Here is a 52314-nt window from a genome sequence, read left to right as displayed (position 1 = left end):
TGGCCGGGGCCCGGCGGGCGGCGCCCCTCCCGCTACAGCCGCGGCCGGCGCCCGCGGAAGGCCCGCACTACCTCGTCGCGGCGGTCGGCCGCCCAATCGCGGTCCAGCATGTCACTGTTGAGAACCTTGTCCAGCTCGACGTGGTCGCCAATGCCGAAGGCGCGGGAGTCCTCCGGGTGGTGGTCCGCACCCCAGTCCAGCTGGTCCATGTGGTCGAACTCGCTGCCCTCAGCGTCCTCGACGATGTCCTCGCCCCAGAACACCCGGTCCACGACCGTGCGCGCCCGGCGCGTCTTCTTCAGGTAGTCGTCCAGGAACTCCTGGGACTCCTCGATGGGCCAGCCAGCTGCCGCTGCGACCTGGGCCAGCGGCTTGCCGGAGCCCGGCAGCTGGTCCTTACGCTTACCGCGGACCAGGGCGAGCGCGTTGCGGGCCTTCGTGGCGGTGATCCACGCTTCCCGCATCGTCAGGGCGTCGGCCTCGCTGATCAGCTCTTCGGCTGCCATCTCCTTCAGCACGCCCAGGGTGGAGGTGTTGCGCAGGTGTTCCTTATCGCAGTGCTGCATCGTGAGTAGCTGGGCGGTCCACTCCACGTCCGTAAGCCCGCCGCGGCCGAGCTTGGTGTGCAGGTTCTTATCCGCGCCCTTGGGCAGACGCTCGGAGTCCACGCGCGCCTTCATGCGGCGGACCTCGCTGACCTGCTTGGCCGTCGCCCCACCCGCCGGGTAGCGGAATTGATCGATCATCCGCAGGAAGCGCATACCGAGGTTCTTGTCACCGGCGATCCAGGTGGCGCGCAGCAGCGCCTGCAGCTCCCAGGTCTCGCCCCACTCGGAGTAGTAGCGCTCGTAGCTGGCCAGGGTGCGCACCAGCGCCCCGTTGCGGCCCTCCGGACGCAGGTTGCTGTCCACCTCCAGCGGCGGGTCCTGGGAAGGCTTGCCCAGGCGGCGGCGCACGGATTCGCAGATCGTGATCGCCCACTTCAGTGGGTCCACCGCGCTGGCCTCGCTGCCCGCGGCGTCGGCGCTGCTTCCCTGCTTCTGCGCGCCGCTGTCGCCCACGCCCGTCTTTTCGACGTCGACGCCGTCCTTCCCGACGCCCGCGTCCTTCTTGCCCTCGGCGGCCTCGGCTCCGCTCGTGCCGTCGCCGTCCTGCTCGACCGGTTCGGCGACGAACATGACGTCCGCGTCCGAGCCGTACCCCAGCTCCGCGCCCCCCAAGCGGCCCATCCCGATCACCGAGATCGTGGCCGGGGCGTTGGTCTGGTGCTCGTCCTCCCAGGCCCGGATCTCGGTCTGCAGGGCCGCTTCCAGCACCGCATCCCAGACCCAGGACAGGGACACGCAGACCTCCTCCACGCTCATCAGGCCGAGCAGGTCGGCGGCCGCGATGCGGGAGAGCTCCGCCCGCCGCAGCGCGCGTGCCACGCCGATCGCCTTATCCGGGTCCCGCTGCCGGTTCGCCGCAGCCACCAGCGAGTGGGTCACCACCGCGGGCTCCTGGTCCAGCAGCTTCGGCCCCTTCGCGCCATCGGAAAGCAGCTTGACCGAATCAATGGAATTCAGCAGCAGGTCCGCCAGGAAGGGTGAGGTGCCCAGCAGGAACATCAGGCGCTTGCCCACGATGTTCTCGTCACGCAGCAGGCGCAGGAACCAGGAGCGGTCCATCGCTGCCTCGGAGAGCTTCCGGTACGCCAGCAGCCCAGCATCCGGGTCGACCGTGGCGGAGAGCCACTCCAGCAGGCTGGGCAGGATGATTGCCTGCAGCTTGTGCTTGCGGGTCGTGCCATCGGCCAGTGCGCGCAGGTGCTCGAAGGCACGCTGCGGGCTCTCGTAACCCAACGCAGCCAGCTGTCGCTTCGCTGCCTCCGGGGACAGGCGGACGGCGTCGGCGTCCATCCCCACCACGGAGGAGAGCAGCGGGCGGTAGAACAGCTTCCGGTGCAGGTTTTGGATCTGCAGCGCGGACTGGCGAACATCCAGCTCCAGCTGCTCCACCAGGGAACGCTGATTCCCCGAAGCGTCCGTGGAGCGCACGCGGCCGGAGGTTTTGGCCAGCCAGCGGCGCTCCTGAATGTCATCCTCCTCCGGCAGGGTATGGGTCCGCTTCAGCCGGTGCAGCTGCAGGCGGTGCTCCAGCAGGCGCATGAACTCATAACAGCGGATCAGCACCTGGCCGTCCTCGCGGCCCACGTAGCCGCCGTCCACGAGCTGGCGCAGGGCCGCGACCGTGGCTGAGACGCGCAGGTTCTCGTCGGTGCGGCCGTGGACGAGCTGCAGGAGCTGGACGGCGAACTCCACGTCGCGGAGGCCGCCCTCCCCCAGCTTCAGCTCGCGGCTGCGGATGTCGGCGGGCACGTTCTCGATGACGCGGCGGCGCATGGCCTGCACATCTGGGACGAAGTCCTCGCGCTCGGCCGCCGACCACACCATCGGGGCGATGGCCTCGCAGTAGTCCCTGCCGAGCTCCAGGTCCCCGCTCATCGGGCGGGCCTTGAGCAGGGCCTGGAACTCCCAGGTCTTGGCCCAGCGCTGGTAGTAGTTCACGTGGGAATCCAGGGTGCGTACCAGCGCGCCCCGCTTGCCCTCCGGGCGCAGGGCCGCGTCGACCTCGAAGAACACGCGGCTGCCGATGTTGATGAACTCACCCGCCCAGCGCATCGCACGGGCGTCCGCGGGTTCGGCGACGAAGATGACGTCCACGTCCGAGATGTAGTTCAGCTCCTGGGCGCCGCACTTGCCCATCGCCAGCACCGCCAGCCGGGCGGGCTGCTTTTCGTTCTCCGCCCCCGGCTTGCCGTAGACCGTGCTGCAGGCCACCGCGAGGGCTGCGGTGAGCCCTGCGTCTGCCACATCTGTGAGGGCTAGGGAAAGCGCCTCGAAGTCCAGGGCCTTCGGCGGAGTGTGGCCGCGCTCCACCATCGTGGATGCCAGGTCGATGGCAGCCACCCTGGCCAGCAGGTTGCGGTAGGCCACCATCAATGCCGAGTCCGCTTCGCTGCCGGTGATCGCCGCCTTGAAGGTCAACTCGCCGGCCCCGTCGACCGGCGTGGCGCCCACCGCGGCGAGCATCTCGTCCATCATTTCCTGGCGGCTGGGCATCGGGGCGGCCAGATCCACCCAGGTGCCGGGGTTGGCCACCACGTGATCGCCCAACGCGGTACTGGCCCCGAGCAGGGCGAAGAGGCGGCGCCGGAAGTTGGGATTCTCCTCCACCGCTGCAAGCAGGGTCTCCGCCTTCACATCCGTGAACTGGGCGACCTGGCCCACCGGCACCCCCACCGCTGGGTCGATCTGGGAGGCGTCGGCCTGCGCGGCGTCCTGCTGGCCGGAACGTGCCGCGCCCTGCCCTGTATCTGTCCCACCCTGGCCCGCATCTGCCCCGGTCTGGGCCGCTGCAGCAGCGGCCACGGACTCCGGGTGCGCCGCGTCGGGCACTGGCAGGTCGTCGGCTTCCTCCGCCGCCCGCAGAGCGTCGACCAGGCGCACGAAGTTATTCAGCGCCAGATCCGGGCTGCCGGCGGCCGCGAGCGTCCACAACAGGGAGGTGTGCTCCCGTCCGGTCCAACCCAGCATCTCCAGGTCCTCCACCGCGCGCTCGCGGCGCAGACCCAGCACCCGCGGGGACGGGACGTCGGAACGGGAGGTGCGGGGAAGCCCCTGCGACCTAGTCATAGAACACTCACTTCTTCACAAAAACGTCGATGGCGGCGGACCGTGTGCGTACTCGTCAGGCTCACCGTGGAACCGGATGCCGCGCCGGGTAGCCAGGGCAGAGCCCGGCTACCCGCTGGGCCTAGAACTCCAGGTGGTGGCGCAACTCCCACGGGGAGATCTGAGACTGGTAGGCATGCCATTCCTGCCACTTATTACGCAGGAAGAACTCGAAGACATGCTCGCCGAGCGCTTCGGCCACCATCTCCGAACGCTCCATCTTCCGCAGCGCATAATCCAGATCCGTCGGCAAATCCCTAAAGCCGGCGGCGATGCGCTCCCGGCGCGTCATCAGGGACACATCCTCCTCCGCCGGGGCAGGCAGCTCGTAGCCCTCGCGGATGCCCTTCAGGCCCGCGGCCAGCATCACCGCGTAGCCCAGGTAGGGGTTCATCGCGGAGTCCGGGGAGCGGATCTCCACCCGGCGCGTGGCCGCCTTGTGCTGGGTGTACATCGGGATGCGCACCATGGCCGAGCGGTTGGACGCGCCCCAGCTCGCCGCACGCGGTGCTTCCTCGCCATAGGAGATGCGCTTATAGGAGTTCACCCACTGGTTCGTCACCGCGGTGAACTCCGGGGCGTGCTCCAGGATGCCTGCGATGAAGCTCTTCGCGGTGGCAGACAGCCGGAACTCGTCGTCCGGGTCGTGGAAGGCGTTATCCTCCCCCTCGAACAGGGAGATGTGGGTGTGCATCGCGCTGCCCGGGTACTGGCTAAAGGGCTTGGGCATGAAGGTCGCCCGCACCCCATTGCGCCGCGCGACCTGCTTGATCAGGTAACGGAAGGTCATCACGTGGTCCGCCATCGTGAGCGCATCCGCGAAGCGCAGGTCGATCTCCTGCTGGCCAGGCCCGTTCTCGTGGTGGGAGAACTCCACCGGGATGCCCATCCGCTCCAGGGAGTTAATCGCCTCGGCCCTAAAGTTCGGCGCATTATCCGTCACCGCCTGATCGAAGTAGCCACCATTATCGGCGGGCACCGGCGGCTGGCCGTCGGTGTCGATGGACTTCACCAGAAAGAACTCGATCTCCGGGTGAACATTGCAGCTAAAGCCATCCTCCGCGGCCTTCGCCAGCTGGCGGCGCAGCACCTGCCGCGGGTCCGCCCAGGATGGCTGCCCATCCGGCATCGTGATGTCGCAGAACATGCGGGCGGAGAGGTAGCCGTCCTGTTCCGCACCGAAGGGCAGGATCTGGAAAGTTGAGGGATCCGGCTGGGCGATCGTGTCCGCCTCGAAGGCCCGCGAGAAGCCCTCGATCGCGGAACCATCGAAACCAATCCCCTCCGTGAACGCCCCCTCCAGCTCGGCGGGAGCCACGGCCACGGACTTCAGGTAGCCCTGAATGTCAGTGAACCAGAGGCGGACGAAGCGGATATCGCGTTCTTCAAGGGTGCGGAGGACGAATTCCTGTTGGCTGCTCATGTCCCCCATCTTAGGCACTAGCCCGGACACGCCCAGGGTGCTTCTGGCACAATCACATTCATGGCTCGACAGGATTCCCCGCGTGGGTACATGGTTCCCACCAAGCAAGTTCGCATCTCCGACCTCACGGCGCGCAAGGCCAGCGGCGAGAAATGGGCGATGCTCACCGCATATGACTATTCCACCGCCGCCGCCTTCGCCGAGGCCGGAGTGGAATGCCTCCTGGTCGGCGACTCCGCGGCCAATGTGGTCTTCGGCTATGACCAGACCCAGCAGGTCAGCCTGGAGGAGATGATCTTCCTCGCCGCCGGCGTGGTCCGCGGCGCCGGCAATGCGCTGGTCATCGCCGACCTGCCCTTCGGCACCTACGAGGCCTCCGATGAGCAGTGCGTGAAGAGCGCCGCCGAGATGATGCGCCGCTCCGGTGCCGCAATGATCAAGATCGAGGGTGGCCGCCGCATGGCGCCCCGCATCAAGGCCCTGACCGAGGCCGGTATCCCGGTCTGCGCGCACATCGGTTTCACCCCGCAGTCCGTCAACCAGCTCTCCGGCTTCAAGGTCCAGGGTCGCGGGGATTCCGCCGCCCAGCTGCTGGACGACATGGCCGCCGTCACCGAGGCGGGCGCCGAGATGGTCGTTCTGGAGATGGTGCCCGCGGACGTCGCGAAGCAGGCCACCGAGCAGTTCCCCATCCCCACCATCGGCATCGGCGCTGGTCCGGACACCGACGCCCAGGTGCTGGTCTGGCACGACATGGTCGCCCTGCCAGAACATGGTCACCGCCCGAAGTTCGCCAAGCAGTGGGCCCAGGTCGGCGCGTCCCTGACGGATGCCGCCGCCTCCTATAAGCGCGAGGTCGCCGAGGGCACCTTCCCCGCCGAGGAGCATTGCTTCTAGCTACTCACTCTTTCTGTTAGGACGTCGCCACCTGGGCCAGCCACGGCCCCGGCGGGCGGCGTTTTTGCGTTGCCCAGCCCTTGACCGGGGCAGAGATCCCACACTGCCCAGCCGGATCAGTCAGCGCCGATATGAAGCGGGGCTCGCGACGTCCTTAATCCTGGTGGAGGAGGAAACGGCGGGCCAGGAACTGGGAGAACTCGATCACCACGGCGCCACACAGCCCCACCACCGCGCCTGTGATCATCAGGCGAGTGTTACCGATATCTAGCAGCACGAGCTCGCGGATCGGGGCTATCAGGAAGAGCACCAGGTAGCCGCCGATGCAGCCGAACCACAGCGCCCACTTCCACGTTTTCAGCGGGCGGGCCACGATGTTCAGCACCCACAGCCCCATGATGATCAGCGCCAGCAGCACCGCCGTGCCCGCCTGCCGCTGCTCGGTCACGCTCGCCCCATCACCTGGGTAGATCACCAGCCACATGATCACCGAGCCCAGGCCCACGATCGCCCCGCCCGGGATCGCCAGCGACAGCACGCGGCGGACGAAACCATCCTTCGGGCGTTCCGTATTCGGCGCCAGGGAAAGGATGAACGCGGGGATGCCGATGGTGAACCAGCCCGTGATCGTCACGTGGATCGGCTGGAAGGGGAAGGTCACGCCCGCCACCGCCACGACCATCGCCAGCACCACGGAGTAGACGGTCTTCGTGAGGAAGAGGTTCGCCACCCGCTCGATATTGCCGATCACCCGGCGCCCCTCGGCGATGACGTGCGGCATCGAGGAGAAGCGGTCGTTGAGCAGCACCAACTGCGCCACGCTGCGGGTCGCAGCGGAGCCGGAGCCCATCGCCACGCCGATGTCGGCCTTCTTCAGCGCCAGCACGTCGTTGACGCCGTCGCCGGTCATCGCGACGGTGCGGCCGCGAGCATGGAGGGCCTCGACCATCGCCTGCTTCTGCTCGGGCTTGACCCGGCCGAAGACCTCAGATTCCAGAACGGCCTGCTCCATGTCCTCCGGCGCGATCTCACGGGCGTCGATGGAGCTCAGCTGCTCGCCGGTGGCCTCCTTCGCGACCGCGGCGACGGAGCCGGGGTTATCGCCGGAAATGATCTTGACGTCCACGCCCTCGTGCTCGAAGTACGCCAGCGTCTCGGCCACATCGGGGCGCAGCTTCTGCCGCAGGACGATCAGCACCGGGTCGCCGAGCTCAGGGGTGGTGGCGTTCGCGCCGTCTTCGTCCGGGTCCTCGACCTCGTCCAGCGCGCGGCCAAAGGCCAGGACGCGGCGCCCATCGGCCTCCTCCTTCGCCGCGACGTCGGCGGCCGGGGTGCCCTGATCCAGGAGGACGTCGGGAGCTCCCAGCACGAAGGTCGGGCCATCCGCCACGCGAAAGCCGGAGAATTTATAGGCCGAGGAGAACGGAATCTCGCTGCCCTCGAAGGCGTGGGGTTGAGAGGACTGGGGCTGGGAAGAACCGGCGGCGACGTCTTCCTGCTCACCCTCCCCCGCACTCCACTCGTCGAGCCCCTGGACGATCGCCTCGGCCGTGTTATTCAGATCCGACTGGGAGGCGAAGAGACGGCGCAGGTCGCGCAAGGTCTCCGCGCTGGCGTCGTCGCCGTGTTCGTCGACAACCGCCTCCAACTCCATCTCGTTGCTGGTCAGCGTGCCCGTCTTGTCCGTGCACATCGTGTCCACGCGAGCCAGACCCTCGATGGCGACCAGCTCGTTGACCAGGGCCTTGTACTTGCCCAAGCGCACGATGCCCACCGCGAAGGCGATGGAGGTCATCAGCACCAGGCCCTCGGGCACCATCGGCACCAGTGCCGCGGCCATAGAGAGGATCGACTCCCGGATCGGGGCGTCCGTGCGGGTCAGCTGCGTGAAGATCGTCAGCAGACCGGTGGGGATCAGCAGCCAGGTGATCACCCGCAGGATGGAGTTGATGCCGCTCATCAGCACCGAGTCGGTCAGCGAGAAGTCGCTGGCCTCGGCAGCCAGGCGGGCGGCGTAGGACTCCCCACCCACCTTCTCCGCACGGAAGACACCGCTACCGTGTTTGACGAAGGAACCGGAAAGTAGCTCGTCGCCGGGGTTGTGCCGCACTGGGTCAGCCTCCCCGGTGAGCTGGGATTCGTCCATGGACAGCGAACCGGACAGCAGCGGACCGTCGACCACGATCTCGTCGCCGGAACCGACGCGGATCAAATCACCCTCGACGATCTCGCTCTGGGCGACCTCCCGTTCCTCGCCGTCGCGGATGACGCGGGGCCGGGACTCGGAGAGGATCTTGAGATTCTCCAGGGTCCGCTTCGCGCGGAGCTCCTGGATGATGCCGACCGCGGAGTTCGCGATGATCAGCAGGCCGAAGGCGGCGTTGATCCAGGAGCCGGTGGCCAGCACGATCACGCACAGCACACCCAGCATCGCGTTGATGCGGGTGAAGACGTTCGCGCGGATAATCTCCCAGGTCGTACGCCCCGTGGTTCGGGTGGCCTTGTTTGTTCTTCCCGCCCGGGTGCGTTCCTCGACCTCGGCGGAGGTGAGTCCGCTCAGGTCCGGTTTTTCTGCGGTGCCGTGCTTGGTGCTGCCGTGCTCGCTGGTGCTGTGTTCGGTGCTGCTCATGAACTATGCGGAAAGCCGGGGCTTAGTCCTCGTTATCCCAGTCGTCCTGCTCGTCATAAGCATCGGCGGCCTCGATGCGCTGCTGCGCGGTGCTGAGAGCCTGGCGGGCAGCCTCTTCGGAGTCATAGGGGCCCATGCGGGTATCCCAGCCGCTGGACTTGCCCTTGGTGACCTCACCGGTCTTGGTGTCGAAGTACCACTTTTCTTCTGCCATGGGTTTCACCCATCCTTTCGGGTTGATACTTCCCACCAGTGTAGATGCAAAGTGTGAGTGTCGAGGCGGCCTCTAAGCCGGATTCTGTCTGATGCCACCCACGAGGGGTGGCACGAGGTGACCATCCATCTGGACGCACCATTGCTGGGCGCCTCAAGCAGTCCACCTGTCCTTCATCGGGCGAGCAGCCCTCAGACAACGCCGCACGCCCCGCCCTGCGACGGGCGGGGCCGTGCGGCTCCTTGACCTTGCTCCCAGTGGGGTTTACCTAGCCGCGACAGTCGCCTGCCACGCTGGTGCGCTCTTACCGCACCCTTTCACCCTCACCCGCCGCACACCGCGAAAAACGGTGGGCGGGCGGTCTACTTTCTGTTGCACTTGCCCGCAGGTCACCCTGGGTTGCCGTTAGCAACCACTGTGCTCTGTGGAGTCCGGACTTTCCTCGACACGGGGCCTGACCCGCCGGCATAACACCGGCCGGTGGTTCCACCGCGCCGCAGCCACCCGGCCGCCTCGACAAGGACTAAGTCTAACCCCCAGGCCGCTAGCCGAGGTAATGAGATTCGTTGACCAAGCGGACCACGCCCGCCCCGTTCGGCAGGAAATCCGCGACCGAGAGGCTGGCCACGTCCAGGTGCAGGCTGCGGTAGATCTCCCCGCCGGTGCCTAGCGCCCGACGCAGCACCGACTTGATCGGCATCATGTGGGTGACCACCAGCACCGTCTTGCCCGGGTACTCGGCGATCACGCGATCCACGAACTCGGACACCCTCCGGTAGACCTGCTCCGGGGACTCCCCGCCGTGGGGTGCGGCCGTGGCGTAGTTGAAGCACTCCCGGTGCTCCTCCGGGTGGTCCTCCTGGATCTCGACGAAGCGGCGGCCCTCCCAGGCGCCGAAGTCCATCTCGATGATGGCCTCGTCCGTCGTGATCGCGTTCTTGCCCATGCCCAACGCCTCAGCGGCGGCCCGTGCGGTCTCCTGACAGCGGCCCAACGGCGAGCTCAGGATGACGTCGACGTCGCCGCGCTCGCTGATATGGCGGGCGGCGTGCGCGATCTGCTTCTTGCCCAGGTCGGTGAGCTCCGGGTTACCGCGGCCGGAGTATTTGCCGTCGCGGTTGAGCTCGGTCTGGCCATGGCGCAGCAGGAGCAGGGTTGTGGGTTCGGTCTTGCCCATCCAGGCCGTGGGCGAGACTCCGGCCGGCTGGGAGTCCTCGCCCTCGCGTTCGACGGGCTGCTCGGCGCTCTGCGCTGAGTTATTCCGCGTGGTGTCGGCGGCCTCTCTCGAGGGCTGGTCGAGGTCGAAGAGCATGTCCGCGCCCTCCGCATCGCCGGCCGGCGATGCGGCGGCAGCAGACCCGGCCGCAACCAGCTCCTCGTCGATCCACTGGCCGCCCTCGCGCTCATCCATCGCACGGTTGGCCAGCTCATCGGCGCGTGCATTCTGGGCACGCGGCACCCAGGTGTAGCTCACCTGCGCGAGTTGGCCCTCGATGCGCTTGACCTCCTGGGCCAATGGCTTCATGTCCGGGTGCTTGATCTTCCACCGGCCGGACATCTGCTCCACAACGAGCTTGGAGTCCATGCGCACATCCACGCTTAAGCTCCCCGGCTTCACGCCCTGTTGCTCGGCGATCTCCACCGCCAAGTTCAGGCCGTTGATCAGCCCCTGGTATTCGGCGACGTTATTGGTGGCGTGCTTGATGAACTGCCACACACAGCCGACCTCCGCCCCCGCGGCGTCCTTCACCGACGAGCCGGTACCCGCCGGCCCCGGATTGCCGCGCGAACCGCCATCGCATTCCACGCTCAAACGCATGTTGCCTCCCATATCTTCCGCTGCCTTGCCTTCCCTACTCCACCGATAACGCTTGCTCGCTGCTCGCCGCCGCACCGCTGACACGCGGGGCGCGCCAGTCGCTAGCGGCGCTGCTCGAAGCCGCCCGTGCTGGCCTCGTGCAGCGTCCACGGGTCCGTGCGCTGCTCCAGCACCTCGGTGTCCACGCCCAGCTTCTGGCCCACCAACGCGGCCGCCGCCGCGCACCACGGGTACTCGCTGGCCCAGTGCGCGGTATCGATCACCGGGCAACCCCCGGCGCGCAGGTGCTCGTCCACCGGGTGGTGGCGCAGATCGGAGGTGACGAAGCAGTCCACGTCCATGCGCGCGATGGTGCCCAGGAAGCTATCGCCCGCGCCACTTGCCACCGCGACCGTGTGGATCATCTTCTCCGGGTCGCCGGCCGCGCGCACGCCCCACACCGTCGATGGCAGCCGGTCAGCCACCCGCTGGGTGAACTGGCGCAGCGTCATCGGCTCGTCGAGCTCGCCGACCCGGCCGATGCCGAGGCCCTGCTCCCCCAGGTCCCCGGCGTGGCTCTCCACCACGTCATAGGCAACCTCCTCGTAGGGATGGGCGCGCAGCAGGGCTGCCCGCACCTTCTCCCGCAGGTGGGCTGGGGCGACGAACTCAACGCGCAGCTCGGCCACCCGCTCCAGCTCGCCGCGGGACCCGATGTGCGGACTGGCCGCGTCACCTGGGCGGAACTGCCCGGTGACGCGGAATTCGAAGGAGGCCTCCGAATAGTCCCCGTCCACGCCCGCGCCGGCGTCGAAAATTGCCTGCTTCACCGCCTCCGCGGAATCCACCGGAACCGTGAAACCCCACTTGTCGATCGGGTTCGGGATCGGACGCAACGGGCGACCCGCGCGAACCCCGAGCAGCTCCGCCAACACATCGTTGACACCAGGGCGCGCCGAGTCAGCGTTCGTGTGCGCGGCGAAGAGCGCGACCCGGTTGCGGATCAGCTTGTGCACGATCCGGCCCTTCGGGTGATCCGCCGGAACCCCGGTGACCCCGCGCAGCAGCAGCGGGTGGTGGACCACCAGCATGTCCGCGCCCGAGTCGATCGCGGCATCCACGACCTCATCGGTGCAGTCCAGCGCGAAGGCCACCTTGGCCACGGGCTCGGCGCGGTCCCCGCAGATCAGGCCGACCGCGTCCCAGGACTCCGCCAGCTTCGGCGGGTAGGCCTCCTCCAGGCAGGCGACAACCTGGCCCACCGTCAGCTGCGCAGCATCCGAGGTGGTCTGGGGGTTACTCGCGGTGGTCGTCACGCGGGATCACGCTCCTTGGTGGCTTGAGTGACCCGGGCCGGGCGGCCCGGAATTGTTTTCCACTGTATCCCGTCCGAACCCCCGCTGTATCCGGTCTACTCCCCCACCCGATCCACCCACCGCCCTACCGCGCCGGGACGTCCTCCCACCGCTCGCCCCGCACCAGGAACACCGAGCTGGCACAGTGCTTCCACCGAGCTGGCACAGCGGTCACGCTGCGATGGCACAGTGACCACACTGCAATGGCACAGTGGAGGGCATGAGAAAGATCCTGCTTATCGACGTCGACGGCACCCTCATCGACTCCTACCCCGGCATCCGCGCCTCCTTCATCCACGCGCTGAGCACCCACGGGTACGCCATCCCGGACGAGGATTTCCTCCGCGGGCTGCCCGGTCCCCCGATGCGGGACTCCATCGCCGCTGCAGGCGTGCCTGCTGAACAGGTCGACACAGTCATGGCCGATTACAGCGAGCACCAGTCCAACGGCGGCTGGCTGGATTCCGCCCTTTTCCCCGGCATCCCGGAACTGCTGTCCACCTGGCGGGAGGAGGGCCACATCCTGGCCACCGCGACGTCCAAGTCCTACTCCGGTGCCCTACGCGCACTGAAGCACTTCGGGCTGCTGGAGTACTTCGACTACCTCGGAACCGCCGAAGATGACGGCGGACCGCGACAGCACAAGCAGGACGTCGTCGCCTATGTGATGGGACTCATCAACGCCGACCACGAAACGGAGCCCTCCCAGTTCCTCATGATCGGCGACCGCAAACACGACGCGCAGGGTGCTACGAGCCAGGGGATAGATTGCGTGCTGGTCAACTGGGGTTATGGTAGTCAGCAAGAGTTGGCCCAGGTCCCCCTGGTTGCCAACACCACGGAAGAACTCAAAAGCATCGTTGAGCAGCACTAAAGCTCGTGATACGGGCGGCGAGAATCCGCCGCCCAGAGCACGCAGCCCACGAACCGAGAAGCACCAAAGGAAGCTATGCCTGACCCTGACGCGGCCAAGCCCCTATCCCTCATCACCGTCGTGTGCACCGGCAACATCTGCCGCTCCCCGATGGGAGAAATCATGCTGGCGGACGCGCTCGCGAAGAGCGACGATCCCCGCCTGCACAACATCACCGTCAGCTCCTGCGGCCTGGGCGATTGGCACGTCGGGGATGGCGCGGACCCGCGGGCAGTCAAACAGCTGGCCGATCAGGGCTACGACGGCTCCGAGCACGTCGCCGCGACCTTCGGCCCGGAACACGAGGCCGCGGATATCTTCCTCGCGATGGATAAGGGGCACGTCACGGGACTGAAGCGCCAGGGCGTAGACCCGCAGAAGATCCACCTCTACCGAGCCTTCGACCCCGCGAGCGTGACCGTGGATCGCCCACACCCCGAGGTCGCGGACCCCTACTACGGCACTGAAGCGGATTTCGCGAGCGCCGCCGAGGAAATCGAGGCCGCCGTGCCGGGCATCATCGAGTTCATCGAGTCGATCCTCGACGAGCAGGAGAACTAGCGGGGCTTCAGGACGCCGCGGCAGTCGCGGTGGGCTAGAAACGCTCGCCGTCTCCCGGCTGATTCCAGCCGAAGCCGCGGCGCTGTGTAGTTAGAAACGCTCGCCGTCTCCCGGCTGGCTCCAGCCGAAGCCGCGGCGTTTGGCCGCCTTGCCGTAACGGGCGGCCATCGCGTCCTCTTGGCGTTGTGCCTCCTGGCGCTGTGTCTCCCGCGACGGTTCGGTGAAGACGTCCCCCGCTGCCGCACCAGCGTCCATAGCCTGCTCGGTGCCAGCACCCTCAGCACCGACTGCCGCCTTCTCCCCCTCGCTCGGGGATGCGTCCGCAGCAGCGCCCGCCGTGGCCAGCTGCTCGTTTTCCAGCTGCTCGCGGCGGCGCTCCTTGATCTCCGACCAGATGAACCACCCCAGCAGGATCGGGGCGATGATGCCGAAGGCGATCCACTGAATGCCATAGGAAAGATACGGCCCAGACTCGATCTTGGGCAGCGGAATCGGGTGCGGTGCGACCCCTGCGTCCCCGGCGCGATCAGTGATGGCCTCGGTGGACTGCTCGTCGAGCTGCACGTAATCGTGCGCCAGCGTCAGGCCCATCGCCGCGCCGATCTGCTCGGCGTTCACGCTGGTGGTCTGCTTAGCACCCTCCGCGTGGATCACCCCGCGGTCGTTCTTGCCCTCCCCCAAGCGGACGTAGCCGGTCAGCTCCATCTCCGTGCCTGGGGCCTTCGCGATCAGCTCCGGGCGATTATCCCCGCTCTCCGCAGGCACCCACCCGCGGTTGACCAGCACCGTGGCGCCATCCGTGGTCTTGAATGGCGTGATGACCTGGTAGGCGGGCGCGGACTCCACAGGACGGTTGCGCAGCAGCACCTCCTGCTGCGGCAGCAGCTTTCCCTGCAGGCTGACGTGGCGCCACTCCTGGGCCTCCTCCACCGGCTTCGCAGGCTCGGTCGGCAGCACCTCCGAGACGGGCACGGGGGCCTGCTCCATCGCGGCCTTGAGCCGGTCGTTGAACTCCGTGCGCTTGGTGTTCTTCCCCAGCTGCCAGGGCGCCAAGGTGTTGAAGGCGAAGTAGGTGAACAACAGCACGAAGACAGCCGAGAGGATCCAGCCCGGCGTCAAAAAAGCCCGAAAGCCGCGCTTCGGCTCCTGGCCGCGCTGTGGATCGACCGCCATCGTTCATTCCTCCCATTGGGCCTGCCTGCTGCCGGCAAAGACCCGGCTAGCAAAGGACTCGCTTTACGAGAAACAACTCTAGCCCGCCCTCCCCGGCGCTCAAGAACCCGCGGACGCCGCGCCACTGCGGCCAATACACAGATTCCCCCGAGGATCTCCCGACGACACTGTGGCTTTCCAGGCTTTCACCCCACGCAACAGCGTCACATGTGCGTGAAATAAAAAGAAACCCTCGCGAACCTACTGCTCGCAAGGGTTTGACTCGGTGCGCTCTGACGGGTTCGAACCGCCGACCTACTGGGTGTAAACCAGTTGCTCTTCCAGCTGAGCTAAGAGCGCGCAACAGCTAGAGAGATTAGCCCAGCCGTCCCGGCGGGGCAAATACGTCCAGGGTTAACGCTTCGCGCCGCGCGCGACCAGGCACGCAGCCTGCCAGTCGCCCAGACGCTCCGAACCGGTCTGGACCATGCCACCCAGCTGCGCGGACTCCGCGACCTCGCCCGGCTGAATAGAGTTCTCCAGGCCTGGTGCCGGGGTCAGCACCCAGACGCGACCGTCCTCACTCAAGGAACGGTTGGCGTCCATCAGCCCGTCGACCAGGTCGCCGTCCTCCTCGCGCCACCACAACAGCACCACGTCAACGAGCTCGTCGGTATCCGGGCCCAGCAATTCCTCGCCGATTGCGTCCTCGAGGGCCTCACTGATCGAGGAATCGCAGTCCTCATCCCAGCCGAGCTCCTGAATGATCGTGCCGCTGGAAACCTCCAGCAGCTCTGCGCAATTCAGTCCCTCCGAGCCTTTCTCGTCGCGGACTGGGGCGCTGGGAGTGTTACCCACTGTTGTGAAAAACCTTTCTGGTGTAGCTCAAGACCAGCTCCTTGCTGATCATCTAATGTGACCCAAGCTAACACAGCAGACCTTAAGCTGAGACACATTTTTCAGGTTTCTTCCCAGTCGCCGGCCCCGCCTCAGCAATAAAGCGTCACCGCGTACCCCCCCGCGCCGTGCCGCACACCGCGCCAGCCACCGGTTAGTCCACGCATCACACCCTCCCACCACCGACCCCGAATACGTAGGCTGGGGAGGAAGAACAACCCCTTAAGCGAGGAGGCACGCCATGGCCAACAAGCCGCACCCAGACTCCGAGGACCGTCGCACACCCAGCGCCGGGAAGGACACCCACTTCGGCAACATCCGCGACGGGGTGGCGTCCTACCTCGTCGACAGCGACCCGGAGGAAACCCAGGAGTGGATGGACTCCCTGGACGGGCTGCTCGACAACGCCGGCCCGGACCGCGGCCGCTACCTCATGCTCCGCCTCCTCGAGCGCGCCACCGCCAAGCGTGTGCCCTTGCCGCCGCTGACCTCCACCGACTACGTCAACACCATCCCCACCACCATGGAGCCGGAATTCCCCGGTGATGAGGAGATGGAGAAGCGCTACCGCCGCTGGACCCGCTGGAACGCGGCGATCATGGTGCACCGCGCCCAGCGCTCCGGCATCGGGGTGGGCGGACACATCTCCACCTACGCCTCCGCCGCACCCCTCTACGAGGTCGGGCTGAACCACTTCTTCCGCGGCAAGGACCACCCCGGCGGCGGCGACCACATCTTCTTCCAGGGCCACGCCTCCCCCGGCATGTACGCCCGCGCCTACCTCGAGGGCCGCCTCAGCGAAGAGCAGCTGGACGCCTTCCGCCAGGAAGCCTCCAAGCCAGAGGTCGGGCTGCCCTCCTACCCGCACCCGCACGGCATGCCCGAGTTCTGGGAATTCCCCACCGTCTCCATGGGACTGGGCCCGCTCAACGCGATCTACCAGGCACGCTTCAACCGCTACCTGCACGACCGCGGCCTGAAGGACACCTCCGAACAGCACGTCTGGGCCTTCCTCGGCGACGGCGAAATGGACGAGCCGGAATCCCGCGGCGCGATCCAGATGGCCGCGCTGCACAACCTGGACAACCTCACCTTCGTCGTGAACTGCAACCTCCAGCGCCTCGACGGGCCAGTCCGCGGCAATACGAAGATCATCCAGGAGCTGGAGAGCTTCTTCCGCGGTGCCGGCTGGAACGTCATCAAGGTCATCTGGGGCCGTGAGTGGGACGAACTGCTCGAAAAGGACCAGGACGGCGCGCTCGTGGACGTCATGAACAACACCACGGACGGTGACTACCAGACCTTCAAGGCCAACGACGGCGCCTACGTCCGTGAGCACTTCTTCAACCGCGACCCCCGCACCAAGAAGCTCGTCGAGGACATGAGCGACGAGGAGATCTGGGCGCTGCCCCGCGGCGGCCATGATTACCGCAAGATCTACGCCGCCTACGCCCGCGCGATGGAGACGAAGGACCAGCCGACCGTCATCCTCGCGCACACGATTAAGGGCTACGGCCTGGGCCACAACTTCGAGGGCCGCAACGCCACCCACCAGATGAAGAGCCTCAGCCTCGAGGACCTGAAGCAGTTCCGCACCAAGCAGGACATCCCCATCAGCGACGAAACGCTGGAGAAGGACCCCGAGCTGCCGCCGTACTACCACCCCGGCGCGGACGCCCCGGAGATCGAGTACATGCTGAACCGCCGCAAGGAGCTCGGCGGCTTCCTGCCGGAGCGCCGCCAGCGCTTCGAGCCGCTCGCCGTGCCCGAGGTGGAGACCATGCGCAGCGCACTGAAGGGCTCCGGCAAGCAGAAGGTCGCCACCACCATGGCGCTGGTGCGCATCGTGCGTGACTTCATGCGCGACGAGACCATGGCCGAGCGCCTGGTGCCGATCATCCCGGACGAGGCACGCACCTTCGGGCTGGATTCGTGGTTCCCGACGCTGAAGATCTACAACACCCACGGGCAGAACTACACCCCGGTGGACCACGACCTGATGCTGAGCTACCGGGAGGCCAAGGACGGCCAGATCCTCCACGAAGGCATCACCGAGGCCGGTTCCGTGGGCAGCTTCATCGCCGCCGGCAGCAGCTACGCCACCCACGGCAAGGCCATGATCCCGCTGTACATCTTCTACTCGATGTTCGGCTTCCAGCGCACCGGGGACTCCATCTGGGCGGCTGCCGACCAGATGAGCCGCGGTTTCCTAATCGGCGCAACCGCCGGGCGCACCACCCTGACCGGCGAGGGGCTGCAGCACATGGACGGCCACTCCCCTGTTCTGGCGACCACCAACCCGGCCGTCGTGACCTACGACCCGGCGTTCGCCTACGAGATCGCCCACATCCTGCGCGACGGCGTGCAGCGCATGTACGGCGAAGGCTCCGGCCCGGACGGCAACGGCCAGGGTGAGGACGTCATCTACTACCTCACCGTCTACAACGAGCCGATGCACCAGCCTGCCCAGCCAGAGAACCTGGACGTCGAGGGGCTGCTCAAGGGCATCTACCTGTGGAGCCCGGCGGAGAAGCTGGTCGGCATCGACGAGGGCATCACCGGGGACGCGGGCGAGGCCGAGGAACTGGAGCACACCGCGAATATCCTCGCCTCCGGTGTGGGCATGGGCCAGGCCATCCGCGCAAAGCAGATGCTCGCCGAGTACGGGGTCAACACCAATATCTTCTCCGTGACCAGCTGGAACGAGCTGGCTCGCGACGGCCAGGAGGCCGGGCTGGAGGAGCTGCGCAACCCGGGCGAGGAGCCGCGCACTCCGTATATCCAGCAGGTGCTGGAGGGCTACGACGGCCCGTTCATCGCGGTCAGCGACTTCGCTACCGCGCTGCACGAGCAGGTGCGCCGCTGGGTGCCGGGTGATTTCATCAACCTGGGTGCCGATGGCTTTGGTTTCTCCGATACCCGCGCCGCCGCCCGCCGGTACTTCAACATCGACGCCGAGTCCATCGTGGTTGCTACTTTGCTCAGCTTGGCTCGTGAGGGGAAGATTGATCGGAAGATCGCCATCAAGGCCGCCGAGGACCTGAACGTCGGCAACCCGACGAAGGCTTAAGGTTCAGGAAGTTTAGGACGTTCAGGAAGGTAAGCAATGCCCGAGAATTCTTCTGCCGCCCCGCAATCCGGCCTCTCCGAGGACGCGAAGGCCAAGCTCGCCGCGGCCCTCGGCGGCTCGGTCGGCGCGGCTGGTGAGGAACCCGCCGCGAAGGCTTCGGGGTCCACTGCGAAGGCTAAGGCCGCGGAGGCTCCCGCCGAGGAGGCCGGGGTGGCTGCCGGGCTGGCCCGCATCATCGAGGCTGCCTCTGGCCTGCCCCTGGAGGAGATCACCCCGAACGCCCGGATCGAGGAGGACCTCGCGATCGATTCGCTCTCGCGGATCGACATCATCACCCAGGCCGAGGATAAGTTCGGGGTGCGCATCGACGAGATGGACCTGCAAGCCAGCATGACGGTGAAGGAATTCGCCGAGCTCATCGAGGCCCGGCAGGCGGACAACTAGACGGCGATGGGACAGCACCGAGAAAGGACATTTGCGAGTAAGCATGACTGATTCCGCAATCACGGATGTGCTCAACCAGGTCGCGGACTGGCCGGTGAACAACGTGGCGGCCGCGGCCATCACGCTCGGGGGTGGGGACGACGCCGACGGCACGGGAGGCGAGGCTGACGTCGTTACCCACGGCGACATGGAGCACGTCTTCCAGCTGGCCAGCGTCTCGAAGCTCATCACCGCCTACGCCACCCTAATGGCCGTCGAGGAGGGCGCCTTCGAGCTGGATGACAAGGTTCCGGCCGAGCTGGTGCCCTCCTTCGAGGAGCCCCCGACTGTTCGCGAGCTGCTCTCCCACGCCTCCGGCATCGAATTCCGGAAGCACCGGCAGATGCGCCCGGCGCACACCCGGCGCATCTACTCCTCGGCGGGCTACGAGGTGCTGGCCAGCTTCATCGAGCAGGCCACCGAGATGTCCTTCGCGGAGTACGTGAGGCTTGGCATTTGCGAGCCGTTGGGCATCGAGATCACCGTCGAGGGCTCCGCTGGCCACGGCTTCAGCGCCTCGGCGTCCGCGGTGACCACCCTGACCGAGGAGTTCCTGCGCCCGAAGCTGCTCGCAGGGCAGACCGTGGCCGAGGCACTGACTGTACAGTTCCCCGACCTGGTGGGCGTGGTGCCTGGCTACGGGCGCCAGACCCCGTGCCCGTGGGGCCTGGGTTTTGAGATTCACGGGGAGAAGCACCCCCACTGGATGGGCGAGAACATGCCCGCCACGGTGGCTGGGCACTTCGGGCAGTCCGGCACCTTCCTGTGGTTCGCCCCGGACCAGGGGCTGGCCGCGGTGGTGCTCACCGACGAGCCTTTCGGCGACTGGTCCAAGGACCGCTGGCCGGAGTTCAACGCCCAGCTGTGGGAGGCGATGGCCGACTAGGCCTGCCCGGGCATTCGTGGCTGGCGTCGCTTGAACCCACCCGTTCCGGGGGCTGGGCGTCGCTTGGGTCCGGTCCTCCCGGGGGGCTGGGGCCCGGCAACTCCCAGGAGGCGCGGGCCCGGCGGCTCAACTTCGGCGATTAAGCCCCGCGGTTACACCCCAGCGCTGAGCTTCTGTGCGATCGCGTTGAGCACCTGCTGGCCGGTCTCGTAAGACCCGTCTGCAGCGCGCACGGCGATCGCGATCGGCACCACAGCGTCCGCTGCGGCGGCGCTGCCGTCCCCAGCCCCGCCGCCGGCAAACGCACCTGCCGGCACCACGCCGAACTGGCGGACCAAATAGCCCCCGGTTTCGTCCGGCCCCCAACCGCCCTTGAAGGCGGCCCCCGACAGCTGACCGATGCCATAGGCGTGCCCCGGCATGATCTGCCCCATCAGCCGGTAGACCTCACCGGCGGCCGGGTCCTGGCCCGCTGCCTCCGCCAGGCCGGCAGCGAAGGCAGCCTGCTGCGCCAGCGTCCACCGGGTCTGCCCATAGGCGCTGAAGCCCGGGCGGGTGACGGTCGGCTGCACCGAAACCTCCTGGCCGCTGTACTCGCGGATCACCGCCGCGACCTTTTCGGCCGCAGCAGCCCCACCGCCGAGCGAGGCCCACAGCTGCTCCGCCGCGGCGTTATCCGAGGACTGGATGGCCCGGGCGGCGGCGGAGTTATCCCGTCCCCCGGAGCGCAGCGCGGCGATAGCTAGCGGCACCTTGATCGTCGACCACGCTGGCTCGGACTCGCCCCGCAGCGCGCCGGCCTGCACGGCCCCGGCACCGCTGCCGAGGCTCACGCCAACCTGAGCACCAAAGCGTGTCGAGACCTCCCGGACGATCGCATCGAGTGTCGCCTGGCCGATGGGTGCTCCCTCTGCGGTCTCTTCCCCCGTCGGTCGTGGCCCGCGCCGCCCCGCATCCCGGTCCGGTTCTGCCCCACGCGTGGGCTTGGGCCCCACGGCCTCGCGGGAGCCGGTCTGCGCCACGGTCGATTCCTCCTCTTCCCGGTGGTCGGTGGGAATGGTGCAGGACGCCAACCCCAGGCCGGTGGCCAGGACGGTTCCCGCGATCGCCGCGCGCCGGTTAAGCGATGTAGACATTGGCGTCGTTTCCGCCGGTGCAGTGCACGTACTCGCCGTTATCGCGGCAGCTCATGGTGTAGCTGGTGCCCGTGACATCGCTGTATGCCTCGACCACGTGGTTGAACTCGTCCTCGTCGCCGTCCAGGTAGGCGTCCACGTAGGCATCGCGCACAGCAAGGGCGAAGCTATCGCTGGTCGGGCCGGACTTCCAGACGCTGTTCAGGTCGCCGCCCGGGTTCGAGCCCCGCGCCGAGCTGTTCACCGGGGTCGCATACCCCGGAAGGCGTGGGTTCTTCGGACGGGAGTCGGCCTCATCGTCGGCATCCTCGTCATCGTCCTCGCGGTTGGTGTCCTTGTCGTCGCGATCGGCATCTGCGTCCTCCTCCTCGGAACCGCGGGCATCCGTAGCCTCGGTCGAGCTCACGGTGGTTTGGTCCGAGCTCTTCCCTTCGCCTGGCTTGCCGGTGAACCAGAATGCCGCGAAGGCCACGGCTGCCAGCAGAGCCAGAACCAGCAGCACAATGATCAGGATGTTGCGCCCGTTGGACTTCTCCTCCGGCTGCTCCTGATAGCCCTGGTTGTCATAACCCTGGCCCTGCCACTGGCCGCTCGGGCCCGCGTAGCCCTGCTCCGGGTATCCCTGGTTGCCGTAGTTCGGCCCACCGTTTCCCTGGTTGTTATAGCCCTGGGCGCCGTAGCCCTGCCCCTGCCACTGGCCGCTCTGCCCCTGGCCACCATAAGGGTTCTGCTGCGCCCACTGCTGGGATGCGCCGGCGTCATAGCCCGCGCCAGCCTGTCCCCACTGGCCGGAGCCTTGCGATCCCCACTGGCCGGCGCCTTGCTGGGCCGACGGGCCGACGCCCGGCTGGGCCCAGGGATTGGCGCCCTGTTGGCTCGATCCATCGGCAGTTGGGGTGTCACCTGGGCGACGGTACTGCGGTGGCTGCGGGCCCGAGGCGTCCCCGCCCTCGGCGCCGGGGTCATCAGAGTGGTGATTCTGTGGCTTCGTCATGCCCCTAAAGTTAGCGCACCCGGCAGACAACACCATGCATCCGAGCGCCCTGACATACCCGCGCCACACCCCCGGCCGTTACACTGGCATTCACAACAGCCCACCCCGCGCGTTCAGCACCGTGCGATCAGCATTGTGAGATCAGAACTGCGTGATCAACCCCGTGAGATTAACGCCGTGTGGTCAACGCCGCTGCACAGCAGGCCCAGAGGAAGGAGACGATCGTGGCCCACCCAGCACCCGCCCGATCCCGGTCCCGCCAACTGCTTTTCCTGGCGGGTGCCCTCCCCCTACTCGCCACCGCGACCGCCTGCGGCTCGGGGGAAGAAGAACCCACCGGGCAAACCTCCGCAAACTCCTCGAGTGCTCAGCCCACGACGACGAGCAGCGGCGCCGAACCCACCACGTCAAGCAGCGACGCCGCCCCCAACCCCACCACGGCCAGCGATACCGACCAGGCAGCCGGGGGCACGCCGGAGCCGGCGGCGTCGCCCCACAACAGCGCGCCACAACCCGACCGCAGCAACGCAGCGGCACACACCCCCGGAACGCCGGCCCCGAGCGCGCCGGACTACAACTGCCGCAACCGCAGCGCCCCACCGCTGAACAACACCACCATCCCGATGGCTGGCGGCGGCAGCTTCCACTACACGCTGAAGGCGAACCGCTATAACCCCTGCAAGACGCTGTCCTGGATCCACATCGCCGGCGAGCACAACGGGCCGAAGGAGGCCGTGCTGCTCTATCACAACGGCAACCCGGTGAACTCCCCACAACCGCGGCTGATCACCGCCGTCACCGGAATTCAGCGCCTCGGGGACGGCGCCGTCCAGGTCACCTACCGCACCGCGCAGGGCGCGACCGGCTCCGTCACGACCCGGGCGACCAGCAATGGCGTCCAGGAGGAATCCACCCTCCCGCCAAGTGTGGACAGCAGCGCGCCGCGACTGGCCGGGGCTCATAGCTAGCCACTTCGCCCGCGCCACGCACCCGGCTGCGGCATGGTTCAAGCATCCGGCGCAGCCCCATAACCGGTCGACAATCCAGAACCGGTTCATAACCGGCGTTTCGGGGACGCCAGCCCCCGCCTTCACTACACTGAACGCATTTATACCGAAATCACTACACATTTCAGCGAGCAAGTGTGAGGAAGGGCCCCACCATGTCAGACAAACCCCAAGGGCTGCCGCCCGAACAGGCAGCCGCAGAGCGGCGTAAGGAAGCAGCTGCAGTCGGCGCGCAGCGAGCTGCCGAGCGTGCCCACCAGGAACGTGCCCACCGCCGCGAAACCCAGGCCGCGATGACCAGGCGCGCCCGCACCGCCCTGGCGAAGGCCTCCAGCGGTGAGCGCTCCATCCACCCGGCCCTGATTCCGGGCATCGACGTCGAAAACACCGACGCGGAGTTCAAAACCAACAAGCCGGTCTTCGCCGTGGCGCTCCTCGCCGCGGTCGGCGTGCTGGCATGGGCGATCATCGCACCCGAAAACCTCGCCGAGACCGGCGGGGCGATGCGCGAGTGGGTGGTCGTGCACTTCGGCTGGATGTTCACCACGATCATGATCGCCGCCCTGGTGTTCCTGCTGGTCGTGGGTCTAGGCCCAACGGGCAAGATTCGGCTCGGAGCGGATGATTCCGAGCCCGAGTTCTCCACCTTCGCCTGGATTTCCATGCTCTTTGCCGCGGGCCTGGGCATCGGCCTGATCTTCTACGGCCCGATGGAGCCACTGACGCACTTCCTCAACCCGCCACCGTTTGCTGGCGTGGAAGCGGGGGCGCAGGACGCCGTGTTCCCAGCGCTGACCGCCGCGATCCTCCACCAGGCTTCCCTGCCGTGGGTGGTCTACGCGCTGGTCGGCGGGTCGCTAGCCTATGCCGCCTTTCGCCGTGGGCGCCTGCCGCTGATCTCCTCGCTCTTCGAGCCGCTAATCACCGACCCGAATAACCGGGTCACGGGCAGGATCATCGACATCTTCGCCGTGCTGGTCACCCTCTTTGGCACCGCGACCTCCCTGGGTATCGGCGCTCTGCAGATCCGCACGGGCACCTCGATCATCACCGGCAAGCCCCTGGAGGGCGACGGCGTGGTGGTGGCGATCATCTCCATCCTCACCGTGGTCTTCATCATCTCGGCGACCTCGGGGGTCAAGCGCGGCATCCGCATCCTGTCGAATACGAACATGGGTCTGGTCATCGCTCTGGGCCTATTTGTGCTGATCACCGGACCGACGCTGTTCATCTTCGACCTGCTGCCGGTCACCGTGCTGCAGCTGTTCCACAACTTCATCGACATGATGTCCACCAACCCCTCTGAGGGGCCGGTGGAGCAGGAATACGTCACGGCCTACACCATGCTCTTCTGGGCCTGGTGGATCTCCTGGTCACCGTTCGTGGGCATGTTCATCGCGAAGATCTCCAAGGGCCGTACCCTGCGCCAGTTCGTCACCGTGGTGCTGCTTGTCCCATCGGGCCTGTCTATCGTCTGGTTCGTCGTCTTCGGCGGCAGTACCATCTGGCACAGCCTCAACGGCGACCCGATAGAGATCAAGGGCTCGGGCGAGAACGTCATGTTCGATCTCATCGACAAGCTGCCGTTCTCCGGCTTCGTGAGCATCATCGGACTGGTAGCGATCATCATCTTCTTCAACACGGCCGCGGACTCCGCGACGAACGTGATGGGTTCGATGTCCCAGAGCGGTCGGCCGGTCCCATCCCTGCCGGTAACGATCGTCTGGGGGACCGCCCTGGGTTCGGTCGCCCTGTTCCTGCTTCTCGCCGGTGGCGACGATGCCCTCTCCGGCCTGCAGTCCATCATGGTGTCCTGTGCTCTGCCGTTCGCGGTAATCCTCATCGGCGTGATGGTCGCGTGGGCGAAGGACCTGCACAATGACCCGGTGATGCTGCGGCGTCGTTTCGCCGTGGAGGCGATCGACCGGGGCGTGCGCCGGGGCCTGGACGAACACGATGGCCACTTCATCTTCGGCGCCACCCAGGTGCCGGAGGGCCAGGGTGCTGCTGAAGCCGTGGACGTGGAGGACGAGTCCTTCCACACCTGGTACACCGACAATGCCTCGGAGGACTACATCGTCCACAAGCTGGAAGAGAAGGCCGGCGCACAGATCGAGCGGGAAGAGTTCGAGCAGGCCGTCGCTGACGCTGAGGCCCGGGCCGAGGCAGAGGCGGAGATCGCCAACGATGCCCGAGCGATGGAGGCGTACTGGACTGAACGTGTCTCCGGATCTAATTCTGATTCGGACGCGGAGGAACACTCCAAGGAAGACGCAGACAGCGAAGACGATAGTTCCCGCTAGCTCCGGTTAGCGCGGTGGCGCGTACCCCTCCCAGCATGCGCCCCGGCTGTGGAAAGAAATATGGCCCAGGCTTTAAAGCCTGGGCCTTTTGCTCCCCCAGCTGGATTCGAACCAGCAACCACTCGATTAACAGTCGAGTGCTCTGCCATTGAGCTATGGGGGAATGCTCAGGAGGAAGCTTACTAAGGCTTAACCCGTCCACCAAATCTTGGCACCACCCCCCAGCCCGGTACTGGGAACAGGTTCACAGGTCGGTAGAAAAGAAGAAAACCCAGGGCTTTGGACCCTGGGTTGTGGTGTTGCTCCCCCAGCTGGATTCGAACCAGCAACCACTCGATTAACAGTCGAGTGCTCTGCCATTGAGCTATGGGGGAATATGCCATCTTGGCAACGAATAGACACTCTACCCAGCAAGCCTATAAGCACCAAATCAGCAGGTCAGACCCGGAATATCGGCTTTAAGGCTACGGTATGGTTCAATGACCTGGTGGCGGGACCATAGCTCAGTCGGTTAGAGCCGCGAACTCATAATTCGCTGGTCGCGGGTTCGAGCCCCGCTGGTCCCACAAAGAATCATTCGCCGCCCGACGCGGGGCGGCTCCCCGGCGGGCCGGCAGCTTGGAAAGAGCACCAGCCCCGCCGGGGTTTTCGTACCCTTCACCCCGGCCTTAGGCAGTTAGCGAGTGAAGCGCGCGATCGCCTGCGACACTTCCTCCAGCTTCTCCTCCACCGCCTGATCCGAGGTGCGGGCGGCCTGCACCACGCAGTGCGCCATGTGCTCCTCCAGCAGCACCAGCCCCACCCCCTTGAGTGCGGACTGCAGTGCCGCGATCTGGGTGAGCACGTCGATGCAGTACTCCTCCTCGGCGACCATCCGCTGCACACCGCGCACCTGGCCTTCGATGCGCTTCAGCCGCGCGATCAGCTTGGCCCGGTCGCCGTGGCCGCTGAGCGGCTTCTCGCTGTGATCAACCTTGCCATTGGCCGCGGGCTCGCCGTGCTGTGGCGCGTGGCAGTCGCTCTTGGTTGCTGGCTTCGGATTATCCATGGTGACTACTTCTCCTCAACCTCAGGCTGGATGGACTTGAAGCCACGCAGTCGCAGGCTGTTCGAGACCACGAACACACTGGACAGTGCCATGGCCGCACCCGCCAGCATCGGGTTCAGCAGGCCGAAGGCGGCCAGCGGGATCGCCGCGACGTTATAGGCGAAGGCCCAGAACAGGTTCATCTTGATGGTGCGCAGGGTCTTGCGCGACAGGCGGATGGAGTCCACCACCGCGCTCATCTCGGCGCGCACGAGCGTGATGTCCGCGGCCTCGATAGCCACGTCCGTCCCCGTGCCCATGGCGATACCGAGGTCCGCCTGGGCCAGCGCGGCGGCATCGTTGACGCCATCGCCAACCATCGCCACGCGCTTGCCTTCGGCCTGCAGATCCTTGACCGCAGTGACCTTATCGGCGGGCATCACGCCCGCCCGCACGTTGTCGGGGTTAATCCCCACGAGGCCAGCGACCTCACGTGCGACCTGCTCGTTGTCACCGGTGACCAGCATCGGTTCCAGGCCCAGCTCCTTAAGCTGAGCAATGGCCTCCGCGCTGTCCGGCTTCACCGCATCCTCGACGGCGACCGCACCAGCCAGCTGACCGGCGACGAGCACCGGAACCACGGTGCCGCCCAGCCGGCTGCGCTCGACGATCTCGGCGCCAACGGTGGTGCCGTCGGAGGTCTCGAAGCCGCGTCCGACCTGAACGGTCACACCGTCGACGGTGGCGGTCACGCCGCGACCCGGGGCGGACTCGAAGTCCTCCGCTTCGGGCAGTTCGCCGCCGATCTCCGTGCGGGCACGCTCGGCGATCGCCTGGGCGATCGGGTGCTCGGAGTGATTCTCCACCGCACCGGCGATGCGCCACAGGTCCGCCTCGCTGAACCCGGCCTTGCCGGAACCATCCGCGATCGAGTCCGCAGCCGGCGCGAGCCAGGCCTCGGTAGCCGTCATCTCGCCGGTCGTGATGGTGCCGGTTTTATCCAGAATGATGGCATCCACGCCACGGGTCTGCTCCAGGGTCTCCGGCCCGCGGATCAGCACGCCCATCGATGCACCCCGGCCCGTACCGACCAATAGGGCGGTCGGGGTGGCAAGGCCCAGCGCACACGGGCAGGCGATGATCAGCACTGCCACGGCCGAGGCCATCGCGGCACCCACATCACCCGTGATCAGGAGCCAGGCGACCAACGTGATGACTGCAAGGGCGATGACCACCGGCACGAACACCGCGGACACCCGGTCGGCCAGCCGCTGCACATCGGCCTTGCCGGATTGCGCCTGCTCCACCAGCTTGGCCATCTGCGCCAGCTGGGTATCGGAGCCCACACGGGTGGCCTCAACGATCAGTCGGCCCGATGCGTTGACGGTCGCGCCCGTCACCCCATCACCCGGGGCGACCTCCACCGGCACGGATTCGCCGGTCAGCATGGACTCGTCCACTGCGGAGCTTCCTGCCACCACTCGCCCGTCCGTGGCGATCTTTTCGCCCGGGCGCACCACAAAGTACATACCCTCAGCCAGCTGGCCGATCGGGATGCGGCGCTCGTTGCCACCCTGGGCGTCATCGACGACGGCAACATCCTTTGCACCCAGCTCACTCAGCGCACGCAGCGCCTCGCCAGCACGATGCTTCGCGCGCTTCTCGTAGTAGCGCCCCGCAAGGACGAACATGATCACGCCCGCGGCGACCTCGAGGTAGATATCCCCCATCGGGTCGCTGTGGGTATTAAACAGGCTCCAGGTGTGGCTCATCCCGGGCTCGCCGGCGCTGCCGAAGAATAGCGCGACCAGCGACCACAGGAAGGCCGCCCCCGTGCCCACCGTGATCAGGGTGTCCATCGTCACCGCGCCGTGCTTGATGTTCAGCCAGGTGGCGCGGTGGAACGGGTAGCCCGCCCACACGATCACGGGCGCGGCCAGCGTCAGCGAGAGCCACTGCCAGTTCGTGAACTGCAGGTTCGGAATCATGGCCAGCACGATCACCGGGATCGCCAGCCACAGGGACCCGATCAGGCGGTTGCGCAGGCCCTCCAGCTCACGCTCTGCCGCCTGCTCCGCCGAGGTTTGGGACGTCGGTTCGGCCCCAGGCTGGGCCGCGTCCGCCGCCCCTTGTTCGCCGGCCCCGCCCTGCGGGTCACCGGCAGCCGGGCGGGAAGCCAGCGGCTGCGAGAGCTGGGCCTCGTAGCCCATGTCCGCGATGATCTCCCGGATCTGCTCATCCGTCACTGCCTCGGCGGCGCCGTCCTGCTCGACGTGCGCTTTCTCCGTGGCGTAGTTGACGGAGGCGGTCACCCCGTCCAGCTTGTTGAGTTTGCGCTCGATCCGGTTCGCGCACGAAGCGCAGGTCATGCCAGTGATCTGGTAGTCCAGGTCGAGAACTGGCTGGGCTGCCCCGATGGCGCCCACCTCGGTGGCCGAGCTGTCTTGGTGTTGAGACAAGTTTTCCATCCCCTTTCCACCACCGACCCTATACCCCCTGGGGGTATGAGGCAAGGGGTTCCGCAGTGGCACGGTAAAACGCAAAAAGACACACCAAAGACGAGGAAAAGGGGCCGCGGGAAGAATCCCCACCGCCCCTCGACCGAGACCCCTAAGGCCCCGATCCAGCGCACTAGTAGCCGCGCTTAATCCACTCGTCCAGGTGCGGGGCCTCGTCCCCGATGGTGGTGGAATCGCCGTGGCCGGTGAGCACCTTCGTCTCCGCCGGCAGCGTCAGCAGCTTCGTCTTGATCGACTCGATGATCGTGTCGAAGTCCGAGAAAGACCGCCCCGTCGCACCCGGACCACCGTTGAACAGCGTGTCGCCGGAGAACAGCACGTCCGCGTCCGGCACGTAGAACACGCAGCAGCCCGGCGAGTGACCCGGGGTGTTCATCGTCTTGAGCTCCACACCGGCAACCTCGAAGACGTCGCCGTCGGCCAGTTCCTTCGGCTCCAAGTCCGGGTAGCTCTGGTCCCAGAGCACGCGGTCCGCCGGGTGGACGTAGATGTCCGCGCCGAAGATCTGGGAAAGCTCCGGCGCCACAGTGATGTGGTCATTGTGCGCGTGGGTGCACAGGATGGCCTTGACCTCGCGGCCGTCGACCGCCTCCTGGATCGGGTCCAGCTCGTGGGCGGCGTCGATGATGTAGCACTCCTTATCATCGCCGATGACCCAGATGTTGTTCTCCACGTCCCACTCGCCGCCATCCAGGGCGAAGGTGCCGTTGGTGATCACGCGGGTCACCCGCAGCTTCTCGCCCGCGCCAGAGAGCTGACCTGGGGAAATGATGTCCTTAATCGCGTTATCGCTCATGATTCTTCTCCTTCATTGGGGTGCCAGTACTCCGGCAACTCAGCGCCGCGAACCCCGCAGCGAGGGGTTTTAAGAAAACTCCACCACGGAGCGCATGACCTCGCCGCCCCGCATCTTCTCGAAAGCGGCCTCCACGTCCGCGATGCCGATGCGCTCGTCGACGAAGCGGTCGAGCGGGAAACGGCCCTGGCGGTAGAGGTCGATATAGGTCGGGAAGTCTCGCTCCGGCAGGCAGTCGCCGTACCAGCTGGACTTCAGGGCGCCACCGCGGGAGAACACGTCCAGGAACGGCAGCTCCAGCGTCATCTCCGGGGTCGGCACGCCTACCAGCACCACGCGGCCAGCCAGGTCGCGGATGTAGAAGGCCTGCTTGAAGGTCTCCGGGACTCCCACCGCGTCCACGGCGACGTCCACGCCGAAACCGCCGGTGAGCTCCTGAACCTTTTCCACCAGCTCGTCGGTGGTGAGGCCGCGGGAGTTGATGGTGTGGGTCGCGCCGAATTCTTCCTTCGCGCGCGTGAGCTTGTCCTCGGAGATGTCGATCGCGATGATCGTGCTGGCTCCGGCGACCTCGGCACCAGCGACGGCGGCCATGCCCACGCCACCCAGGCCGATGACGGCGATGGACTCGCCGCGCTGGATCTCACCGGTATTCACCGCAGCGCCCAGGCCTGCCATCACGCCACAGCCCATCAGACCCGCAGCCGCCGGGTCCGCCTCCGGATCCACCTTGGTGCACTGACGCTCATGGACCAGGGTCTTCTCCGCGAATGCACCAATGCCCAGGGCGGGCTCCAGCTCGGTGCCGTCGGTCAGCGTCATCTTCTTCGAGGCGTTGAAGGTATCGAAGCAGTACTGTGGCTGGCCCTTCTTGCAGGCACGGCATTCGCCGCACACCGCGCGCCAGTTCAGGACCACATAATCGCCGACGGCGACGTGGGTGACGTCCTCACCAATCTCCGCAACCACGCCCGCGGCCTCGTGGCCCAGCAGGAAGGGGTAATCGTCCGTAATGCCGCCGTCGCGGTACGCGAGGTCGGTGTGGCACACACCGCAGGCCTGCACCTGCACAACCACATCATTCGCGCCCGGGGCGGGGATCTGAATATCCACCAGCTCCACCGGGTCGCCCTTGCCGCGCGAGACAACTGCCTTAACGCTCTGTGTCATGCTTTCCTCCTGCTGTATCTACGTTTCTGGCGCCACCGCTGCCACGTTCCGTCATTTTTAGGACGTCAAACCCGCAGCGTGGCGCTGACTTGCACTTTCCATGGTGGCATAAGTTCCGCGGGTGCGCCCAGGGGGCTGCTGCGCGGGTAGTATGTGGGCCCCTCGCACTCGGGCGAAGCTGATTCCCGCGGCGGGGTTATGACGTAGACTAGGCTTTCACAGCTCCACCGCCGCCGACGAACATCCGGGCAGGCGGTGGCCGAGTGCACACCACGTTTGGGAGGGCTTGAACTTCATGATCCAGTTCGTTGTCGGGGCCGCAGCCGGCTATCTGATGGGAACCAAGGCCGGGCGTCGCCGTTACGAGCAGATCCGGCGCGGCTATGAGACCGCGATCAACTCTGAGGTCGCCCAGTCCGCGCTGCGCGCCAGCCGCAAGGCCCTGGCCAATCGCCTGGACCCGGATCCGCGCATGCACGAGGTACGCGACTTGAACGCCAACACCCGCAGCTCGCTGGCCGATGGGCACAGCATCGTCGAGCCGGACGACGCCCACCCCAACGACCGTCCGCTGCGCGCGGACTCCGAATTCAAGCGCCCCCGCTTCCCCAAGAAGCCCCGCTAGGGCTCACCCCAACCCGCCTCTCGTCGGCTGCACCACCAGCGACGCTGACCCGCGTGCCGGGGTGCTCGGCATACCGCCCGCACAGTCCGTGAGTGGCGGGCAAACTAGTTTCCGAAGGTGAATTCCCCGTAAGCGTTGGCTCGCTCGTTGAGCGAGCGCCGGTACTTCTCCAGCGCGGTGAGGTCGGCGAAGGTGGCCATGTAGGCCTCCTTGTCCTCGTCCGGGCGCATGCGCTGCATCTGCGCGCGCAGCTCCGCAACCTCGTTGCTCACCCAGCGCTCCTGCATCCGGGCCATGATCGCCGAGGCGTAGTACGGCAGCCGCTCCTGCTGGACCTGCAGGTCCTCCACCGCGAGCTCCGAGACCACGGCCTGGCCCATCGCATCCGGCACGTTGTTGCTCACCGCGTCCAGCCACCCCGAACCGGACTTGGCCTGGGCGGCACCACCAGCCGCGGCCATCGCATTGACGATCGCGATATACGTCGGGTGCAGGAAACTCTCCGGCGGCATGAGGTCGAAGATCTGCCCCGCCAGCTCCGGCTCCTGCAGCCCCAGCTTTAGGACTTCGCGGATACCCAGCAACAACTCATCCTTCGGGTCCGGGCGCTCCATGCCCGCCACGACCCGCAGGTGACCGCCGGAATCCTCTCCGCCAGACACACCGCCCTGGTTCGCCGCGCCCGGACCTGCTGGAGCAGCACCCTCCGCGAGCCGTTCCCGGCGCGCCGCCCCGCGCTTGAGCTCCAGTTTCGGCTTCTCCGTCCGGCCGCGCCGGGCCTCCTCGCGCACCTGGGCCACGATGTCGTCCGGGTCGTCGAAACCCACCCAACCGGCGGCCTGGCGGGAGTACTCGTCGCGCAGGGCGTCGTCCTTAATCCCGGCGAGCACCGGGATGATCCGCCGCATCGCGTGGATACGGCCGTCCACGGCGGCGGTGTCGTAGCCCTCCAGCAGGGTGCGGATCACGAACTCGAACATGGGGATGCGGTTGGACACCAGCTCCCGCACCGCCTCGTCGCCGCGTTCCAGGCGGATGTCGCAGGGGTCCTGGCCGCCCGGCGCGACGGTGACGTAGCTGCGGCCGGTGAACTGCTGGTCGCCCTCGAAGGCACGCAGCGCGGCCTTCTGGCCGGCCTCGTCGCCGTCGAAGGTGTAGATGATCTCGCCGCGGAAGTAGCGGTCGTCCAGCATGAAGCGCCGCAGCATCGCCAGGTGCTCGGAGCCGAAAGCCGTGCCACAAGAGGCCACCGCGGTGTCCACTCCCGCGGCGTGCATGGCCATGACGTCTGTGTAGCCCTCCACCACCACGGCCTGGTGCTTCTCCGCGATGCTGCGCTTGGCCTGGTCGATACCGAAGAGCACCTTGGACTTCTTGTACAACAAGGTTTCCGGGGTGTTCATGTACTTGCCCAGCTTGTCGTCCTCGAACAACTTGCGGGCGCCGAAGCCGATCACATCGCCCGCCACCGAGCGAATCGGCCACAGCAGGCGGCGGTGGAAACGGTCGATTGGCCCCTTGGATCCCATGTGGGAGAGGCCGGCGGCCTCCAGCTCCTGGAACTCGAAGCCCTTGCGCAGCAGGTGCTTGGTGAGGGTGTCCCAGCCGGGCGGGGCGTAGCCGCAGCCGAACTGATCGGCGTGCTCCTTGGTGAAGCCACGGTCGATGAGGAACTGGCGGGCCACGTCCGCACCCTGGACGTCCGAGGCGAACTGCTCCCGGTAGAACTCGAAGGCCGCCTTATTCGCCGCGACCAGTCGCTGGCGGGTGCCGGGCTTCTCCCGCCTCCCCGGGCCGCCGCCCTCGTAGTTGATGCGGTAACCGATGCGCTCGGCGACCTGCTCCACGGCCTCCGGGAAGGTCAGGTGCTCCATCTTCATGAGGAAGCTGAACACGTCCCCGCCCTCGCCGGTAGAGAAGCAGTGGAAGTAGCCCTTGTTCGGGCGGACGTGGAAGGACGGGGTCTTCTCATCCTTGAACGGGCTTAATCCCTTCATGGAATCGACGCCGCCGGGCGTGAGCTGGACGTACTCCCCCACGATCTCCTCGATCGGCGTTGCCTCGCGAATCGCCTCGATGTCCCGCTCCGGGATCCTGCCCTTAGCCATAAGGGACATGCTAATACACCCGGCAGATACGGGATGCGGCCGAGCGGAACGCCCATTCGCCAGACAAAACCGGGCCAGCTTTTTAACATAGGTTCCCTGACATACTTATTTGCCACGATGTTTACCCATCGCGTGCACCACAGACCCGGGAAGGTAGGTCGCCATGACCGCAACCCACTACGACGTCCTCATCATCGGCTCCGGCTTCGGCGGCTCCGTCACCGCCCTACGCCTCGTCGAGAAGGGATACAAGGTCGGTGTCCTCGAGGCCGGCAAGCGCTACGCGGACAAGGACTTCGCGAAGAACTCCTGGCACCTCAAGCAGTTCCTCTGGGCGCCCGCGATCGGCTGCTACGGCATCCAGCGCATCCACCTGCTGCGCAACGTCATGATCCTCGCCGGCGCAGGCGTGGGCGGTGGTTCGCTGAACTACGCCAACACCCTCTACCAGCCCGAGGACGAGTATTTCCGCAATAAGCAGTGGGCGCACATCACCGACTGGAAGGACGAGCTGACCCCCTACTACGACCAGGCACGCCGCATGCTGGGTGTGGTCACCAACCCCACCATGACCCCGGCGGACAAGCTGTCGAAGCAGACTGCCGAGGAACTCGGGGTGGGCGATACCTTCCGCATGGCACCGGTGGGCGTATTCTTCGGCGAGAAGGTCGGGCTCGAAGGCCAGCCGAAGGAAACCGTGGACGACCCCTACTTCGGTGGCAAGGGCCCGCGGCGCACGGCCTGCCACGAGTGCGGCGAGTGCATGACCGGCTGCCGCCACGGGGCGAAGAACACCCTGCTGAAGAACTACCTCTACCTCGCCGAGAAGGGCGGGGCCGAGGTCCACCCGCTGACCACGGTCACCGACATCACCCGCAAGCCGAGCGGCGGCTGGAACGTGGATACGAAGGCCACGGGAGGCCTGCTGGGCAAGAAGAAGACCCGCCGCTTCACCGCGGACAAGGTCGTCGTCGCCGCGGGTGCCTGGGGCACCCAGAACCTCCTGCACCGGCAGAAGATCAACGGCAACCTACCGCAGCTGCCGGACTCCCTCGGCACGATGACCCGCACCAACTCCGAGGCCCTGCTCGGCGCGCAGTTCAAAAAGTACGACCCGGAGTGGGATTTCTCCGAGGGCGTGGCCATCACCTCCAGCTACTTCCCCGCCCCGGATACCCACATCGAACCAGTCCGCTACGGCAAGGGCTCGAACTCCATGGGCCTGCTGCAGACCCTCATGACCGACGGCGATAAGCTGCGCCCCCGTGTGCTCGAGTTCCTCCGCCAGCTGGTTCTCCAGTTCCGCCAGATCCCTCGCCTGCTGAACCTGCGCCGCTGGTCGCAGCGCACGGTGATCAACCTGGTGATGCAGTCCCGCGATAACTCGCTGACCACCTACCCGCGCACGCTCGGGAAGTTCACCTGGCTGACCTCCAAGCAAGGCACCGGCGAGCCGAACCCGAGCTGGATCCCGGAGGGGAACAAGGCCACCCGCATCCTGGCCTCCCTGCGCAAGGGTGGCCTGGCAGGAGGGGTGTGGTCCGAGGTGGTCGATATTCCGCTGACCGCCCACTTCCTCGGCGGTTGTTCAATCTCCAGCTCCCCGGACGATGGCGTGGTGGATCCCTACCACCGCGTGTGGGGGCTGCCGGACCTATTCGTGGTCGACGGCTCGTCCATGGCCGCCAACCCCGGCGTGAACCCCTCTCTGTCCATCACCGCCAACGCAGAGCGCGCCGCTGCGATGTGGCCGAACAAGGGCGAGGAGGACCCGCGGCCGGAGCAGTCCGAGGGCTATCAGCGCATCGAGGCCGTGGAGCCGGCCTCCCCGATGGTTCCTGCCACCGCCCCGGCCGCGCTGCGTCTGCCGATCACCCCGGTGGGCAACTAGCCCCACCCCGCCCGGTATAACTGGCTGTTATGGCGCAGAAGAACAACGGCCCTAAAGCGGGTAAGTACGGAACGGTCGGCGGCGTGGTCGTCGCCCTGGCGCTGGCCGGGGCGAGCCAACTCGGTCTCTTCGGCGATGACGATAACGCCGGCGGCGGCCAGGGTGGCAGCTCCCAGTCCTCCAACGCCGCCCAGCAGAACCCGGGCGCGGATAGCGCTGCTGATTCCGAGTGCGCGGTGGACACCCTGCCGGAGGAGGCCCGGGAGCAGATCGAGGACATTCTTACCGGCGCCCCCTCCGACGATGGCCCGCACGACGGCAAGCACTTCGGCAACTACGAGGGCCTCCTGCCGAAGGAGAAGTCCAGCTATTACCGCGAGTACACCGTCAAAACCCCGGGCCTGAACCACCGGGGCGAACGCCGCCTCGTCGTCGGTGGCGGCACGGTGACCGACCCTGACGTCTGGTACTACACCTCCGACCACTTCGAAAGCTTCTGCGAGATCCCCGACGCCGAGGATTAACGCGAAGAAAATACTATGCCCACGCCGCGCTGATACCGGCAGCGGAGGCGTCCAAGCGCTCCAGCCGGGATTCGGTGAGCGAGGCGACCTGGTCGATGACCACACGTCGACGCTCCACCTCCGTGGCCGCGTTCTCGTACCAGAGCCGGAAGACCGGATCCAGCGCCCCGGCACCGCCACGGGCCAGGAACTCCGTGACGCGGAAGATGCGCTCCCGCTGGCGATCCTGCTCCGCCAGGTGCAGCTTCTCGTCCATCACATAGAGCACGGCGATGGACTTCAGCAGCGTGACCTCGGCCTTAACCTCCGCGGGAATGACCAGGTTCGCCGCATAGCGGCCCAGCGGTCCTGTGCCGTACTCCCGGCGGGTCGCCGTGACCACGGCCGTCACAAAGCGGCTGACCAACTCCGAGGTCATGGACTTCAGCGCGACCAGGTCCTGCAGGCTGTGGCGGAAGTCCGCGGCCCGGGAGACCACCGGCATCTGCCGCAGGCGATCCGCTGCGGCCAGCAGCTCCTCGGGCTCCCCGCCGAAGTGGTGCGCTCCCTTGTCCGCGAGCGCGGCCAGCTCCACCAGGTCCCACAGCACACCCAGGGTAATGCGCCCGGAGAGCATGCCATCCTCGACGTCGTGGACGGAGTAAGCAACATCATCCGACCAGTCCATGATCTGTGCCTCCAGGCACTGCTCCCCCTCGGGCGCGCCCTGACGGATCCACTCCAGGATGTGCAGGTCGGACTCGTAGGCACTGTACTTGCGGCGCGGGGAGCCGTCCGGGGCGGTCGGCCCCCAGGGGTACTTGCAGGCCGCATCCAGGGCGGCGCGGGTGAGGTTCAGCCCATAGGAGGTGCCGTCCTCCCCAAGGGTCTTCGGCTCCAGGCGAGCCAGGATGCGCAGGGTCTGCGCGTTGCCCTCGAAGCCGCCGATGCTGGCCGCGGCCTCGTCCAGGGCGCGCTCGCCGTTGTGGCCATAGGGCGGGTGGCCGATGTCGTGGCTCAGCCCCGCCAAGTCCGCGAGGTCGGGGTCCGCGCCCAGGGTCTTGCCGATGCCGCGGGCAATCTGGGCGACCTCCAGGGAGTGCGTGAGCCGGGTGCGCGGGGTATCCCCTGACCCCGGCCCCACGACCTGCGTCTTATCGGCCAAGCGGCGCAGCGCCGCGGAGTGCAGGACGCGCGCCCGGTCGCGGTCGAAATCCTCCCGTCCATCCGGGACCGATCCCTCCAGCCCCAGGGTCTTCGGTGCGACGGCATGACGGCGCGCGCAGTCGTGCTCCGTGTACTGATACCGCTGCATCTCGCGCTCCGTTAGTCCTGTCTCCGTCCCCGTGGGAGGTCGCTACCAGGTGCCCCGCACCGGCAGAACCACCCCAGCCCACGGGGTGTTTAACCCCTAGACGCTGCCGATGTTGCCCTCGGCGAAGAAGTGGTGCCCCGGGCGGCGCACACGGCCCTGCACCGGCGGCAGCATCGAGTACTGGTCGTAAGTCGCGCGGTCGTAGTCACGCTGCCAGTCGTCCGGAGCCTTGCCTTCCAGCAGGCTGCCCGGCTCGAGCCACGGGTAGAGGTCCTCGTACGGGCGGGCCTGGGTCTGGTCCACGCGGCGCACCAGGTGGCCGGGTCCCAGCTGGCTGACGTCATGCAGACCCATGGCCCCCAGAATGCGAGTGGTGGACTTCAGCGTATTGCGGTGGTAGTTCGCCACACGCTCGGCCTTGCTGTCCACGTCCAGGCCGCGGGAGAGCCACGGGTTCTGGGTGGCCACACCAGTCGGGCAGGTATTGTCGTGGCACTTCTTGGCCTGGATGCAGCCGGCGGCCATCATCATGCCGCGGGCGGACATCGTGAAGTCCGCGCCGATCGCGAGGCGGCGGATGATGTCCGCGCCACCGACGACCTTGCCGGCCGCGCCGACGGCGACCTGGTCGCGCAGACCCGTGCCCACCAGGGCATTGTGGACGATCATCAGGCCCTCGGTCAGCGGGGTGCCCACACGGTCCAGGAACTCCAGCGGGGCCGCGCCCGTGCCGCCCTCGGCACCGTCGACGGTGATCCAATCCGGCGCGGTCTTCGCCTTGAGCATCGCCTTACACAGGGAGAGCACCTCGTGGCGGGAGCCCACGCAGAACTTGATGCCCACCGGCTTGCCATTGGCCAGGCGGCGCAGCTTCTTGACGAAGTGCATCAGCTCGAGCGGGGTGTCGAACTCGGAGTGCCACGCCGGGGAGAGGCAGTCCTGCCCCTCCTCGATGCCACGGGCCTCGGCGATCTCCGCGGTGACCTTGTGGCCCGGCAGCATGCCGCCCATGCCGGGCTTCGCACCCTGGCTGAGCTTGATGAGGATGCCCTTGACCTCCGGGTAGTTCGCCTTGACGCGGAACTGCTCTGGGTCGAAGTGGCCATCCTCGGTGCGGCAGCCGAAGTAGCTGGAGCCGATCTCCCAGATCAGGTCCGCGCCGTACTCCAGGTGGTACTTGGTCAGCCCACCCTCGCCGGTCTCCTGGATGAAGCCGCCCATCGCCGCGCCCTTGTTCATGGCGAGCACGGCGTTGGCGGACAGGGAGCCGAAGGACATCGAGGAGATGTTGAACAGGGAGATGTCGTAGGGCTGGGTGCACTCCGGGCCGCCGAGGCGCACGAGTGGCGCATCGGTGCGGGCCGGCACCGGGTGGGTGGAGTGCAGCAGGTGGTCGTGGCCCGGCACGAAGAGGTCGCGCTGAGTACCGAAGGCCTCCTCCGCCGGGATGTTCTTGGCGTTCTGGTAGACCATCGTGCGGGTCACGCGGTCGAACGGGCGGCCGTCGGTGTTGGACTCGACGAAGTACTGCTGGATCTCCGGTCGGATGGATTCCATCAGCCAGCGGGCGCGGCCCAGGACCGGGTAGTTACGGCGAATAGCGTGCTTGGGCTGGACGATGTCCACCGCCGCGACGGCAGAGGCGGCCAGTGCCCCGTACTTCACCGCTTTACGGATGAGTTTGCGACCACTTGGCATTGATGATGCTCCTTAAGAATTTTATTCTTCGGCTAGGTGGTGAACCAGACGACAATCGCGATGACCACGCAAATAGCCAGCGCCATCGTCAACATCCCCGTGGTTCGAACCACTCGAGTTTCCAGGGTACGCCGGGCAACCCAGGATACGAAGACCTGGACATCCAGCGGCAGCTTCTCCCCCGGCCCTTCGAACTCCACGTGGAGATTGCGCAGGCCCCGGTTGTCGGAACTGTACTGCCCCGCCTTCTCGCCATCGATGTCGAGGACGAAGTTGCGTCGGGATTCAGCAATGATTCCGATTTCGTGGCGGTCCGCGTTGATGGTCACCCGGTCCGCGGTGTGGAACTTATCGCTGTTCCCCTTCGCAGTCCAGGTGCCCGTCGGGGTCTCCGCCTGTGCCTCCGGCCCCTCGTCGGCGGTGAGCCGCCAGGTGTCGCCGCCGAAGCGGATGTGCTGTACCCCGCGCTCGTCGGCGAACTCCGCGATGCGGTCCATGTCATCCGTCGGTCCGGCGTAGATCGGGAAGGTGTGCCCGTCGCTGGGCACGCCCCATCGGATGTCGCTGTTCATTAGCAGCCAGCCAGGCGCTGTGCGAGGTAGCCCTCGAGCTCGTCGATGGCGACGCGCTCCTGCTCCATCGTGTCGCGCTCGCGGACGGTGACGGCGTTGTCTTCCAGGGTGTCGAAGTCGACCGTCACGCAGTACGGGGTGCCGATCTCGTCCTGACGACGGTAGCGGCGGCCGATTGCACCGGAGGTGTCGTAGTCGATGTTCCACAGACCGCGCAGCTTGTCAGCGATCTTCTCCGCCGTCGGGGTCAGGGTCTCCTTCTTCGACAGCGGCAGGACGGCGACCTTCACCGGGGACAGGCGCGGGTCCAGCTTCAGGACGGTGCGGGTGTCGGTGCCGCCCTTAGCGTTCGGCACCTCCTCCTCGGTGTAGGCGTCGACGAGGAAGGCCATCAGGGAGCGGCCCAGGCCGGCGGCGGGCTCGATGACGTACGGGATCCAGCGCTCTTCCTTCTGCTGGTCGTAGTAGGACAGATCCTCGCCGGAACCCTCGGAGTGGGTCTTCAGGTCGTAGTCCGTGCGGTTGGCGACGCCCTCGAGCTCGCCCCACTTGGAGCCGGTGAAGTGGAAGGCGTACTCGACGTCCACGGTGCGCTTGGCGTAGTGGGACAGCTCGTCCTCGGTGTGCTCGCGCAGGCGCAGGTTCTCGCGGTCGATACCCAGGTTGACGTACCAGTTCAGGCGCTGCTCGATCCAGTACTCCTGCCACTCCTCGTCGGTGCCCGGCTCGACGAAGAACTCCATCTCCATCTGCTCGAACTCGCGGGTACGGAAGATGAAGTTGCCCGGGGTGATCTCGTTGCGGAAGGACTTACCGATCTGGGCGATACCGAACGGTGGCTTCTGGCGGGAGGAGTTCATGACGTTCTTGAACTGCGTGAAGATGCCCTGTGCGGTCTCCGGACGCAGGTAGGCCAGGCCTTCCTTGTCGTCGACCGGGCCCAGGTAGGTCTTCATCAGGCCGGAGAAGGCGCGCGGCTCGGTCCACTTGCCCGGCTGGCCGGTCTCCGGGTCGTTGATGTCGGCCAGGCCGTTTGCCGGCGGGTGGCCGTGCTTCTCCTCGTAGGCCTCCAGCAGGTGGTCGGCGCGGTAGCGCTTGTGGGTGTAGAGGGACTCGACCAGTGGGTCGGTGAAGACGTCCACGTGGCCGGAGACCTCCCACACGCGGCGCGGGAGGATGACGGAGCTGTCCAGGCCGACGACGTCGCCGCGGCTGGTCACCATCGAACGCCACCACTGGCGCTTGATGTTCTCCTTGAGCTCCACGCCCAGCGGGCCGTAATCCCACGCAGAGCGGGTACCGCCGTAAATCTCACCACAGGGGTAAACCAGGCCGCGACGCTTCGCGAGGTTGACAACGGCATCTACTTTTCCTGCCATGCTGGGACGCTCTCCTTTAAAAACGAACTCTGTTCTGCAATTTCTTGCACTGTTGCGCGACGTGCATTCCTGGGCACCAGGGCAGTCGCTTACCAGAGGCCATCTTAACCGATATGGCAATTCGGCGTTTCAGTGCGCCCCCTCCCCACCGAAGCACCCCCAGACTCACTATTGACAACTTATTGAAAATCAGCGTCGGCAGGGCTAGGCTTCGATTCATGGTCAGCAAGAACTCCACCGGCGGAATCAACATCGGTCAACGCAACACCCGGCAGCGCGCGGCGGTCGTCGCTATGCTCGAACAGGTTGAGGAGTTCGCCAGCGCCCAGGACATCCACGCGCGCCTCGTCGCGGCCGGCGAGAAGGTTGGGCTCACCACGGTCTACCGCACCCTGCAGCAGATGTCCGCGATGGGGGCGATCGACACGCTCAACAACGAGTCCGGGGAAACCCTCTACCGGCGCTGCGCCATGGACACCCACCACCATCACTTGGTGTGCAACGAGTGCCGCACCACCGTGGAGATCGACGGCGGCCCGGTGGAGGATTGGGCCCGCGACGTCGCAAAGAAGTACGGATTCCGCAAGACCGGCCACATCGCGGACATCTTCGGCCTCTGCGCCGATTGCGCCGCCAAGCAGGCCTAGAAGTTTTAGACGCTGACGTCGAAGAGGGAACCCAGCCCGTAGGTCACCGCAGCAGCCCCCGCACCGATAGCCAGCTGGCGGAACGCGCGCTTAGCCGGGGAAGCACCCGAGAGCAGGCCCACGATCCCGCCGGTCAGCAGCAGCGCCAGGCCCACCAGCACGCAGGCGATCACCGCCGCGCTCAACCCCTCCGCACCAAAGAGGTACGGCAGCACCGGCACGATCGCGCCCAGGGAGAACAGCAAGAAGCTCGACACCGCGGCGGAGACCGGAGAGCCCGTGGACTCCTCGTCCCCCTTGTCTGCCTCCGCCGAATCCCCGTGACGAGGGGACTCGTGAGCCGGATCCTCGTGGTTCAATCCCACGTCCACGGCCGGGGAGGAAAGAATCTCCTCGAAGACCCGCTGCGCCTTCGCCCGGGCCTCCTCTGGCGCCATGCCACGGGCGCGGTAGACCAGCTCCAGCTCATTTTCCCGCACGTCCAGCTTGGGCACCGCCCCCGCCGTGTCTTCCGCCGGAGCGTTGGCGGCGAGCAGCTCCTGCTGGCTAGACACCGAAACGTATTCGCCGGCCGCCATGGACAGCGCACCGGCAAGCAGCCCGGCAATGCCGGTCACCAACACCACGTTGGAGGGAGCGCCGGTGCCCACCATGCCGAGCACCAGCGCGAGGTTCGACACTAGCCCGTCGTTGGCCCCGAAGATCGCTGCCCGGAAGTCCCCCGACATCCGTGCCCGGCCACGCGCCGCCAGACCGCGGACAACCTCGGCGTGAATGGCCTCGTCCGCGAGGATGGAATCCGCCGCGTCGATATCCGCCACCCCGCTGCGGCGTTCCTCAGCCGACTGCAGCAGCGCAAGCACGAAGACCGAACCGAAGCGCTCCGCCAAGAAGGCGTGCATCCGGGTGCTGAAACTGGCCTTCTGCGGCAGGCCAACGTACTCGCCCAGCCGGGCACGCCAATAGGCCTCGTGCCGGGCCTCCGCCTCAGCCAGGCCGAGCAGGATCTCGCGATCCTCCCCCGTCTTCTTGCGCGCCAGCTCGCGGTACACGGCCCCCTCCGCCCGCTCGTCGGCGAGATAGCGCCGCCACGTGGCGATCTGCTTCTTGGTCGGCTGCTCCACTGGTTGCTCAGCCGGCAGCCCGGCAGGCTGCTCGTTGGGCCGCTGATCCGGCTGATCAACCACGAACCATCACGCCTTCCTCACGCCGCGGCGGCGACGTCCTAAAAAAATCAGAGAAGCAGAAAAGAAAACCAGAGAGCAATCCTACTTCACGCCGCCGAAACGGCGATCCCGCGAAGCGAACTCCCAGATCGCCCCGCGCAGGTGAGCCGGGGTGTAGTCCGGGAACAGCACCTGCTGGTAGACCATCTCGGCATAAGCCGACTGCCAGATCAAAAAGTTGCTGGTCCGCTGCTCCCCCGACGGGCGCAGGAACAGGTCCACGTCCGGCATGTCGGGCTCGTCGAGGTAGCGGGCGAAGTCCTTCTCCGAGACATCCCGGGGCTTGATCTGCCCGCGATTCGCCTCCGCCACCAGGGCCTTCGCCGCATCCGCGATCTCCGCGCGGCCGCCGTAGTTGATGCACATGTACAGCGTCATCCGGGTGTTGTGCTTCGTCTGCTCCTCCGCGCGCTCCAGCTCGCTAATCACCGAGCGCCACAGGCGCGGGCGGCGGCCCACCCAGCGGATCCGCACCCCGAGGGAGTCCAGGTAATCGCGCTGCTTGCGCAGCACATCCCTGTTGAAGCCCATGAGGAAGCGCACCTCCTCGGCCGAGCGCCGCCAGTTCTCCGTGGAGAAGGCATAGGCGGAGAGCGCCTCGACACCCAGCTCCAGGCACTCCTCCACCAGACTGATCAGCACCGACTCCCCGCGCTTGTGCCCCTCGGTCCGTGCCAGGCCGCGCTCCTGCGCCCAGCGACCGTTGCCGTCCATGACCAGCGCGATGTGCCGCGGCACAAGTCCAGTAGGCAGGCTGGCGATCTGTTCTCGGGTTGCGGTTTCGTTCTTCACAACAGCCATTGTGCCAGCCCCACCTCGCGGATCCGTTATCCCCTCCCGCGGTCACCCCGTTGTTGTGGGGACGACGCCACCGGCTGGCGGATGATTCTTCCCGGCCGGTTCCGATCGGTTCACAGGGCCGCGTAGGCCGGGCAGGCGACCTCTAGCTGCTGGCGGACGTGTGCCAGCAGCAGTTCGTGGGCTACCCGCACATTGCCGGGATTGGCCGCGACCTGGGCGGCCACTGCCAGCCGATCGTGAGCCAGCAGCCACAGCAGGCGCACCGCCTCGGGGGGAGGGGTGGCCGAACCCGGTGGGCGGCAGAGCACGCACACGCTGCCCCCGGCGCGCGGATGGAAGGCCCGGTGTGGCCCAGGACGGCTGCATTGGGCGCAGTCCACGAGGCTAGGCATCCAGCCAGCTTCTGCGAGCCCGTGGAGGACGAAGCGATCGGCCACGCTCACTGGGGGCAGCTCTGGGGTGGCTGGGTCAGTTCCGGCAAGGAGGGCGAGGCCTGCGTCCAAGCTAGAAAAGACGGCTTCGGAGGACCCTTCCGCGGTGGAGAGGATCTGGGCGAGCTCCAGCATCGCGGCCCCGGCGAAGTATTTGTCCACGTCCGCGACGATAGGGCCGGCGTAACTAGCCAGGGAGGCGGCGTCCGTGATCTTTCCCAGGCTACGGCCCCGGTAGACCTGCACGTTGACCTTCGAGAAACGATCGAGGCGGGCCCCGAAGCGGGACTTCGTCTTGCGGATGCCCTTGGCGACCGCGCGCACCACCCCGTGACTGCGGGTCAGCAGCACGAGGATGAGGTCGGCCTCCCCCAGCTTGTAGCTGCGCAAGACGAAAGCCTCGTCCCGGAAGTTCGGGCGAGGCGAGAAAGATGACATGGCTGACAGGCTACCGCGTGAGGCAGCTACTTAGACGATGAGCTCGGGGTGCGCGTCGGAGCGGCGACGGATCCGCTGCCAGGCCGTGGCCGTCGCGGCGATGGCGGCGACCATCTCCAAACCGACGCGCAGCAGGGCGATCTCGATGAAGGCGAGGACAGCGTAGAGCACGCCGGAAACCAGAGCATTGGCCACGTTCGGCTCGAAGCTGATCTCCGGAGAGCTGGTGAAGAACTCGGAACCATCGAAGCCGTTGATGGAGATGCCCACCCCACTCAGCCCGATCATCGAACCGAAGGTCATGACCACTGCGTTCACCAGAATGATCACGATGCCCAGGATGTAGAGCACCCGGATGAAGCCGGGGGAAAGGATGCGGTCAAAGCCGAAATCCGTCAGCGTGCGGAGGAAGCCTCCCGGCTTCGCGGTCTGGCTAGTTCTGCTCGCCATGGCTCTGGCCCGTGTTCGGCAGGTGCGGCGGGTAGTTCTGCTGCGCGGAGGTCTCACGCTGCTGGGCTGCGCTGTGGTTCTGCGCCTGGCCCTGCTCCATGGCGCGCAGGCGCTGCTCCTGGCGCGCGTCGATGGCCTGCACCGACTGGGAAGTGCGGATCAGGGAGACCGCGACCTCCAGGTAGACGCGGGACAGCGCCAGCACTGCCACCGTGATCAGCACGATCGGCGGGACAGCCAGGACGAAGACCAGCAGGCTGAAGCCCAGCGGCTGGCCGGAGAAGAACACGCTCACCGCGCCCAGCAGCGCCAGGCCGGCGGCCACGCCAATGACCACGAAGAGCACCATGTACAGCACCTGGGCCACGCTCGGGGTGACGTAGCGGCGGAAGCTGAAGTCGAAAAGCGCGCCGAGGAAGCTGCCGCCCTGCGGGTCCTGATCTGCCGGGTAGCCCGCAGACCCCGCTGCGAATGGCGCGCGCGGGGCAACGTCCACGCCAGCGTGTGCCCCAACGCCACGGGCCCCAGTGCCGTGATCCTCGACGCTGTGGTCCCCGGTGCTGTGGTCCATGCCCTGGCCCTGCAGGAAGGTCTCATTGGCCTGACGGGCCTGCTCAGGTGTCAGCTCGCCCGGGGTGCGGGGCGAGAAGTCGGAAGGTTGTTTCTCGGGGTTATCCATGTGTACTCCTTGGATGCGCGATCGCGCCGGTGTGTCACGACGCGCCCAGTGGCCGGGCCGGGCGTGGTTTTAGAAGCCCATGCGCTCCAATGCCTTCGGGTCGGATTGCCAGTTCTTTGCCACCTTCAGGCGGACGTCCAGGTAGATGTTCTGCCCCAGCATCTCGATGATCTGGAGGCGAGAGTTGTGCACGATCCGCGACAGGCGGCGGTTGTTGCGGCCCCGCAGGATGGCCTTCTGGCCCTCCCGCTCCACGTAGATCACCGCGTGCACGTTCAGCACGCCCTCCCTGGTCGGGGACGGCAGGATCTCATCGACCTTCACGGCCACCGAGTGCGGCAGCTCGTGCTCCAGGCCTTCCAGCGCGGCCTCGCGGATCAGTTCGGCGATGCGGGTCTCGGTGTCATCGTCGGTGACGTGGTCATCCGGGTAGAACTTCGGCCCCTCGGGCAGCTTCTCAGCGATGACGTCCACCAAGGTGTCCAGCTGGAATCCGTCCTGGGCGGACAGCGGGACGACGTCCACCTCGGCGCCGTCGAGTGCTTCGGTGAGCATGGCGTGCAGGCCGAGCAGCTGCTGGCCAACCCGGTCCTTCGAGACCTTGTCGGTCTTGGTGACGATGCCCATCAGCGGCACCTTCGGCGCGACCTGGCGGACGTTCTCCACGATCCAGCGGTCGCCGGGGCCGATCTTCTCATCGGCTGGCACGCACACACAGATCAGGTCCATGTCCACGTAGGTTTCCTTGACCACGTCGTTGAGCCGCTCGCCCAGCAGTGTGCGCGGCCGGTGCAGGCCCGGGGTGTCCACGACGACGATCTGGGTCTTCGGGCGATGCACGAGCCCACGGATCGGGTGGCGGGTGGTTTCCGGCTGATCGGCCGTGATGGCGATCTTCTCCCCAACCAGGGCATTCGTCAGCGTGGATTTACCGGTATTCGGCCGGCCCACGAAGCTCACGAAGCCGGAGCGGAAGCCCTCGGGCGTGTCGAAGCCGAGCCCAGCACCCGCACCGTCGGCAGCGGGGCTGCCTGCTGTTGGGTTGGCAGCGGCATCGGCGGGGAGCATCGACTCATCGGGGAAGTTCATCTCGCTAGTCACCCTCCCCATTCTGCCCTACTGCAGGCCGCGGGGCGGAATCATCGCGTCGCGGGGCAGCCTCGCCGGAACCGGACGGGCCCACCGCCTCGGCGCTATCCGCATCGGGCTGTTCCTCCCCCGGGTCCACCCGGCTGACGACCGCGGACTTCACGATGTAGCGCCCCCTCTTGTTATGACCGCCCTCGAAGACCAGGTGCAGCCCGGCGGTGGTGATCTCCGCCCCCGGCATCGGCACCTTGCCCAGCTCCAGGGCGCCCAGCCCAGCCACGGTGTCGGCCTGGTCGTGCTGCTCCTCGCTGAATTCGATCTCCGTGGCCCGCTCCGGAATCCAGCTGCGGTCCTCCCAGGAGCCTTCTCCGCCGCGTTCCTCGTGGTCTGCCTCCCCGTTTCCAGGCTCGCCACGGGAGGGGTTCCTCGGCTCCCCGTGGTGTCCGCCCTCGTAGCGCTGCTCGCGGAAAAGCTCCTCCAGCTCCCCCAGGGAAAGCCGGGAGCTGACCCGGTAGCGGCCATCGCCCAGGTCCTCGATCGGCAGGTCCTCGTCGGCGTCGTACTCGTCGGAGATCTCGCCGACGATCTCCTCCAGGATGTCCTCGATGGAGATCAGGCCCGCGACCGCGCCGTACTCGTCAACCAGCATCGTCAGGTGCACCTGGTCCCGCTGCATGTCCTCGAGCAGGTCGGTGAGCATCCGGGAATCGGGGACGAAATTCGGCTTGCGCATCACCTCGGTCACCGGGGTGTGACGGCCGGCGTCCTGGTCGTGGTACGTCTGCGCGACCAGGTCCTTCAAGTAGACAATGCCGACGATGTCGTCGACGTCCTCGCCGATCACCGGAAGCCGGGACAGCCCCGAGCGCACGCACAGGCTCGTCGCCTGCCCGGCGGACTTGGTGTCCTCGATCCACACCATCTCTGGGCGCGGCACCATCACCGCGCGCGCAGTCGTATTCGTCAGATCGAAGACAGACTGGATCATCCGACGCTCGTCGGTCTCCACGATCCCGCGCTCCGTCGCGATGTCCACCATCTCTCGCAACTCAATCTCCGAGGCGAACGGGCCGTCCCTAAAGCCACGGCCCGGGGAGAGCACCGAACCGGCGCGCACCAACCCGCGGGCGAGAAAACCGAAGACCCGGTTCACCCCTAGCAGGAGCGGGGCCGCCGCCAGGGAGATGGAGTAGGGGTTTTGACGTCCCAAAGTACGAGACAGCACGCCGATGACGACGAAGTTGATGAGCGCCGTCAGCAGGATCGCGGCAAGCAGAGACCAAACGTGTAGGCCGAAAGCCTCGACGAACACCGCGGCCATCAGCGCCGTGCCCGTGACCTCGCACAGGGTGCGCAGCAGGACGAGCAGGTTGATGTGCTCCGCGCGGCGGGCCATGACCTTCGCCAAGCGGCGAGCCCCCGGGCGCTCGTCCTTCACCAGCGATTCGACCCGCGCCGGAGAGAGCGAGGATAGTGCTGTCTCAGCAAGGGAGAACATCGCGCCGACCGCGAGCGCGAGGATCAGGCCAATAGTGCCAGCTATTATCCAGGAGTCCATTTACTTCGGCTCGGTTTCTGGTCCTGTGCTGAAGGAGCTGCCGGAGCCGGTGTCGTCGCGGTCGGCCGCGCTCGGGAAGGCTGCAGCACCGCTTGGCTTCGGGCCGAACTTCACGCCGCGCTCCTCCTGGGAGTCGTACCAATTCGCCAGGACCTCGTTCTGGATGGAGAACATCTGCTGCTCCTCCTCCGGGGTCACGTGGTCGAAGCCCAGCAGGTGCAGCACGCCGTGCACGGTCAGCAAGTCCAGCTCGTGGGCCAGGGAGTGGCCGGCGCGCTCGGCCTGCCCCTTCGCGAAACTCGGGCAGAGCATGATGTCGCCCAGCATCGCCGGGGAGGTCGGCGGGCCGTCCTTGCGGCCCCAGCCCGGGGTCAGCTCATCCATCGGGAAGCTCATCACGTCCGTCGGACCCGGCAGGTTCAGCCAGCGCAGGTGGAGGTCGGCGATGGTCTCCTCGTCCACGATGTGGATGGACAGCTCCGCGCTGGAGTGGACGTCCATGGTCCACAGCGTGTAGCGGGCGACGTCGATCAGCTCTTCCTCGTTGATCTCGCCCCAGCCGGATTCGTTAAAAACCTCGATGCTCACTAGCGGGTTCTCCATTCCTGTTCTTCTTCACGGTCCAAGCGGGCGAGCTCCTCTTCGGCCTCGAAGCGCTCATAGGCGTCCACGATGCGGGTGACCAGGCGGTGCCGGACGACGTCGTTGCTGCTGAGCTCGGCGAACCGGATGCCGTCCACCCCATCCAGGATCTCCTGGCTGGCGGCCAGGCCGCTGCGCTGCTTCTTCGGCAGGTCCACCTGGGTCAGGTCGCCGGTGATGACCATCTTCGAGCCGAACCCCAGTCGGGTGAGGAACATCTTCATCTGCGCGGGCGTGGTGTTCTGTGCCTCGTCCAGGATGACGAAGCTGTTGTTCAGCGTGCGGCCGCGCATATAGGCCAGCGGGGCGACCTCGATGACGCCGGACTCCATCAGCCGCGGGATGATCTCCGGGTCCACCATCTCCCGCAGCGCATCGTGGAGGGGGCGCAGGTAGGGGTCGATCTTGTCGCCCAGGGTGCCGGGCAGGAAGCCGAGGTTCTCCCCCGCCTCCACGGCCGGGCGGGTGAGGATGATCCGGGTGACCTCCTTGGCCTGCAGCGCCTGCACAGCCTTGGCCATCGCCAGGTAGGTCTTGCCCGTGCCTGCGGGGCCGAGCCCGAAGACGACCGAGTAGTTGTCGATCGCCTCGACGTATTCTTCCTGGCCGAGGGTCTTGGGGCGCACCGCCTTGCCGCGGTAGCTGACGATGGGGGCGGCCTTGTAGTTCAGTACTGCGCCCTGCTCGTCGAGCATGTCGATGATGCGGCGGGTGACGTCCGGGGTGACCGTCTGGCCGTGGTCGGCGATGGCGGCCATCTCCATCAGGATCTTGCGGGTGCGGCTCACCTCGCTGGCTTCGCCGCGTAAGACCAGGTGGTTGCCGCGGGTCAGGATGTCTGCATCGACGACGTCTTCGACGATCCTGAGATTTTCATCTGCTGGACCGGAGATGGCCAGCACGGCTTCTGGAGGAAGTTCGAGGGTGGAGCTGGCGACTCGCGGGCGTGGTGACTGCGCTGCGTGGGCTCCGTGGGTGCGGACATTATGAGGAACCATATGGGCCTTATCCTACCGCGCCCCAACGGTCCGTGAGGGCGCCAATCGCTCCCAGCGCCACCGCGCCGGCGGTGGCCGTGCGCAGCACCTCGGGGCCAAGGACAACCGCGTGGCCGCCGAGCTCCTCGAGAGTCGCTAGCTCGTCCGGAGCGATGCCGCCCTCTGGGCCGATGACCAGCACGATGTCCTCGACCCCAGCCGCGCTCTCAACGAAGGAGCGGAAGTCGCCGCGGGCGTCCTCGTGAAGCATCCCGAGCCGTGCGGTTGGTTGTGGCCCGGCGAGCCCCGGCACCAGCTCTGGCAGGTCAGTGAGGTTGCGCAACAGACCGGTGATCTCGGGAAGGACGAGCCGGCGGGACTGCTTGGTGGCCGCGAACGCGGTTTTCTCCCAGCGGGCCAGAGCCTTATCTTCCTTCTTGTCCCAGCGGGCGATGCAGCGGCTGGCCGCCCACGGGATGATGCGATCCGCCCCGGCCTGAACCATCAGGTCCACCGCTAGCTCGGAGCGGTCGGACTTCGGAAGCGCCTGGACGATCGTCACCCGAGGTGTGGGCTGTGGTAGCTCCAGCAGCTCGGTGACCTGAATCCCGGCGGCGGAGAACGCACCGCGCACGGCGGTGGCGGCCCCGTCGCTGACGATGACCGCCTCCCCGTCGGCGATGCGCTTGACCTGGCTGTGGCGAGCCTCCGCCCCGGTGAGCTGGACGGAATCACCGACCGCAATCCCCTCGGGCAGGGGCTGGATGAACACCGATTCTGTCACTAGATTCTTTCCGCTTCTTCTGCTGGTGCCTCGGCTGGCTGAGCCGAGGCACGGGTGTTTGGCCAGGCCGGCCTTAGCGGCCTCCCTGCGCCTTCTTAGGCGCGGGAGAAGTGCTTGCGCAGCCGGGAGAACAGGCCGCTGTGCTGGCCACCCTTCGTATTCACTGCCACGTCTTCCTTGGAGTGCTCACGCAGCTGCTCCAGCAGCTCGCGCTGCTTGTGGCTCAGGTTGGTCGGCACGGTGACGTCCACGTGGACGATCAGGTTGCCGTGGCCCTCGCGGCGCAGGTGCGGCATGCCCTGACCAGACAGGCGGATCTGCTCGTCCGGCTGGGTTCCTGCCGGGATCTCCACCGACTCGCTGCTGCCATCCAGCAACTCCAGGGAGGTCTTCGTCCCCAAAGCGGCGTCCACCGCCGGGACGGAGATGGTGACGTGCAGGTTATCGCCCTCACGGATGAACATCGGGTGCTCCTCGGCCTGGACCTCGATGTAGAGGTCACCGGCCGGGCCGCCGCCCGGGCCGACCTCGCCCTCACCGGTCATGCGGATGCGCATGCCGTCGGAAATACCGGCCGGGATATTCACCGCGATGTCCCGGCGAGCGCGCACCCGGCCATCGCCCTGGCAGTTCTCGCACGGATCCTCAATAATCTCGCCGGTGCCGCCGCAGCGGTGGCACGGGCGGGCGACCTGCACGCGGCCCAGGATGGAGTTCTGAACCTCCATGACCTGGCCCTGCCCGTGACAGGTGGGGCAGCCTACCGGCTCAGACTTGGACTGCGACCCCGTCCCCTCGCAAGGCTCGCACAGCACCGCGGTGTCCACGGTGACCTCGTGCTTGATGCCGGAGTAGATCTCCTCCAGGCTCAGCGAGATGCGCAGCAGCGCATCGTTGCCGCGGCGCACACGGGGGACGCGCTGGCCCGCTCCCCCGCCGCCACCGCCGAAGAAGGCGTCGAAGATATCGCCCAGTCCGCCGGTGCCGAATCCACCGCCGCCGCCCGGCTGGCCGAAGCCCGGCTCCTCTGGGTCGCCACCGGCGTCCACAATCTGGCGCTTCTGCGGGTCAAGGAGAACCTCTTGGGCAAGGGTTGCCTCCCGGAACTTCTCCGCCGCGTCCTCGGACGGGTTGACGTCCGGGTGGTACTTGCGGGCGACCTTGCGATAAGCCTTCTTGATCTCCGAATCGGTGGCGTTATGGTCCACGCCAAGAATGCCGTAATAGTCACGGGCCACGGTGAGTTTTATCCCCTTTGCTCGCTATCGAAACCAAACTTGCAGTCTACTCCCCGGCCAGAATCCGGGATACATAGTGCGCCACTGCGGTCACCTTAGACATCGTGCCGGGGTAGTCCAAGTGGGTTGGGCCCAGCACACCGAGCCCGCCCATGACCGCGTTTTCTGCGCCGTAACCGGTGGAGATCACCGAGGCGCTGCGCAGCTCTTCGTCCTCGTTTTCCTCGCCGATGCTGACCTGGATACCCATGTCGCGGACCCCAGAGAGGAGTTTGAGAACGACGACCTGTTCTTCCAACGCTTCGAGCACCGGGGTTAAT

The 52314-nt window shown here is 66.7% G+C and carries 43 protein-coding genes, 4 tRNA genes and 1 other RNA gene (1 of these 48 cut by a window edge); 13 read left to right on the top strand and 35 right to left on the bottom strand.

Features of this window, described 5'->3' with window-relative positions; genetic code table 11:
- Window positions 1–32 precede the first annotated feature (32 nt).
- Together HMPREF3097_RS06795 and HMPREF3097_RS06790 are read right to left on the bottom strand one after the other, a co-directional pair.
- Complete coding sequence (locus tag HMPREF3097_RS06795; RefSeq protein ID WP_070761640.1) at window positions 33–3674, bottom strand: bifunctional [glutamine synthetase] adenylyltransferase/[glutamine synthetase]-adenylyl-L-tyrosine phosphorylase; 3642 nt, start codon at window positions 3672–3674, stop codon at window positions 33–35.
- Window positions 3675–3795: 121 nt separating this feature from the next.
- Complete coding sequence (locus HMPREF3097_RS06790) at window positions 3796–5136, bottom strand: glutamine synthetase family protein (protein WP_070761639.1); 1341 nt, start codon at window positions 5134–5136, stop codon at window positions 3796–3798.
- A gap of 60 nt (window positions 5137–5196) precedes the next feature.
- Here HMPREF3097_RS06790 and panB point away from each other — a divergent pair, with 60 nt between their 5' ends.
- Window positions 5197–6033 carry a 3-methyl-2-oxobutanoate hydroxymethyltransferase gene (gene panB, locus HMPREF3097_RS06785; RefSeq protein ID WP_012360542.1) on the top strand — a complete coding sequence of 279 codons (837 nt, stop codon included), beginning with the start codon at window positions 5197–5199 and terminating at the stop codon, window positions 6031–6033.
- A gap of 154 nt (window positions 6034–6187) precedes the next feature.
- Here panB and HMPREF3097_RS06780 read toward each other — a convergent pair whose 3' ends face one another.
- From HMPREF3097_RS06780 to HMPREF3097_RS06760, 5 genes are all read right to left on the bottom strand, one after another.
- Window positions 6188–8662: an HAD-IC family P-type ATPase gene (locus tag HMPREF3097_RS06780; RefSeq protein WP_070761638.1), complete on the bottom strand. Its 2475-nt coding sequence runs from the start codon at window positions 8660–8662 to the stop codon at window positions 6188–6190.
- A 22-nt stretch (window positions 8663–8684) separates the two neighbouring features.
- Complete coding sequence (locus tag HMPREF3097_RS06775; protein WP_070761637.1) at window positions 8685–8876, bottom strand: SPOR domain-containing protein; 192 nt, start codon at window positions 8874–8876, stop codon at window positions 8685–8687.
- 57 nt (window positions 8877–8933) lie between these two features.
- Window positions 8934–9392, bottom strand: an RNA gene (rnpB, locus tag HMPREF3097_RS06770) — RNase P RNA component class A.
- 28 nt (window positions 9393–9420) lie between these two features.
- Entirely contained in the window at window positions 9421–10695 is a 1275-nt protein-coding gene (locus HMPREF3097_RS06765; protein WP_070761647.1) for a bifunctional RNase H/acid phosphatase, read from the bottom strand.
- Between the two features lie 101 nt (window positions 10696–10796).
- A complete protein-coding gene (locus HMPREF3097_RS06760; RefSeq protein ID WP_070761636.1) occupies window positions 10797–11990 on the bottom strand; it encodes a Nif3-like dinuclear metal center hexameric protein in 1194 nt (397 codons plus the stop codon).
- Window positions 11991–12249: 259 nt separating this feature from the next.
- Here HMPREF3097_RS06760 and HMPREF3097_RS06755 point away from each other — a divergent pair, with 259 nt between their 5' ends.
- Window positions 12250–12903, top strand: coding sequence for an HAD hydrolase-like protein (locus HMPREF3097_RS06755; RefSeq protein ID WP_070761635.1), 654 nt, complete (start codon window positions 12250–12252; stop codon window positions 12901–12903).
- A gap of 75 nt (window positions 12904–12978) precedes the next feature.
- Complete coding sequence (locus tag HMPREF3097_RS06750; protein WP_070761634.1) at window positions 12979–13503, top strand: low molecular weight protein-tyrosine-phosphatase; 525 nt, start codon at window positions 12979–12981, stop codon at window positions 13501–13503.
- A 90-nt stretch (window positions 13504–13593) separates the two neighbouring features.
- On the opposite strand, the gene HMPREF3097_RS06745 is transcribed toward HMPREF3097_RS06750, so the two are convergent.
- The 3 genes from HMPREF3097_RS06745 to HMPREF3097_RS06735 form a co-directional block, all read right to left on the bottom strand.
- Entirely contained in the window at window positions 13594–14676 is a 1083-nt protein-coding gene (locus HMPREF3097_RS06745) for an SURF1 family cytochrome oxidase biogenesis protein (protein ID WP_070761633.1), read from the bottom strand.
- A gap of 266 nt (window positions 14677–14942) precedes the next feature.
- Window positions 14943–15015: transfer RNA gene (locus HMPREF3097_RS06740), tRNA-Val, on the bottom strand.
- A 54-nt stretch (window positions 15016–15069) separates the two neighbouring features.
- Window positions 15070–15513, bottom strand: a complete 444-nt coding sequence (locus tag HMPREF3097_RS06735) for a DUF3052 domain-containing protein (RefSeq protein ID WP_070761632.1) — start codon at window positions 15511–15513, stop codon at window positions 15070–15072.
- A 280-nt stretch (window positions 15514–15793) separates the two neighbouring features.
- Between HMPREF3097_RS06735 and aceE the strand changes: the two genes are divergently transcribed.
- From aceE to HMPREF3097_RS06720, 3 genes are read left to right on the top strand one after another with little or no spacing between them, the layout of a single operon-like run.
- On the top strand, window positions 15794–18622 hold the full coding sequence (gene aceE, locus HMPREF3097_RS06730; protein ID WP_070761631.1) for a pyruvate dehydrogenase (acetyl-transferring), homodimeric type: 2829 nt from the start codon (window positions 15794–15796) through the stop codon (window positions 18620–18622).
- A 36-nt stretch (window positions 18623–18658) separates the two neighbouring features.
- Window positions 18659–19066 (top strand): acyl carrier protein, encoded by a 408-nt coding sequence (locus HMPREF3097_RS06725; RefSeq protein WP_070761630.1) that lies wholly within the window; start codon window positions 18659–18661, stop codon window positions 19064–19066.
- Window positions 19067–19109: 43 nt separating this feature from the next.
- Complete coding sequence (locus tag HMPREF3097_RS06720; RefSeq protein ID WP_070761629.1) at window positions 19110–19991, top strand: serine hydrolase domain-containing protein; 882 nt, start codon at window positions 19110–19112, stop codon at window positions 19989–19991.
- Window positions 19992–20143: 152 nt separating this feature from the next.
- Here the strand turns inward: HMPREF3097_RS06720 and HMPREF3097_RS06715 are convergent, their stop codons facing one another.
- Entirely contained in the window at window positions 20144–21127 is a 984-nt protein-coding gene (locus HMPREF3097_RS06715) for a serine hydrolase (protein WP_070761628.1), read from the bottom strand.
- A complete protein-coding gene (locus HMPREF3097_RS06710; protein ID WP_246821315.1) occupies window positions 21111–22121 on the bottom strand; it encodes a hypothetical protein in 1011 nt (336 codons plus the stop codon). The genes HMPREF3097_RS06715 and HMPREF3097_RS06710 overlap by 17 nt, the downstream gene beginning before the upstream one ends.
- Window positions 22122–22345: 224 nt before the next feature.
- On the opposite strand from HMPREF3097_RS06710, the gene HMPREF3097_RS06705 reads away from it, so the two are divergent.
- Both HMPREF3097_RS06705 and HMPREF3097_RS06700 read left to right on the top strand, forming a co-directional pair.
- A complete protein-coding gene (locus HMPREF3097_RS06705; RefSeq protein WP_070761646.1) occupies window positions 22346–23089 on the top strand; it encodes an LppP/LprE family lipoprotein in 744 nt (247 codons plus the stop codon).
- Window positions 23090–23283: 194 nt separating this feature from the next.
- Entirely contained in the window at window positions 23284–25431 is a 2148-nt protein-coding gene (locus tag HMPREF3097_RS06700; protein WP_070761626.1) for a BCCT family transporter, read from the top strand.
- A gap of 91 nt (window positions 25432–25522) precedes the next feature.
- Here the strand turns inward: HMPREF3097_RS06700 and HMPREF3097_RS06695 are convergent.
- Both HMPREF3097_RS06695 and HMPREF3097_RS06690 read right to left on the bottom strand, forming a co-directional pair.
- A tRNA-Asn gene (locus HMPREF3097_RS06695) sits at window positions 25523–25594 on the bottom strand.
- 139 nt (window positions 25595–25733) lie between these two features.
- Window positions 25734–25805: transfer RNA gene (locus HMPREF3097_RS06690), tRNA-Asn, on the bottom strand.
- Between the two features lie 118 nt (window positions 25806–25923).
- On the opposite strand from HMPREF3097_RS06690, the gene HMPREF3097_RS06685 reads away from it, so the two are divergent.
- A tRNA-Ile gene (locus HMPREF3097_RS06685) sits at window positions 25924–25997 on the top strand.
- A 110-nt stretch (window positions 25998–26107) separates the two neighbouring features.
- Here HMPREF3097_RS06685 and HMPREF3097_RS06680 read toward each other — a convergent pair.
- From HMPREF3097_RS06680 to HMPREF3097_RS06665, 4 genes are all read right to left on the bottom strand, one after another.
- Window positions 26108–26479, bottom strand: a complete 372-nt coding sequence (locus HMPREF3097_RS06680; protein WP_070757682.1) for a metal-sensitive transcriptional regulator — start codon at window positions 26477–26479, stop codon at window positions 26108–26110.
- Between the two features lie 5 nt (window positions 26480–26484).
- A complete protein-coding gene (locus tag HMPREF3097_RS06675) occupies window positions 26485–28926 on the bottom strand; it encodes a heavy metal translocating P-type ATPase (RefSeq protein WP_246821314.1) in 2442 nt (813 codons plus the stop codon).
- A gap of 163 nt (window positions 28927–29089) precedes the next feature.
- On the bottom strand, window positions 29090–29773 hold the full coding sequence (locus tag HMPREF3097_RS06670) for an MBL fold metallo-hydrolase (protein WP_070761625.1): 684 nt from the start codon (window positions 29771–29773) through the stop codon (window positions 29090–29092).
- A gap of 69 nt (window positions 29774–29842) precedes the next feature.
- Window positions 29843–30943, bottom strand: a complete 1101-nt coding sequence (locus HMPREF3097_RS06665; protein ID WP_070761624.1) for an S-(hydroxymethyl)mycothiol dehydrogenase — start codon at window positions 30941–30943, stop codon at window positions 29843–29845.
- Between the two features lie 295 nt (window positions 30944–31238).
- Between HMPREF3097_RS06665 and HMPREF3097_RS06660 the strand changes: the two genes are divergently transcribed.
- The gene (locus HMPREF3097_RS06660) at window positions 31239–31568 is read left to right on the top strand and encodes a hypothetical protein (RefSeq protein WP_070761644.1); all 330 of its coding nucleotides are present in this window, start codon (window positions 31239–31241) and stop codon (window positions 31566–31568) included.
- Window positions 31569–31672: 104 nt separating this feature from the next.
- Here the strand turns inward: HMPREF3097_RS06660 and dnaG are convergent, their stop codons facing one another.
- A complete protein-coding gene (gene dnaG, locus HMPREF3097_RS06655) occupies window positions 31673–33685 on the bottom strand; it encodes a DNA primase (protein WP_070761623.1) in 2013 nt (670 codons plus the stop codon).
- Between the two features lie 154 nt (window positions 33686–33839).
- Between dnaG and HMPREF3097_RS06650 the strand changes: the two genes are divergently transcribed.
- Together HMPREF3097_RS06650 and HMPREF3097_RS06645 are read left to right on the top strand one after the other, a co-directional pair.
- Window positions 33840–35567, top strand: a complete 1728-nt coding sequence (locus tag HMPREF3097_RS06650; RefSeq protein WP_070761622.1) for an FAD-dependent oxidoreductase — start codon at window positions 33840–33842, stop codon at window positions 35565–35567.
- A 29-nt stretch (window positions 35568–35596) separates the two neighbouring features.
- Window positions 35597–36091, top strand: a complete 495-nt coding sequence (locus HMPREF3097_RS06645; RefSeq protein WP_070761621.1) for a guanyl-specific ribonuclease — start codon at window positions 35597–35599, stop codon at window positions 36089–36091.
- Between the two features lie 13 nt (window positions 36092–36104).
- Here the strand turns inward: HMPREF3097_RS06645 and HMPREF3097_RS06640 are convergent, their stop codons facing one another.
- From HMPREF3097_RS06640 to HMPREF3097_RS06625, 4 genes are all read right to left on the bottom strand, one after another.
- Window positions 36105–37385: a deoxyguanosinetriphosphate triphosphohydrolase gene (locus tag HMPREF3097_RS06640; RefSeq protein ID WP_070761620.1), complete on the bottom strand. Its 1281-nt coding sequence runs from the start codon at window positions 37383–37385 to the stop codon at window positions 36105–36107.
- 96 nt (window positions 37386–37481) lie between these two features.
- Window positions 37482–39083: an FMN-binding glutamate synthase family protein gene (locus tag HMPREF3097_RS06635; RefSeq protein WP_070761619.1), complete on the bottom strand. Its 1602-nt coding sequence runs from the start codon at window positions 39081–39083 to the stop codon at window positions 37482–37484.
- A 32-nt stretch (window positions 39084–39115) separates the two neighbouring features.
- The gene (locus HMPREF3097_RS06630) at window positions 39116–39655 is read right to left on the bottom strand and encodes a hypothetical protein (RefSeq protein WP_070761618.1); all 540 of its coding nucleotides are present in this window, start codon (window positions 39653–39655) and stop codon (window positions 39116–39118) included.
- Window positions 39655–41034: a glycine--tRNA ligase gene (locus HMPREF3097_RS06625; protein ID WP_070757664.1), complete on the bottom strand. Its 1380-nt coding sequence runs from the start codon at window positions 41032–41034 to the stop codon at window positions 39655–39657. The genes HMPREF3097_RS06630 and HMPREF3097_RS06625 overlap by 1 nt, the downstream gene beginning before the upstream one ends.
- A 113-nt stretch (window positions 41035–41147) precedes the next feature.
- Between HMPREF3097_RS06625 and HMPREF3097_RS06620 the strand changes: the two genes are divergently transcribed.
- Window positions 41148–41681 carry a Fur family transcriptional regulator gene (locus tag HMPREF3097_RS06620; RefSeq protein ID WP_070761617.1) on the top strand — a complete coding sequence of 178 codons (534 nt, stop codon included), beginning with the start codon at window positions 41148–41150 and terminating at the stop codon, window positions 41679–41681.
- Window positions 41682–41686: 5 nt separating this feature from the next.
- Here the strand turns inward: HMPREF3097_RS06620 and HMPREF3097_RS06615 are convergent, their stop codons facing one another.
- The 12 genes from HMPREF3097_RS06615 to hrcA all read right to left on the bottom strand — a co-directional run.
- Window positions 41687–42868 carry a VIT1/CCC1 transporter family protein gene (locus HMPREF3097_RS06615; protein WP_070761616.1) on the bottom strand — a complete coding sequence of 394 codons (1182 nt, stop codon included), beginning with the start codon at window positions 42866–42868 and terminating at the stop codon, window positions 41687–41689.
- A gap of 81 nt (window positions 42869–42949) precedes the next feature.
- A complete protein-coding gene (locus HMPREF3097_RS06610) occupies window positions 42950–43708 on the bottom strand; it encodes an isoprenyl transferase (protein ID WP_070761615.1) in 759 nt (252 codons plus the stop codon).
- Window positions 43709–43818: 110 nt separating this feature from the next.
- Complete coding sequence (gene recO / locus HMPREF3097_RS06605) at window positions 43819–44577, bottom strand: DNA repair protein RecO (protein ID WP_070761614.1); 759 nt, start codon at window positions 44575–44577, stop codon at window positions 43819–43821.
- A gap of 30 nt (window positions 44578–44607) precedes the next feature.
- Window positions 44608–45027: a DUF4282 domain-containing protein gene (locus HMPREF3097_RS06600; protein WP_070761613.1), complete on the bottom strand. Its 420-nt coding sequence runs from the start codon at window positions 45025–45027 to the stop codon at window positions 44608–44610.
- On the bottom strand, window positions 45011–45706 hold the full coding sequence (locus tag HMPREF3097_RS06595; RefSeq protein ID WP_246821312.1) for a DUF4282 domain-containing protein: 696 nt from the start codon (window positions 45704–45706) through the stop codon (window positions 45011–45013). The genes HMPREF3097_RS06600 and HMPREF3097_RS06595 overlap by 17 nt, the downstream gene beginning before the upstream one ends.
- Before the next feature lie 69 nt (window positions 45707–45775).
- A complete protein-coding gene (gene era / locus HMPREF3097_RS06590; RefSeq protein ID WP_070761612.1) occupies window positions 45776–46816 on the bottom strand; it encodes a GTPase Era in 1041 nt (346 codons plus the stop codon).
- The gene (locus tag HMPREF3097_RS06585; protein ID WP_070761611.1) at window positions 46800–48353 is read right to left on the bottom strand and encodes a hemolysin family protein; all 1554 of its coding nucleotides are present in this window, start codon (window positions 48351–48353) and stop codon (window positions 46800–46802) included. Before HMPREF3097_RS06585 ends, era begins: the two co-directional genes overlap by 17 nt.
- Window positions 48354–48941 (bottom strand): rRNA maturation RNase YbeY, encoded by a 588-nt coding sequence (gene ybeY / locus HMPREF3097_RS06580; RefSeq protein ID WP_210398558.1) that lies wholly within the window; start codon window positions 48939–48941, stop codon window positions 48354–48356. It lies immediately after the preceding gene.
- On the bottom strand, window positions 48941–49993 hold the full coding sequence (locus tag HMPREF3097_RS06575) for a PhoH family protein (RefSeq protein ID WP_070761610.1): 1053 nt from the start codon (window positions 49991–49993) through the stop codon (window positions 48941–48943). The genes ybeY and HMPREF3097_RS06575 overlap by 1 nt, the downstream gene beginning before the upstream one ends.
- Before the next feature lie 7 nt (window positions 49994–50000).
- The gene (locus HMPREF3097_RS06570; RefSeq protein ID WP_070761609.1) at window positions 50001–50756 is read right to left on the bottom strand and encodes a 16S rRNA (uracil(1498)-N(3))-methyltransferase; all 756 of its coding nucleotides are present in this window, start codon (window positions 50754–50756) and stop codon (window positions 50001–50003) included.
- A 95-nt stretch (window positions 50757–50851) separates the two neighbouring features.
- Entirely contained in the window at window positions 50852–51994 is a 1143-nt protein-coding gene (gene dnaJ, locus HMPREF3097_RS06565; protein ID WP_070761608.1) for a molecular chaperone DnaJ, read from the bottom strand.
- Window positions 51995–52040: 46 nt separating this feature from the next.
- Window positions 52041–52314: the 3' portion of a heat-inducible transcriptional repressor HrcA gene (gene hrcA, locus HMPREF3097_RS06560; protein ID WP_246821311.1), read on the bottom strand. Its footprint extends 779 nt past the window's final position; the window shows 274 of its 1053 coding nt (coding positions 780–1053); the start codon falls outside the window, past its right edge — the gene reads right to left on this strand; the stop codon is at window positions 52041–52043.

Source organism: Corynebacterium sp. HMSC27B11, assembly GCF_001815985.1.
Taxonomy (GTDB): domain Bacteria; phylum Actinomycetota; class Actinomycetes; order Mycobacteriales; family Mycobacteriaceae; genus Corynebacterium.
The sequence above is the reverse complement of the archived record's forward strand: the minus strand, read 5'-3'. Positions and strand labels throughout refer to the sequence as shown.

What these genes read in the sequence shown, in the direction of transcription:
- HMPREF3097_RS06600 (WP_070761613.1), bottom strand. Translation starts at nt 45,027, where the DNA reads ATGGCGAGCAGAACTAGCCAGACCGCGAAGCCGGGAGGCTTCCTCCGC.
- HMPREF3097_RS06745 (WP_070761633.1), bottom strand. Translation starts at nt 14,676, where the DNA reads ATGGCGGTCGATCCACAGCGCGGCCAGGAGCCGAAGCGCGGCTTTCGG.
- HMPREF3097_RS06640 (WP_070761620.1), bottom strand. Translation starts at nt 37,385, where the DNA reads ATGCAGCGGTATCAGTACACGGAGCACGACTGCGCGCGCCGTCATGCC.
- HMPREF3097_RS06585 (WP_070761611.1), bottom strand. Translation starts at nt 48,353, where the DNA reads ATGGACTCCTGGATAATAGCTGGCACTATTGGCCTGATCCTCGCGCTC.
- HMPREF3097_RS06765 (WP_070761647.1), bottom strand. Translation starts at nt 10,695, where the DNA reads ATGCGTTTGAGCGTGGAATGCGATGGCGGTTCGCGCGGCAATCCGGGG.
- HMPREF3097_RS06575 (WP_070761610.1), bottom strand. Translation starts at nt 49,993, where the DNA reads ATGGTTCCTCATAATGTCCGCACCCACGGAGCCCACGCAGCGCAGTCA.
- HMPREF3097_RS06675 (WP_246821314.1), bottom strand. Translation starts at nt 28,926, where the DNA reads ATGGAAAACTTGTCTCAACACCAAGACAGCTCGGCCACCGAGGTGGGC.
- HMPREF3097_RS06710 (WP_246821315.1), bottom strand. Translation starts at nt 22,121, where the DNA reads ATGACGAAGCCACAGAATCACCACTCTGATGACCCCGGCGCCGAGGGC.
- HMPREF3097_RS06680 (WP_070757682.1), bottom strand. Translation starts at nt 26,479, where the DNA reads ATGGATAATCCGAAGCCAGCAACCAAGAGCGACTGCCACGCGCCACAG.
- HMPREF3097_RS06630 (WP_070761618.1), bottom strand. Translation starts at nt 39,655, where the DNA reads ATGAACAGCGACATCCGATGGGGCGTGCCCAGCGACGGGCACACCTTC.
- dnaG (WP_070761623.1), bottom strand. Translation starts at nt 33,685, where the DNA reads ATGTCCCTTATGGCTAAGGGCAGGATCCCGGAGCGGGACATCGAGGCG.
- HMPREF3097_RS06775 (WP_070761637.1), bottom strand. Translation starts at nt 8,876, where the DNA reads ATGGCAGAAGAAAAGTGGTACTTCGACACCAAGACCGGTGAGGTCACC.
- HMPREF3097_RS06625 (WP_070757664.1), bottom strand. Translation starts at nt 41,034, where the DNA reads ATGGCAGGAAAAGTAGATGCCGTTGTCAACCTCGCGAAGCGTCGCGGC.
- HMPREF3097_RS06665 (WP_070761624.1), bottom strand. Translation starts at nt 30,943, where the DNA reads ATGACACAGAGCGTTAAGGCAGTTGTCTCGCGCGGCAAGGGCGACCCG.
- HMPREF3097_RS06620 (WP_070761617.1), top strand. Translation starts at nt 41,148, where the DNA reads ATGGCAATTCGGCGTTTCAGTGCGCCCCCTCCCCACCGAAGCACCCCC.
- HMPREF3097_RS06725 (WP_070761630.1), top strand. Translation starts at nt 18,659, where the DNA reads ATGCCCGAGAATTCTTCTGCCGCCCCGCAATCCGGCCTCTCCGAGGAC.
- HMPREF3097_RS06715 (WP_070761628.1), bottom strand. Translation starts at nt 21,127, where the DNA reads ATGTCTACATCGCTTAACCGGCGCGCGGCGATCGCGGGAACCGTCCTG.
- HMPREF3097_RS06795 (WP_070761640.1), bottom strand. Translation starts at nt 3,674, where the DNA reads ATGACTAGGTCGCAGGGGCTTCCCCGCACCTCCCGTTCCGACGTCCCG.
- HMPREF3097_RS06670 (WP_070761625.1), bottom strand. Translation starts at nt 29,773, where the DNA reads ATGAGCGATAACGCGATTAAGGACATCATTTCCCCAGGTCAGCTCTCT.
- HMPREF3097_RS06780 (WP_070761638.1), bottom strand. Translation starts at nt 8,662, where the DNA reads ATGAGCAGCACCGAACACAGCACCAGCGAGCACGGCAGCACCAAGCAC.
- HMPREF3097_RS06790 (WP_070761639.1), bottom strand. Translation starts at nt 5,136, where the DNA reads ATGAGCAGCCAACAGGAATTCGTCCTCCGCACCCTTGAAGAACGCGAT.
- aceE (WP_070761631.1), top strand. Translation starts at nt 15,794, where the DNA reads ATGGCCAACAAGCCGCACCCAGACTCCGAGGACCGTCGCACACCCAGC.
- recO (WP_070761614.1), bottom strand. Translation starts at nt 44,577, where the DNA reads ATGTCATCTTTCTCGCCTCGCCCGAACTTCCGGGACGAGGCTTTCGTC.
- era (WP_070761612.1), bottom strand. Translation starts at nt 46,816, where the DNA reads ATGGGGAGGGTGACTAGCGAGATGAACTTCCCCGATGAGTCGATGCTC.
- HMPREF3097_RS06755 (WP_070761635.1), top strand. Translation starts at nt 12,250, where the DNA reads ATGAGAAAGATCCTGCTTATCGACGTCGACGGCACCCTCATCGACTCC.
- HMPREF3097_RS06645 (WP_070761621.1), top strand. Translation starts at nt 35,597, where the DNA reads ATGGCGCAGAAGAACAACGGCCCTAAAGCGGGTAAGTACGGAACGGTC.
- panB (WP_012360542.1), top strand. Translation starts at nt 5,197, where the DNA reads ATGGCTCGACAGGATTCCCCGCGTGGGTACATGGTTCCCACCAAGCAA.
- HMPREF3097_RS06650 (WP_070761622.1), top strand. Translation starts at nt 33,840, where the DNA reads ATGACCGCAACCCACTACGACGTCCTCATCATCGGCTCCGGCTTCGGC.
- HMPREF3097_RS06750 (WP_070761634.1), top strand. Translation starts at nt 12,979, where the DNA reads ATGCCTGACCCTGACGCGGCCAAGCCCCTATCCCTCATCACCGTCGTG.
- HMPREF3097_RS06610 (WP_070761615.1), bottom strand. Translation starts at nt 43,708, where the DNA reads ATGGCTGTTGTGAAGAACGAAACCGCAACCCGAGAACAGATCGCCAGC.
- HMPREF3097_RS06595 (WP_246821312.1), bottom strand. Translation starts at nt 45,706, where the DNA reads ATGGATAACCCCGAGAAACAACCTTCCGACTTCTCGCCCCGCACCCCG.
- HMPREF3097_RS06720 (WP_070761629.1), top strand. Translation starts at nt 19,110, where the DNA reads ATGACTGATTCCGCAATCACGGATGTGCTCAACCAGGTCGCGGACTGG.
- HMPREF3097_RS06635 (WP_070761619.1), bottom strand. Translation starts at nt 39,083, where the DNA reads ATGCCAAGTGGTCGCAAACTCATCCGTAAAGCGGTGAAGTACGGGGCA.
- HMPREF3097_RS06700 (WP_070761626.1), top strand. Translation starts at nt 23,284, where the DNA reads ATGTCAGACAAACCCCAAGGGCTGCCGCCCGAACAGGCAGCCGCAGAG.
- HMPREF3097_RS06660 (WP_070761644.1), top strand. Translation starts at nt 31,239, where the DNA reads ATGATCCAGTTCGTTGTCGGGGCCGCAGCCGGCTATCTGATGGGAACC.